Annotated in this window: 49 protein-coding genes (2 of these 49 running past the window's edge); 22 read left to right on the forward strand and 27 right to left on the reverse strand. The window is 56.3% G+C overall.

The genetic code is table 11. From position 1 onward, the window contains the following. Window positions 1-70 carry the 3' end of a transcriptional regulator gene (locus tag QIT27_RS11105; protein WP_254436444.1) on the forward strand. It extends 332 nt beyond the left edge of the window, so only the last 70 of its 402 coding nucleotides appear in the window; its start codon lies off the left edge, out of view; it ends in the stop codon at window positions 68-70. Window positions 71-102: 32 nt separating this feature from the next. On the opposite strand, the gene QIT27_RS11110 is transcribed toward QIT27_RS11105, so the two are convergent. The 16 genes from QIT27_RS11110 to QIT27_RS11185 all read right to left on the reverse strand — a co-directional run bounded on the left by QIT27_RS11110 (window position 103) and on the right by QIT27_RS11185 (window position 21,744). Then, window positions 103-2,238 (reverse strand): dihydrolipoyl dehydrogenase family protein, encoded by a 2,136-nt coding sequence (locus QIT27_RS11110; RefSeq protein ID WP_285263825.1) that lies wholly within the window; start codon window positions 2,236-2,238, stop codon window positions 103-105. A 53-nt stretch (window positions 2,239-2,291) separates the two neighbouring features. Continuing rightward, window positions 2,292-2,915: a TIGR04282 family arsenosugar biosynthesis glycosyltransferase gene (locus QIT27_RS11115; protein WP_285263826.1), complete on the reverse strand. Its 624-nt coding sequence runs from the start codon at window positions 2,913-2,915 to the stop codon at window positions 2,292-2,294. Then, window positions 2,905-3,624 (reverse strand): TIGR04283 family arsenosugar biosynthesis glycosyltransferase, encoded by a 720-nt coding sequence (locus QIT27_RS11120; RefSeq protein ID WP_285263827.1) that lies wholly within the window; start codon window positions 3,622-3,624, stop codon window positions 2,905-2,907. The genes QIT27_RS11115 and QIT27_RS11120 overlap by 11 nt, the downstream gene beginning before the upstream one ends. Next, window positions 3,611-4,246, reverse strand: a complete 636-nt coding sequence (locus tag QIT27_RS11125) for an ATP-binding cassette domain-containing protein (RefSeq protein ID WP_285263828.1) — start codon at window positions 4,244-4,246, stop codon at window positions 3,611-3,613. Before QIT27_RS11125 ends, QIT27_RS11120 begins: the two co-directional genes overlap by 14 nt. Window positions 4,247-4,270: 24 nt before the next feature. Continuing rightward, window positions 4,271-5,959: an ABC transporter permease gene (locus tag QIT27_RS11130; protein WP_285263829.1), complete on the reverse strand. Its 1,689-nt coding sequence runs from the start codon at window positions 5,957-5,959 to the stop codon at window positions 4,271-4,273. 36 nt (window positions 5,960-5,995) lie between these two features. Next, on the reverse strand, window positions 5,996-7,213 hold the full coding sequence (locus QIT27_RS11135) for an ABC transporter substrate-binding protein (RefSeq protein WP_285263830.1): 1,218 nt from the start codon (window positions 7,211-7,213) through the stop codon (window positions 5,996-5,998). Window positions 7,214-7,237: 24 nt separating this feature from the next. After that, the gene (locus QIT27_RS11140; RefSeq protein WP_285263831.1) at window positions 7,238-8,287 is read right to left on the reverse strand and encodes an aminoglycoside phosphotransferase family protein; all 1,050 of its coding nucleotides are present in this window, start codon (window positions 8,285-8,287) and stop codon (window positions 7,238-7,240) included. A 205-nt stretch (window positions 8,288-8,492) separates the two neighbouring features. Further along, entirely contained in the window at window positions 8,493-11,339 is a 2,847-nt protein-coding gene (locus QIT27_RS11145; protein WP_285263832.1) for a valine--tRNA ligase, read from the reverse strand. Between the two features lie 106 nt (window positions 11,340-11,445). Beyond that, window positions 11,446-12,762, reverse strand: a complete 1,317-nt coding sequence (locus tag QIT27_RS11150) for an HlyD family type I secretion periplasmic adaptor subunit (RefSeq protein WP_285263833.1) — start codon at window positions 12,760-12,762, stop codon at window positions 11,446-11,448. Then, a complete protein-coding gene (locus tag QIT27_RS11155) occupies window positions 12,759-14,897 on the reverse strand; it encodes a type I secretion system permease/ATPase (protein ID WP_285263834.1) in 2,139 nt (712 codons plus the stop codon). Before QIT27_RS11155 ends, QIT27_RS11150 begins: the two co-directional genes overlap by 4 nt. Continuing rightward, window positions 14,884-16,311: a TolC family protein gene (locus QIT27_RS11160; protein ID WP_285263835.1), complete on the reverse strand. Its 1,428-nt coding sequence runs from the start codon at window positions 16,309-16,311 to the stop codon at window positions 14,884-14,886. The genes QIT27_RS11155 and QIT27_RS11160 overlap by 14 nt, the downstream gene beginning before the upstream one ends. 34 nt (window positions 16,312-16,345) lie before the next feature. After that, window positions 16,346-17,125 (reverse strand): SapC family protein, encoded by a 780-nt coding sequence (locus QIT27_RS11165; protein WP_285263836.1) that lies wholly within the window; start codon window positions 17,123-17,125, stop codon window positions 16,346-16,348. A gap of 71 nt (window positions 17,126-17,196) precedes the next feature. Continuing rightward, window positions 17,197-18,375, reverse strand: coding sequence for an MFS transporter (locus tag QIT27_RS11170; protein ID WP_285263837.1), 1,179 nt, complete (start codon window positions 18,373-18,375; stop codon window positions 17,197-17,199). 59 nt (window positions 18,376-18,434) lie between these two features. Continuing rightward, window positions 18,435-18,866, reverse strand: a complete 432-nt coding sequence (locus QIT27_RS11175; protein WP_253019076.1) for a DNA polymerase III subunit chi — start codon at window positions 18,864-18,866, stop codon at window positions 18,435-18,437. 82 nt (window positions 18,867-18,948) lie between these two features. Next, the gene (locus QIT27_RS11180; protein ID WP_285263838.1) at window positions 18,949-20,070 is read right to left on the reverse strand and encodes a branched-chain amino acid aminotransferase; all 1,122 of its coding nucleotides are present in this window, start codon (window positions 20,068-20,070) and stop codon (window positions 18,949-18,951) included. Window positions 20,071-20,223: 153 nt separating this feature from the next. Beyond that, the gene (locus QIT27_RS11185) at window positions 20,224-21,744 is read right to left on the reverse strand and encodes a leucyl aminopeptidase (protein WP_285263839.1); all 1,521 of its coding nucleotides are present in this window, start codon (window positions 21,742-21,744) and stop codon (window positions 20,224-20,226) included. Window positions 21,745-21,878: 134 nt separating this feature from the next. On the opposite strand from QIT27_RS11185, the gene lptF reads away from it, so the two are divergent. From lptF to bfr, 5 genes are all read left to right on the forward strand, one after another. Continuing rightward, window positions 21,879-22,958, forward strand: a complete 1,080-nt coding sequence (lptF, locus tag QIT27_RS11190) for an LPS export ABC transporter permease LptF (RefSeq protein WP_159341102.1) — start codon at window positions 21,879-21,881, stop codon at window positions 22,956-22,958. After that, a complete protein-coding gene (gene lptG, locus QIT27_RS11195; protein ID WP_502875203.1) occupies window positions 22,958-24,028 on the forward strand; it encodes an LPS export ABC transporter permease LptG in 1,071 nt (356 codons plus the stop codon). The genes lptF and lptG overlap by 1 nt, the downstream gene beginning before the upstream one ends. Before the next feature lie 34 nt (window positions 24,029-24,062). After that, the gene (locus QIT27_RS11200; protein WP_254436445.1) at window positions 24,063-24,536 is read left to right on the forward strand and encodes an RDD family protein; all 474 of its coding nucleotides are present in this window, start codon (window positions 24,063-24,065) and stop codon (window positions 24,534-24,536) included. A 158-nt stretch (window positions 24,537-24,694) separates the two neighbouring features. Next, a complete protein-coding gene (locus tag QIT27_RS11205) occupies window positions 24,695-24,901 on the forward strand; it encodes a bacterioferritin-associated ferredoxin (protein ID WP_285263840.1) in 207 nt (68 codons plus the stop codon). A 183-nt stretch (window positions 24,902-25,084) separates the two neighbouring features. After that, window positions 25,085-25,570, forward strand: coding sequence for a bacterioferritin (bfr, locus tag QIT27_RS11210; protein WP_159341108.1), 486 nt, complete (start codon window positions 25,085-25,087; stop codon window positions 25,568-25,570). A gap of 96 nt (window positions 25,571-25,666) precedes the next feature. Here bfr and QIT27_RS11215 read toward each other — a convergent pair whose 3' ends face one another. The 6 genes from QIT27_RS11215 to QIT27_RS11240 form a co-directional block, all read right to left on the reverse strand. Then, the gene (locus QIT27_RS11215; protein WP_285263841.1) at window positions 25,667-27,136 is read right to left on the reverse strand and encodes a carbon starvation CstA family protein; all 1,470 of its coding nucleotides are present in this window, start codon (window positions 27,134-27,136) and stop codon (window positions 25,667-25,669) included. A gap of 212 nt (window positions 27,137-27,348) precedes the next feature. Then, on the reverse strand, window positions 27,349-27,882 hold the full coding sequence (gene sodC, locus QIT27_RS11220; RefSeq protein ID WP_159341112.1) for a superoxide dismutase family protein: 534 nt from the start codon (window positions 27,880-27,882) through the stop codon (window positions 27,349-27,351). Between the two features lie 70 nt (window positions 27,883-27,952). Continuing rightward, complete coding sequence (locus QIT27_RS11225) at window positions 27,953-29,368, reverse strand: ABC transporter ATP-binding protein (protein ID WP_285263842.1); 1,416 nt, start codon at window positions 29,366-29,368, stop codon at window positions 27,953-27,955. Then, window positions 29,365-30,219 carry an ABC transporter permease gene (locus QIT27_RS11230; RefSeq protein ID WP_285263843.1) on the reverse strand — a complete coding sequence of 285 codons (855 nt, stop codon included), beginning with the start codon at window positions 30,217-30,219 and terminating at the stop codon, window positions 29,365-29,367. Before QIT27_RS11230 ends, QIT27_RS11225 begins: the two co-directional genes overlap by 4 nt. Then, window positions 30,216-31,175 carry an ABC transporter permease gene (locus QIT27_RS11235; protein WP_350338772.1) on the reverse strand — a complete coding sequence of 320 codons (960 nt, stop codon included), beginning with the start codon at window positions 31,173-31,175 and terminating at the stop codon, window positions 30,216-30,218. The genes QIT27_RS11230 and QIT27_RS11235 overlap by 4 nt, the downstream gene beginning before the upstream one ends. Beyond that, complete coding sequence (locus QIT27_RS11240) at window positions 31,172-32,707, reverse strand: ABC transporter substrate-binding protein (RefSeq protein ID WP_285263844.1); 1,536 nt, start codon at window positions 32,705-32,707, stop codon at window positions 31,172-31,174. The genes QIT27_RS11235 and QIT27_RS11240 overlap by 4 nt, the downstream gene beginning before the upstream one ends. 207 nt (window positions 32,708-32,914) lie before the next feature. Between QIT27_RS11240 and QIT27_RS11245 the strand changes: the two genes are divergently transcribed. From QIT27_RS11245 to QIT27_RS11270, 6 genes are all read left to right on the forward strand, one after another. Continuing rightward, window positions 32,915-33,688 carry a pseudouridine synthase gene (locus QIT27_RS11245; protein WP_285263845.1) on the forward strand — a complete coding sequence of 258 codons (774 nt, stop codon included), beginning with the start codon at window positions 32,915-32,917 and terminating at the stop codon, window positions 33,686-33,688. Between the two features lie 8 nt (window positions 33,689-33,696). Continuing rightward, window positions 33,697-34,545, forward strand: a complete 849-nt coding sequence (tcdA, locus tag QIT27_RS11250; RefSeq protein ID WP_285263846.1) for a tRNA cyclic N6-threonylcarbamoyladenosine(37) synthase TcdA — start codon at window positions 33,697-33,699, stop codon at window positions 34,543-34,545. Further along, entirely contained in the window at window positions 34,542-34,760 is a 219-nt protein-coding gene (locus QIT27_RS11255; protein WP_089675157.1) for a DUF1653 domain-containing protein, read from the forward strand. The genes tcdA and QIT27_RS11255 overlap by 4 nt, the downstream gene beginning before the upstream one ends. 167 nt (window positions 34,761-34,927) lie before the next feature. Beyond that, window positions 34,928-35,836: an MBL fold metallo-hydrolase gene (locus QIT27_RS11260; protein ID WP_285263847.1), complete on the forward strand. Its 909-nt coding sequence runs from the start codon at window positions 34,928-34,930 to the stop codon at window positions 35,834-35,836. 27 nt (window positions 35,837-35,863) lie between these two features. After that, window positions 35,864-36,292 (forward strand): protein tyrosine phosphatase family protein, encoded by a 429-nt coding sequence (locus tag QIT27_RS11265; protein WP_285263848.1) that lies wholly within the window; start codon window positions 35,864-35,866, stop codon window positions 36,290-36,292. Window positions 36,293-36,361: 69 nt separating this feature from the next. After that, the gene (locus tag QIT27_RS11270) at window positions 36,362-38,095 is read left to right on the forward strand and encodes a SulP family inorganic anion transporter (RefSeq protein WP_285263849.1); all 1,734 of its coding nucleotides are present in this window, start codon (window positions 36,362-36,364) and stop codon (window positions 38,093-38,095) included. Between the two features lie 10 nt (window positions 38,096-38,105). Here the strand turns inward: QIT27_RS11270 and zigA are convergent, their stop codons facing one another. From zigA to QIT27_RS11295, 5 genes are all read right to left on the reverse strand, one after another. Beyond that, the gene (zigA, locus tag QIT27_RS11275) at window positions 38,106-39,332 is read right to left on the reverse strand and encodes a zinc metallochaperone GTPase ZigA (protein WP_285263850.1); all 1,227 of its coding nucleotides are present in this window, start codon (window positions 39,330-39,332) and stop codon (window positions 38,106-38,108) included. A gap of 223 nt (window positions 39,333-39,555) precedes the next feature. Beyond that, window positions 39,556-41,631, reverse strand: a complete 2,076-nt coding sequence (locus QIT27_RS11280; RefSeq protein WP_285263851.1) for a YjbH domain-containing protein — start codon at window positions 41,629-41,631, stop codon at window positions 39,556-39,558. 53 nt (window positions 41,632-41,684) lie between these two features. Beyond that, window positions 41,685-42,515: a capsule biosynthesis GfcC family protein gene (locus QIT27_RS11285; RefSeq protein ID WP_285263852.1), complete on the reverse strand. Its 831-nt coding sequence runs from the start codon at window positions 42,513-42,515 to the stop codon at window positions 41,685-41,687. A gap of 2 nt (window positions 42,516-42,517) precedes the next feature. Next, window positions 42,518-43,189, reverse strand: coding sequence for a hypothetical protein (locus tag QIT27_RS11290; RefSeq protein ID WP_285263853.1), 672 nt, complete (start codon window positions 43,187-43,189; stop codon window positions 42,518-42,520). An 80-nt stretch (window positions 43,190-43,269) separates the two neighbouring features. Continuing rightward, window positions 43,270-43,620: a hypothetical protein gene (locus QIT27_RS11295; RefSeq protein ID WP_285263854.1), complete on the reverse strand. Its 351-nt coding sequence runs from the start codon at window positions 43,618-43,620 to the stop codon at window positions 43,270-43,272. A 695-nt stretch (window positions 43,621-44,315) separates the two neighbouring features. Between QIT27_RS11295 and QIT27_RS11300 the strand changes: the two genes are divergently transcribed. From QIT27_RS11300 to QIT27_RS11345, 10 genes are all read left to right on the forward strand, one after another. Continuing rightward, complete coding sequence (locus QIT27_RS11300) at window positions 44,316-45,470, forward strand: polysaccharide export protein (protein ID WP_285263855.1); 1,155 nt, start codon at window positions 44,316-44,318, stop codon at window positions 45,468-45,470. Between the two features lie 51 nt (window positions 45,471-45,521). Then, window positions 45,522-45,962: a low molecular weight protein-tyrosine-phosphatase gene (locus QIT27_RS11305; RefSeq protein ID WP_285263856.1), complete on the forward strand. Its 441-nt coding sequence runs from the start codon at window positions 45,522-45,524 to the stop codon at window positions 45,960-45,962. 47 nt (window positions 45,963-46,009) lie between these two features. After that, window positions 46,010-48,232, forward strand: a complete 2,223-nt coding sequence (locus QIT27_RS11310) for a polysaccharide biosynthesis tyrosine autokinase (protein ID WP_285263857.1) — start codon at window positions 46,010-46,012, stop codon at window positions 48,230-48,232. A 242-nt stretch (window positions 48,233-48,474) separates the two neighbouring features. Beyond that, window positions 48,475-49,989 carry a lipopolysaccharide biosynthesis protein gene (locus QIT27_RS11315; protein ID WP_285263858.1) on the forward strand — a complete coding sequence of 505 codons (1,515 nt, stop codon included), beginning with the start codon at window positions 48,475-48,477 and terminating at the stop codon, window positions 49,987-49,989. A gap of 7 nt (window positions 49,990-49,996) precedes the next feature. After that, a complete protein-coding gene (locus QIT27_RS11320; RefSeq protein WP_285263859.1) occupies window positions 49,997-50,992 on the forward strand; it encodes a nitroreductase family protein in 996 nt (331 codons plus the stop codon). A 48-nt stretch (window positions 50,993-51,040) separates the two neighbouring features. Beyond that, window positions 51,041-52,111, forward strand: coding sequence for a polysaccharide pyruvyl transferase family protein (locus QIT27_RS11325; protein WP_285263860.1), 1,071 nt, complete (start codon window positions 51,041-51,043; stop codon window positions 52,109-52,111). Window positions 52,112-52,160: 49 nt separating this feature from the next. Further along, window positions 52,161-53,027, forward strand: coding sequence for a hypothetical protein (locus QIT27_RS11330; protein ID WP_285263861.1), 867 nt, complete (start codon window positions 52,161-52,163; stop codon window positions 53,025-53,027). A 1,042-nt stretch (window positions 53,028-54,069) separates the two neighbouring features. Continuing rightward, window positions 54,070-55,554 carry an oligosaccharide repeat unit polymerase gene (locus tag QIT27_RS11335; RefSeq protein WP_285263862.1) on the forward strand — a complete coding sequence of 495 codons (1,485 nt, stop codon included), beginning with the start codon at window positions 54,070-54,072 and terminating at the stop codon, window positions 55,552-55,554. A gap of 115 nt (window positions 55,555-55,669) precedes the next feature. Next, window positions 55,670-56,848, forward strand: a complete 1,179-nt coding sequence (locus QIT27_RS11340) for a glycosyltransferase family 4 protein (protein ID WP_285263863.1) — start codon at window positions 55,670-55,672, stop codon at window positions 56,846-56,848. A gap of 65 nt (window positions 56,849-56,913) precedes the next feature. Beyond that, window positions 56,914-57,671 carry the 5' portion of a glycosyltransferase family 4 protein gene (locus QIT27_RS11345; protein ID WP_285263864.1) on the forward strand. Its footprint extends 415 nt past the window's final position, so 758 of the gene's 1,173 nt are visible here — the first part of the coding sequence; its start codon is at window positions 56,914-56,916; the stop codon falls past the right edge of the window.

Consider the following 57,671-nt stretch of genomic DNA (forward strand, 5'->3'; position numbering starts at 1 on the left):
TGTCCATGAAGTGGTGGAAACCTTCTCCAAGGCGTACGGCGACTCGCTAGTACTTCCCGAGCGCGAGTGACTTGTAGGTAGCGCCACTCGCGCTCGTCAATCTCATCCCCGTCGCCAATCGAAATACCGCTTCAATAGTGCCAGCACTCGTTCTGGCTTATGGGCGTTTTTCCAAACGCCTGCGGTGGCTTTGGCGGCTTCGCCTAGCGTGGGGTAGGGGTGAATGGTGCCGAGCAGTTTATTCAGCCCCAGGCCGTGCTTCATGGCGATGGTGAACTCGCCCAGCCACTCCCCAGCGTTCTCCGCGACGATCGTCGCTCCCAGAATCTTGTCTTTGCCCGGCACGGTGAGCACTTTGATAAAGCCTTCGGGAGCGCCTTCGGCAATGGCGCGGTCGCTTTCGCTCATGGCGTAGCGGGTCACTTCAAAGGCGACACCTTTCGCGGTGGCCTCTTTTTCGTTGAGACCCACTCGCGCTACTTCCGGCTGAACATAGGTAACGGCGGGCATAAAGCGGTAGTCCACCGCGAAGCTTTTCAGCTCGCCAAACAGCGCATTCACGGCGGCGTGCCACGCCTGATGGGCGGCCGCGTGGGTAAGCTGGTAGGGGCCCGCTAAGTCGCCGCAGGCCCAGATGTTAGGCAGGCGCGTTTGCAGCCGCTCGTTGAGGGCCAGCGTGCCGCCGTCGGTGGTGGTAATCCCTAGCGCCTCCAGTCCTAACCCTTCCACGTTGGCCTGACGGCCCGCGCTCACCAGTAGATAATCAAACGCTAAGGTGCTGCGCTCACCCAAGTGTTCAATAACAAGCTGATGCTCCCCGTCGACTTGGTTTACCTCCAGCGCTTTCGCGCCGGTCATCACCGTCACGCCCTCTTGGGTGAGCGTGCGCTCTACGTGTTCGCCAACTTCATTATCTTCCCGGCCCAGCAACTGCGGCGCGCCCTCTACCAAGATGACGTGGCTACCTAAGCGGGCAAAGCTTTGGCTCAGTTCGCAGCCAATCGCACCGCCACCCAGCACCACCAGCCGTTTGGGCAGCTCGGTGAGCGACCAGAGGTTCTCAGAGGTGAGCAGCGGCGCGTGCTCGATGCCGGGCAAGGGTGGCACGCGAGGGCGCGCTCCGGTGGCCAGCACGATATGGCGAGCGGTGAGGGTTTGATCACCCACGCGAATTTCCCATGGTGACACCAGGGTGGCGTGCTCTTGATACACCTCCACGCCGAGCTTGGTGTAGCGCTCGACGCTGTCGTGGGGCTCGATATCGCGGATGGCCTGATGCACATGCCCCATCACCTTGGCGAAATCCACGCTGGGCTCGCTGGCGCTCACGCCAAAGCGGTCTGCTGTGCGAATGTCATGGGCCGCGCGGGCAGCCCGAATCAAGGCTTTGGAAGGCACGCAGCCAGTGTTAAGACAGTCGCCGCCCATCTTGTGCTTTTCGATGAGAGCCACCTTGGCTTTCACGGCGCTGGCGATATAGCTGGTCACCAGCCCCGCCGAGCCGCCGCCAATCACCACGATGTCGTAGTCAAAACGGCTAGGGCGAGTGAAGCCTTTGTAGGCGTTGCGCTTTTGCACCATCAGCGCAATGCGCCGGGCCACCCAGGGGAACACCGCCAGCAGCGCAAACGAGGCGATGAGCCCAGGCGAGATAATGCCGCTCAGGCTTTCCAGCTCGCCGAGCTGGCCGCCCGCATTCACGTAAACCGCCGTGCCGGGCAGCATGCCGAGCTGGCTCACCCAGTAAAACGTGGTGGTTTTAATCCGCGTTAGCCCCATCACCAGGTTGATCATGAAAAACGGGAAAATGGGCACCAAACGCAGGGTGAACAGATAAAACGCGCCATCTTTCTCGACGCCCCGGTTCACCGTGTGGAACTGGCGGGGAAAGCGTTTTTCGATGGGCTGACGAAACAAAAAGCGGGAGAGTAGAAAGGCGAGCGTCGCGCCGATGGCGCTGGCAAACGAGATGATCACTAGCCCCCAGCCCAACCCAAACAGCGCACCGCCCAGCAGTGTTAACAGCGACGCGCCGGGCAGCGAGAGTGCAGCCATCGCCACATACACCGCGAAGAAAATGCCCGCCACCTGCCAGGGCGACTGCTGGAACGCTGCCTGAAAATCGCTGCGGTAGGCCTGCAGGGTATCCAGAGTGAAGAACGTATGGGCGCCGCTAACGTAAAAGCCAATCACGGCCAGTAGCAGTAGGGCAAAAATCAGCAGGCGCTGACGGTTCATGGCAGGCTCCTTGGAGAAGGTGTTCGTACTCAGTGCTAAAACGGAACGTTTCCTTACACGCTGGCGTGACGCAACTGCTGCCAGCGCTGCCAATCTTCGGGGCGGTCGATGTCCCACATGGTATCTGGGTAGGCGGCTTCCAGGCCCAGCGCCGCCAGGCGCGCTTGCGTCACGCTCAATACCTGTTCGGTGCCCCAGGGAATGTCTTCAAACAGGCTGGGATGATCCTGGTGGCTGCCAATCAGCCCGTAGCCGCCATCCTCAGCCGGTAAAATCACCACGGCAAAGGTGCTCAAGGCTGCTCGGCAGCGTTTGAGCATGGCGCTGGTAATGCTGGGGCAGTCGGTGCCCATCACCATGGCGGGGCCGTCGGTGCTGTTCAGTGCATGGCGAACGCGCCTGCCCACATCGCCCTGCTGCTGGGCGGCCAAGGCCATGCCGTGTTGGGCCTGAAGCTCTAAAAATAGCGGGTGGTGGTGGTCTAACGAGGTCCACAGTGTGACATTCTCCGCCCCCAGCGCTTCGCAGCCGGTGGCAACACAGTGGCGCACCATGGCGGCGTGGGCTTCGGCGGCGCCCTCTGCGCCCAAGCAGGGGATCAAACGCGTCTTGGCCTGCCCCGGCAGCGGCGCTTTGGCCAGCAGGTGCAGGTGGGGCGCGGCGAGCTTAACGTGCATCGCGGTACTCCTTAGCCAATTGAGTGGCGCTGACACCGCGCCAGTAGCGGTAGCGTAGCCGCCACATGAGGCGAATGGTGGGCCAAGCGCCGAACTCGTCCCAGCGCCTGCCCGAGCTTATCACCTTCTGGCGCAGGCAGGCGGGGGGCGAATGCGCCTTCAGGCGTTTGCTGAGTTCGATGTCTTCCATCAGCGGCTGATTGGGAAAGCCGCCCAGCGCGCAAAACGTATCGCGGCGCACAAAGATGCCTTGGTCGCCGGTCGCGATACCGCTAATCCGCGAGCGCAGGTTCATCAAGCTCGCGACCACCGGCAGCCAACGGCTTCGCCCCGTGAGCTGAATATCGAATCGCCCCCAAACGTATTGAGCCAGCGCCTTTTGTAGATCTACCACCGCACGCTGCTCTTCGCCGGGGGGCAGTTGGGTATCGGCATGCAAAAAAAGCAGCGCCTGGGCGTGGGCGTGCTGCGCACCCAGGTTCATTTGCCGTGCTCGTCCGGGGGCGCTGCTGAGTATCGCATCGGCCAGCGGTGCTGCGAGGGCCACGCTGGCATCGGTGCTGCCACCATCCACGACGAGGAGTTGAACGCCTGAGGCGCGCAGCGGTTGCAGCCGCGTGAGCGTTGCCTGAATACCCGCTGCCTCATTGAGCATGGGAATGATGATGCTTAGGGACGCAGGCGCGGGGTGTGGATCAGCCAAGGGCAATGATCGGCCCTCCTGCAGCGGTGGCATCGGCTTCGTCATGGGTAACGAGCAGGGCAGGCAGGTCCGCCTCCCGCAGTTGGCCGAAAACCAGCGTGCGCATCTCTTGGCGCAGCGCCGTATCGAGTTTGGAGAAAGGTTCATCCAGCAGCACGGCGCGAGGCTGGGAGAGCAGCAAACGCATCAACGCTACCCTAGCCTGCTGCCCGCCAGAGAGCGTGGCCGGGTCGCGGGCTTCAAACCCCGTAAGCCCTACCTGATCGAGCGCTTTGGCAATCTGCGCGCTCTTTTGCGGGCTGCGATGGGGCAAACCAAATCGCAGGTTGCCGCTGACGCTCAAGTGGGGAAACAGCAGCGGGTCTTGAAACAGCAGGCCAACGCCGCGCTGCTCGGCGGGCAGGCTGAGTACGTCGGTGTCGCCAAGGCGAACCTGCCCTTGGGCGGTGAACGTGCTCTGTAAAAAGCCGGCGATAAAGGCCAGCAGTGTCGATTTGCCGGAACCCGAGGGGCCCATCACGGTGAGCACTTCGCCGGGGGCCACCGTGGCGTTCACATGCAGCAGCGGGCGGCCAGCTAAGTGAATGCTTACTTGCTCTAGGGTTAGGGCATTGGCAGCGTTATTCACGGAGTTCCTTATCCACAGGGCGTCTTAACCTTGGCGTTGAACGTTGAGAGGGGCACGGCGTGGAGCGCCTAGCCACCGGGGCAGGGCGACGGCGGCCATAAAGCCTACAAGCGGCAGGCCCGCTTGCACCAGCGCCCACACGCCGATTAAGCGGCGGTTTCCTCCAGAGGCCAGCGCCACGGCTTCAGTGGTCACTGTTGGTACTCTGCCTGCGCCCAGAAGCTGTGTTGGTAAATATTGGCCAATACTCACCGCCAAACCCACCGCCACGGCGGTCAGCAGCGGGGCGAGCAGGAGTGGCAGCCGCACGCGCCAAAACGCCCGGCGGCGCGAGACGCCCAGCGACTGCGCAATGTAGAGCCAGCGAGGATCTAAGCGGCGGTAGGCCTCGGCTAGCGAGAGATACACATAAGGCAGCACGAACAGCAGGTGGCCCGCCACCACCAGCGCCAGCTGGGGGCGAATGCCCAGGCGCTCGGCGGCCACCACTAGGCCATATAAAAATGCGATTTGCGGCACCAGCAGCGGCAAATAGAGCAGCCAGAGCGAACGGGTAGGGTGAATCTGCTGGCGCTGCTCGTTTTCAAGAGTGGCGACGACCAATACGGCCGCCAAGCCGGTCGAGAGCAGCGCAACCAGCGCGGTATTCACCAGCGGCCCGGCCAGCATGTCGGCGCTGCGCTGCCAGTGGTCAAAGGTAAACGACTGCGGCAGCAGCTCAGGAAAACGCCAAAACCCGGCCACCGAGAAAAGCCCTAACCCGATCAGCGCGGCCAGCGCGGCTAGGCTTGCCAGGGTTAGCCCCGCTCGGCCTGTTACGGTGAAGAGGGTTTCCCCCCGCTGCCGGTCGCCGTTGGTCAGCCAGCGCTGGCTCAGCCTGCGGGCTAGCTGCTCTAACAGCCACCAGCTCAGCAGCGCGGCCAGCGTTACGCCCAGTTGCAGCACCGCGGCGGCAGATGCCATAAAGCGGTGGGTAATGTCCGGATCGCTAAACCAGCCAAGAATCGAGACGCTCAAGGTGGGCGGCAAGCGCGGCCCCAAAATCAGCGCCATATCCACCACCGACGTGGCGTAGGCAATGACCGCGTAGATAGGTAGGCGTATCAATGGATAGAGCGAAGGAAGCACCACTTTGAGCCAGGCAATCGTGGGCGCGTAACCCAGCGACCGCGCCAGCCTCAGGCGCTGTTCCGCCTGTAACTGGGGCAGCGCCGCCAGGCTCATTAACAAGAGAAACGGGGCTTCTTTGAGTACCAGGCCGAAGGTGAGCGCAAGCCCCCAGGGGTCGTTCACGATCAGCGCATCGGGAGGCGCTTCCCAGCCGGAGAGCCAGGGGGAGATAAGCCGTGCCATCAGCCCGGAAGGCGCGATTAAAAACGCAAAGCCGAACGCCACCGCCGCGTGGGGAATTGCCAGCAGGGGCGACACCAAGCGGCGTAGGCTGCGGTCCAGCCAAGTGCCTTGGCTGGCAGCTAAAAACAGCACGACGATCAGCAGCGCCAGCGCCGTACTGGCCAAGCCGCTGGCAAAGCTCACCGCCACCGAGCGGCCAAGCCCCGGCTGGGCGAACAGCATTTGCCAAGCGGAGAGGTTGGCCTGCTCGCTCCCCAGTACCGGCAGGTAGCCAAAAGCAGGCAGCAACACCATGCCAAGCCCTGCGGTGACGGGCATCACCAGCAGGGCAATGATCAGAAGAGGCGCTAGCCGCAGCATGGTTCAGTGAGTCGCATGCGGGTGTGAGTCGTGCGTTTAGTTGACACCGTAACGCTCAAGCCAAGCATCCTGAAGGGCGTTCATCCAACTGGGGTGGGGTTCGGCAAGGGTGTTGGAGAGCGCATCGGCGGGCAGCGCTGCTGGGTGGCTCTCGCCCTGCTCGAAGAGCGCCTGGTCGCTCGGCTCAAGCTGCTGGATCGCTAACACGCTGCGGTCGCCCCACATGCTGAGTGACTGCTTCTGGGCTTGCGCCTCCGGGGAGAGCAGGAAGTTGGCTAGCGCCATTGCACCCGCTTTATGGGGTGAGTTGTAGGGAATCGCCACGAAGTGCACGTTACCCAGCGTGCCGCCTTCCAGCACATAGCTACGCACGCTTTCCGGCAGCTCATACTCCATCACCGCCACGGCGGCATCGGTGGGGTAGAACGAGAAAGCGAGGCTGAGTTCGCCGTCGCTCATTAGCGTGCGAAGGTTGGGGCCGGATTCGGGAAAGCTACGGCCGCTGCGCCATAAATGCGGGTGAAGCTCGTCTAAATAGGCCCACAGCGGTTCGGTGATCTCCTCGAAATCGGCGTCTTCGACCGGCGCGTAAAGCGCTTCATCTTGATCGGTCAGCTCGATCAGCGCCTGCTTGAGGAACGTGCTGCCGGTGAAATCGGGAATACGCGGATAGCTAAACTGGCCGGGATGCTCTTTGGCCCAGACGAGTAGCGCCTCAATGCTTTGAGGCGGCGTGTCGGTTTGCGCGCTGTCATAGTAGAAAGTGATTTGCGCCTTGCCCCAAGGGGACTCGTAGCCCTCGGTGGGCAGGGTGAAGTCGGTGACGACTTCGGGGTTGTCGTCAGGGTAAGTGAGGGCGAAGTTCGGCAGCGATTCCGCAAAAGGCCCAAACAGCAGGTCTTGCTCGCGCATGGCGGCGAAGTTTTCGCCGTTGATCCAAATGAGATCAATGCTGCCCTCGCTGTCGTTACCCGCCTGCTGCTCACCCAGCACCCGCGCCACGGCGCTGCTGGTGTCGTCGAGTTTCACGTGCTCCACGCGAACGCCATAGCTCTCCTGCATCTGCTCTGCGACCCAGGCAATGTAGCGATTGGTGCGCGCATCGCCGCCCCAGGCATTCCAGTACACGGTTTGGCCGTCGGCAGCCTCCAGTACACTCTCCCACTCTTGCGGGTCGGGGGCTGCGACCGCCGGCGCGGTTAGGGTGATTAGAGCAAGCGCCACGGCGGTGGCCAGAGCAGAGCGTGGTTTCATCGCACACCTCATCAAATCAGTTGGTTATAGAGCGGTTTGTAGGCACTGAAGTTCACTGTGGACGTGTTCGATAATGGGCAGCGAGAGGTAGTGCTCGACACGGTCGCGCACGTGGTCGATCACGACCGCATCGGTCAGCTCGGCCGACCAATCCTCCCCCCGGCGCTCGTCATCCTGGCGATGTAGGTGCTGAGCGCGCCACTTGGCACACCAGGTGAGCGACCACAGCCAGGTGGCGCGTCGGCAAGCAATCAGCGTATCGACACTTGGCAACGTAATCTCAGGCGCTGTGGCCATCGCAGCCTGCCAGCGACGATAGAACCCAACAACCTCCTCCAGGCTGAGTACCGCTTGGCTGTTGAGGTCCCAAGTGGTCGAGGTGTAGAGCGAGGTGTGAGCTAAATCGATGCCCGGCAGGCCATAGCGACACTTTTCGAGATCCACCAGCACCGCTCGGCCATCGTCGGTGATTAAAAAGTTGCCGGGGTGCGTATCGAAGCTGATCAGCGTAGAAGTGGCGTCGTCCAGCGTGCGGGGCAGTAAATCCAGCTCCTGTTGAATACGCAGGTGAATACCGCTGGGGAGCTGGGCATCGCTCAACCACTGGGCCTGCTGAGACACCTCCTCCACCATGGCCTGCCAAGGTGATTTGGGGGCCAGCAGCGGCGGGCGTTGGCGGGGCAGCGGCTGGCGGTGCAGGCTGGCGAGTGTGTCGGCGATGGCAGGCAGGTCCTGGGGGAGCTCGGCCAAGCGCCCGCGAATCGCCTCGACCAGCAGCGCGCCGCGTGGCAGCGCTTCGCTGGGCGGCAGTACACCGTGTAGGCGTGGCGTGTGCCCGCCTTGGCTGGCCCGTTCGTAGCAGGCGGCTTGATACGTCAAGTTTTCCGCTGGCGGCAGGTTCATCTGGCTCTGCTTGGGCAGTCGCGCCACCCAGTCGTCCCCTTCGCGGTGAATCCACACGTGGTCATGGGCCAGGCCGGTATCGGCCATGGGCGACAGCGATTGGTAGTCGACCTCCGCTTGCTGCAGGGTCATGTCTAATGCCTGCAGTTGAGCCTCAGAGAGTGTGGACATAGCGCATTCCGTAGTGTGAGAAACGGTAGCCGAATTAACGATGGCTGAACCTTCGGTGTTGCCACTCAGTGGCAGAATCATGACCAACCTTACACGGTTCATCATAAAAAACGATGACGCTGCGCGCAGCGGCTGGGATTGCGAAGCGCATTAACGACAACGGCACCCCAGGGGGTGCCGTTGAACTACTGCCGTTAGCGCTGACTTACATTGCGGCGATCTTCGCCTGCTGCTCTTCGAGCAGCTTTTTAGCAGACTGGAATTCCGCCAGTTTGCCGCGCTCTTTCTCGATCACGGCGTCGGGGGCTTTGGCGATAAAGCCTTCGTTGCCCAGCTTCTTCTCGATGCCACCGATGAGCTTGTCCTGCTTCTCGATCTCTTTGGCGAGGCGAGCAAGCTCCGTGTCTTTATCGATCAGGTCCGCCATGGGCACCAGTACTTCCATATCGCCGACCAGCTGCGTGGCTGACAGCGGGGCGTCTTCTGGGTTGGCTAGCCACGTCACGATTTCCAGTTTCGCTAGCTTGGCCAGGAAGCGGCGGTTCTGCTCCAGGCGCTCGGCGTCTTCGGGCTGGCCTTTGGTTAGCAGCACATCCAGCGGCTTACCGGGGGCGATGTTCATCTCGGCGCGGATGTTGCGCACGGCGATGATCACGCCTTTCAGCCACTCGATGTCGCGGGTGGCCTGCTCGTCGATCTTGCTCTCGTCGGCTTCCGGCCACGCTTGATGCATGATGGAGGCATCGTCGCCCACATAGGTGCCCGCCAGCGGTGCCACGCGTTGCCAGATCTCTTCAGAGATATAGGGCATCATCGGGTGAGCCAAGCGCAGGATCGTTTCCAGTACCCGCACCAAGGTGCGGCGGGTGCCGCGTTTGGCTTCGGCGCTGGCCGCTTCGTCCCACAGGACCGGCTTGGAAAGCTCCAGGTACCAGTCGCAGTACTCGTTCCAAACAAACTCGTACAGCGCTTGGGACGCGTGGTCGAAGCGGTAGTCATCCATGGCTTTGGTGACCTGCGCCTCGGTTTTCTGTAGCTGGGAGATGATCCAGCGATCGGCTAGCGACAGCTCCACTTCTTCGCCGCTGGTGCCGCAATCTTCGCCTTCGGCATTCATCAACACGTAGCGCGAGGCGTTCCACAGCTTGTTGCAGAAGTTGCGGTAGCCGTCTAGGCGGTTCATATCGAACTTGATATCGCGCCCGGTGGTGGCCTGGGAAAGGAACGTAAAGCGCAGCGCATCGGTGCCGTGGGCTTCGATACCGTCTTTAAATTCCTCTTTGGTGGCTTTGGCAATCGCTTTGGCCTTCTGGGGCTGCATCATGTTGCCGGTGCGCTTTTCCAGCAGGTCATCCAGCGTGATGCCATCGATCAGGTCGATGGGGTCCAGCACGTTGCCCTTGGATTTGGACATCTTCTGGCCCTGACCGTCGCGCACTAGGCCATGTACGTAAACGGTTTTGAAGGGCACTTCGCCAGTGAATTTCAGCGTCATCATGATCATCCGGGCGACCCAGAAGAAGATGATGTCAAACCCCGTTACCAGTACGCTGGAGGGGTGGAAGGTGTCCAGCTCCGGGGTTTTTTCCGGCCAGCCCAGGGTGCCAAATGTCCACAGGCCCGAGCTGAACCAGGTGTCCAGCACATCTTCGTCTTGGGTCAGCGCCACGTCAGCGCCCAGGCCATGCTTCTCGCGGGCTTCCTCTTCGCTTCTGGCCACGTAAACATTGCCGTCGGCGTCGTACCAAGCGGGAATGCGGTGGCCCCACCACAGCTGGCGAGAAATGCACCAGTCCTGCAGGTCGCGCATCCAGGCGAAGTACATGTTCTCGTAGTTTTTCGGCACGAACTGAATGTCGCCGTTCTCTACCGCTTCAATAGCGGGCTTGGCGAGGCTCTCTACGGCCACGAACCACTGATCAGTGAGCAGCGGCTCGATGACATCGCCGGAGCGGTCGCCGTAGGGCAGGGTGTTGTTGACGCTCTCTACCTGTACCAGCAGGCCGAGGGCATCCATATCCGCGACGATCTGTTTGCGCGCTTCGAAACGATCCAAGCCCGCGTATTTGGCCGGTAGGGTGGCATCTTCATCGGGCTGCGGCTGACCTTTCAGGTCGAAAATTTCCGCCTGCTCAAGAATCGTCGCATCTTTGGTGAAGACGTTGATCAGCAGATGGTTCTGGCGCTTGCCGACTTCGTAGTCGTTAAAGTCGTGGGCCGGGGTGATCTTCACGCAGCCGGAGCCTTTATCCATATCAGCGTGCTCGTCCGCCACGATAGGAATACGGCGACCCACCAGCGGCAGTTCGATGAATTTGCCCACCAAGGAGGCGTAGCGCGGGTCTTCCGGGTTAACCGCCACGCCGGTATCGCCCAGCAGGGTTTCCGGGCGGGTGGTGGCGACCACTACGTAATCGTTGCCGTCGTCGGTTTTAACGCCGTCGGCCAGCGGGTAGCGGAAGTGCCAGAAGCTGCCCTGCTGCTCTTTGTTTTCCACTTCCAGGTCGGAAATGGCGGTGTGCAGGGTAGGGTCCCAGTTTACCAAGCGCTTGCCGCGATAGATTAGCTTCTCTTCGTGCAGGCGCACGAAGACTTCTTGAACCGCTTTATAGAAGCCGTCGTCCATGGTGAAGCGTTCGCGGCTCCAGTCGACGCTGGCGCCCATGCGGCGCAGCTGGCGGGTAATGTGGCCGCCGGACTCCTCCTTCCACTCCCACACTTTATCGATGAACGCCTCGCGGCCGAGGTCGTGGCGGGTTTTGCCCTCTTCGGCGGCAATCTTACGCTCAACCAGCATCTGCGTGGCGATACCGGCGTGGTCGGTGCCTACCTGCCACAGGGTGTTGTTGCCCTGCATCCGCTTCCAGCGCGTCAGGGTGTCCATGATGGTGTCCTGGAACGCGTGGCCCATGTGCAGGCTGCCGGTCACGTTGGGCGGCGGAATCATGATCGAGAAGGGCTTGCCGCGGCCAGACGGGGCGAAGCGGTTATCGGCTTCCCAGCGTTCGTACCAGCGGGTTTCGATCTGTTCAGGTTGGTAGGTCTTTTCCATGGGGAGTCGGCTCACGGCTTGCAAAAAATGGGGGCAAGTATAGCGCGAACGCCCCGCGCTCGTCAGGGGCGTTGCATCTTGCTTTCAGGGGCGCTCGGTATAGCGTTCAGTCGCGCAGTGCGCGGTCGCGGACTTTCACCACGGGCTCCATCAGGTAGTCCAGCACGCTGCGTTTGCCGCTGAGAATGTCGATCTCTGCCACCATCCCCGGCATGATATCCAAAGGCTGGTTATCGGCGTCGTAAAGATAGCCGTCGGTACGCACTTCCACGGGATACATCAGCTCGCCGCTTTCCGGCATTTCTACCGCGTCGGCGGCGATGGTCACCAGCTCGCCGTCCAAGCCTCCGTAACGGGCAAAGTCGTAGGCGGTCAGTTTTACTTTGACCGGCTGGCCGGGGTAGAGAAAGGCGATATCGGACGGGCGAATATGCGCTTCTACTACCAGGGCATCATCGGCAGGCACCACTTCCACCAGCGGCTCGCCAGAGCCAGCCACGCCGCCCACCGTACTGATGTGTACCTGATTGACCACGCCGTCTACCGGCGAGCGAATCGTGGTGCGGGCGACTTGGTCCGCACGCCCCGGCAGGGTTTTTTGCAGCTCAGCGACTTGGGAGGTCGCTTCGGCCAGCTGGGCTAACGCATCGGCCTCGAAGGCGTTGCGTGCCGCCACCTTGCGATCTTCGATTTCCGCAATCGACGCCTCGGCGCGCGCCACTGCGCTCTGCTGACGGGCCACTTCACCCCGCAGCTCATTGAGCGATTGGCGCACCCGCAGCAGCGAGGTTTCCGGTTCGATGCCGCGCTGGGCCAGCGGTTGGATGATCGCTAGCTCCTGTTCGGCCAACTGAACGCCTGAGCGGGCCGTGCTAAGGGCGGCTTCCAGCTCCGCTGTCTCTTGGCGTCGCTGGTAGCCCTGCTGCTCTAGCACCTGTAGCTCCGCATTCAGTTCTAATTGGCGGCCATGAAAGAGCCGCGTTTCGCTGGCGGCCACGCTGGGGGCTGCTTGGCTCAGGGCCTCATCCAGCGCCAGCGGCGTTTGGCTGATTTCGGCCTCTAAACGCTGGATACGCAGTTGTAACGAACGCAAACGCTGGAGGCTCTCTTCGTAATCACCTCTAAGCGTGCCACCGCTGAGCACCATGAGCGTATCGCCTTGGGCCACCGTATCGCCCCGGCGCACGTTGATCTCCGTGACCACGCCGCCTTCCAAGCTTTCGACCACTTGCAGGCTGCGCGAAGGCACCACTTTGCCCTGGCCGCGGGTGACTTCATCGACTTCCGTGAGATAGGCCCAAATAAAGCCAATCAGCAGAAACGCGATGATCGTGAGCAGTAACAGGCTACTGCCGATGGGGCGCTTGGCACGTCCGTGACGTACGAAGTGCTCAAAATCCAGTTGAGAAGTAGAACGGTTCACTGGGCAGTTCCTTCACGCGAGCGGTGGGGAGCGGCTTCCACAGGGCGCATGACCTGGGCTTTGGGGCCGTCGGCGACGATCTGGCCCTGGTCGAGAATCACCACGCGGTCCACCAGCTCCAGCAGGCTAGTGCGGTGGGTAACCACCACCAGCGTTTGCGTTGGGCTCGCGGCTTTCAGGCGCGCAATCACCTCTTTTTCGGTTTGGATATCCATGGCGCTGGTGGGCTCATCCATCAGCAGAATGGGCGGTGCGCCCAGCAGTGCGCGGGCAAGGCAGATCAACTGCCGTTGCCCGCCGGAGAGTCCCTCGCCGCGCTCGCCAATCGGCATGTCGTAGCCTTTGGGGTGGCGGGCAATGAAGTCATGTGCTCCGGCAAGCTTGGCGGCGTTGAGAATCTGCTCATCGGTGGGGTGGTGGGCACCAATGGCAATGTTTTGCCGCACGGTGCCGGAGAAGAGCCAGGCTTCTTGCAGAACGCTGCCAATGTTGTGACGTAAATCCGCAGGGTCGATTTGGCGAAGGTCGGTATCATCGACCAGGACAGCGCCCTGTTCCGGTGGGTAAATGCCTAGCAGCAGGCGCGCCAGCGTACTCTTGCCGGAGCCGACGCGGCCAAGCAGGGCGACTTTCTCGCCGGGCTCGATGGTCAGGTTGATATTCGCCAGCGCTGCGGTGGTTTGCTCGGGGTAGCGAAAGCTCACGTCCTGCAGGCGCAGCTTGCCTTCCAGCGTGGGGCGGCTGAGGTAGTGGCGGCCTGCCGGGCGCTCGGAGGGCATGTTCATCAACTGGTCGAGCGCGCGGTAGGAGGTACGCGCTTGGTTGATACGGGTCATGGTTTGCGCCAGCTGTGCCAGCGGCGCCAGCGCGCGCCCGGTGAGAATGACGCAGGCAATCATGGCCCCCATGGAGATCGTGCCATCGCCCACCAAAAAGACCCCGTACACCACGATGCTGACCTGGGCGGCCTGCTGGGCAAAGGCAGTGGCGTTGAGGGCGAACTGCTGAATCGCGCGCCCTTTACGCCCTACATTCGACTGCTGGTGAACGCTCTCTTCCCAGCGTTTACGAATCATCGGTGCCGCGCCGCTGGCCTTGATGGTCTCCAAGCCAGCAACGGCCTCGATCAACACGCCCTGCTTGGAACGGCTCTCTTCAAAGGCTTGACCAGAAAGGCGTTTGAGAAACGGCTGAACGGCAATGCCAATCAGCAATACAAGGGGAACGGCGATCATGGGGATGATGGCCAGCGGCCCACCGATCAGATAAATCACGCCAATAAACAGCAGGATAAACGGCAGGTCGACAATGGCAACCAGCGACGCCGAGGCGAAGAAGTCGCGCAGTGTCTCAAACTCTCGGAGGGTATTGGCAAAGCCGCCGGTGGAGCCACGCTTCGCGCTCATTTGCAGGTTGAGCACGTGATCAAAAATACGCCGTCCCATGCGCAAATCTGCTTCCTGGCCAGCCCGCTCGATAAACAGCTGGCGCAGGGTTTTTACCGCAAAATCGAACAGCAAGGCGATACTCACACCGATGGTGAGTGCCACCAACGACTCCACCGCTTCGTTAGGCAGTACGCGGTCGTACACCACCATGATGAACAGCGACGTGGCCAGACCTAAAAAGTTGGTGAGCGCGGCGGCAATGATCACTTGGGTATACACCCAGCGATTCGAGGAGAGCGCGCTCCAGAACCAGTGGCCACCTTGAATCGCTGGTTCGCTATGCAGGCTGACCGGGCGGTAGCGGGCGCGTACGGCAATGAGGTGGCCAATATACGCCTCTTCCAGGGCGCTTACGTTGGTTTCCACCGGCTGCTTGCCCAAGGCCGGATCAAACAGCGCGAAGCGCTCCTCATCGATACGCTCGATAAGGACCACCGCGCGGCCATTTTTCAGCAGCGCCACCGCAGGCAGTAGCGAGTTACCCAGGGTGGCGAGGGTATGCTCGCCCAGTGCGGCGACCATGCCGTGGCGTTCGGCGGCATCAATGAAGCCGTCCGGGGTCAGCGGTGATTCGTTGCCTACCCGGTGAGCACGCACGGCAGCTTCAGAAACGGGCAGCGTTAGGTGGGCGGCCACGAAGGTCAAGCACTGCTCTAGGTCGTCCTGATGGGGGTTAGCGGCGTTCAAGGTGAATCTCCATCACATCCAGCAGTTCACCAGTGACCGCGAGCTGCTGGAAAGCGGCCTGTTCCCAGCGCACTCGGCGGTTAATCAGCTCCAGCGCGGTTTGAAATAGGTCGCGCTGAGCGTCGAGCAAGTCGTTGATGCTACTGCGGCCAACGGCAAACTGGTCGCGGTAGGCCAGCAGGGCTTCCTCTTCGGCGGCGAGCGTGGCGGTTTGCGCTTCCAGCTCCGCGCGTCGGGTGCGGGTATCGGTGTAGGCAGAACGTACTTCGCGCTCTAGCTCGCGGCGCAGCGCCTGCTGCTCGTACTGGCTCTGCTGCTGGCGCTCGACCGCCTGGGCAACCCGCGAGGAGGTAGCACCGCCGCTGTAGGGGGTGTAGTCCACGTTAAAGAGCAGCGCGACGTCGTTGTCGGATTCGTTGAAATCGTTCACATCGAACTGGCGGCCCTCTACCGCCACGCTTAGGCTGGGCAGGCGGGCATTCCGGGTGGCCTGGGCCTCGGCGTCGCTGGCTTCACTGGTGAGCGTCTGGCTGCGCAGCGCGGCGTTTTGCGCCAGCGCTCTGTCCAGCAGGCGGTCTGCATTGGCATCGCTTAATAGCGCGGCACCCTGGGGCAGCGCCAGCACATCCGGCGTGGTGAAAAACGCTTCCTGATACACGTTAATCGCCCGGGCCAGCTCGCCTTCCAGTGTGACCAAGCGTGATTCGGCATCGCTCAAGCGGCTTTGCGCGCGCAGAACGTCGGCGCGTGAGCCTGCGCCTGCTTCACGGCGTAGGCTCACGTCTTCAAAAATACGCTGGTGCTGCTCAAGGTTATGCTCGGCCAATTGGCGCTGGGCGGTCAGACGAGCCACGTCTAGGTAAGCGTTCACCGCGTAGAGGACTTCTTCTTCAACGCTAGACTGGGACTGCCAAAACGCCGCTTCTGCGCTGAGGTCGGCGGCGCGTACGCGTTCGCTACTCGCGCCGAAATCCAGCAGTAGCTGGCTCAGCGTGACCACGGCATCGACGCGGGAGCCGCGGTCGGGCAGTGATTCAGTACGCTGGAGGTCGTTGCGGTACTCAAGGCCTGCGTTCACCTGCGGGCGGCGCACGGCGCGCACTTCATCAATGCGCAGCACGGATTCCCGCTCCCGAGAGCGCTGAGCCAGAATGCCGGGCTGCTGCTCGATGGCTTGCTGAATTTTTTCACGTAACGCAACCAGTGCCACAGAGCTGCCCGTCGCCTCACTGGCTTGCCAGCGAAAGCGATCAAGGAGTTCTTTAAGCTCAGGCGAAAAAGCCGGGCCATCCAGAGAGGAAGCAGGCAAGGGGGCCATCTCGGCCAGCGGCTCCTCCAGCACGGGTTGAGCAATCAGTGGAGGGCTGACCAGCAGTAGGCCGAGTATGAGCGACCTAGTTACGTTCACATTCATTATCGTTCCTGAAGAGCATCGGTACTTAGCGCGTTTAGGTAGCGCTCGGCCAGTCATATTCGGCTTCGCTGCTCAGCGCTTCTTGCCATTGGGCAAGGGGATCTGAGGGCGGCACGGACGGTTCTGTCGTCGCCTTGCGTTGCTGATAGAGCTGCAAACGGCCAAGCTGCTGTTGCGATTGCAGCAGAGCGTACACCAAAGGGACGGCACCCAATTGCCAGAAAAGCCCTACTTGTTTGGCAGAAAGTGCCTGCCAAGCGCGCTCGTCGATTTGATACAGCGGTGTGCTGCCTTGATAACCGTGGAGCTGCCAGGGCGTCAGCAGTGCCGCCTTGGCCAACGCGGTAATACGCTTCGAGAGCCGCTGGCAGCCTTGCTCACGCTGCTGTAGAAATGCCAGTACCTGGGCAGGAAAGCGGGCAAGCTCGCCGTGCTGGTTGAAAAAAGGCTCGGCATCCAGGCGTTCAACGACATAGGGCGAGTGCTGGTCAATACACAGCCTGCCAGGATAGTCAGAATGTAGTCCAAACGGGTGGCCGCGCAGCGCGGCAGGCACATAGGCTGCCCGCCAGCGCCCCTGGTCGTCTACCAGAAGGTTCTGGCCATCTTCCAGCCCCAGCAGCGCAACGGCCTGCCAACCTTCGGCGGTTTCCGTTAGCGCGATTGGAACATTCGCCGCCACATGGCGAAGCTCAGCGTCTGCCAGTGCGACCTGGGTAGTGGTTTGCGCGAAGTGGTAGGCAGTAAAACGCTGCCACATTAAACCGCCGTGGTGCTCTTGGCTGAGCGGCACCCACTGGGCAGCGTGGTTCATGGCGACAACCTTCTTTGATCGGGCGTGGAGAGGTAATGGTGAGGGCACCTTACCAAACGTCGCCCCTACCGTCAGCGGGTGATCAGCCTACGCATCGTGATGAGGCCAATGATGGGCCCAGGCAGCAGCCACCCAATCACCCAAGGCCCTTGGCTTGCCCATAGCGCCGTCACCAGCGCGATGGAGGGAATCGTGAGGCCAAAGCCAATCGCATTCATCATGGCCAGCGCCGCGCCCAGCCGCTCGGACGGTGCGCTGTCAGACGCCAGGGCAGAGAACTGAGCAGAGTCGGCAATCACGCTCACGCCCCATAGGGCAAGCAGCGCCAGCAGCAGCCAGGGGGAGAGGCCGCCTAGCAGTGGATAAATAAGGCACAGGGTGCCAGATACCGCTAGTGCGATAAACGCGACCCGCCCGCTACCGATACGTCGGCTCCACCAGCCTGCCCATACGCAGCCGGGAAGCCCCAAGGCGATGACCGCAAAGCTTAGCCACGGCTGCAGGCCCGGGGCCGCGCCTAAGCGTTCCAGCTCTCTGGCGACCAAAAAAGGCACCAGCGCCCAGAGGGCGTAAAGTTCCCAGCAGTGGCCGAAGTAGCCCAGCGCGGCGGCGCGGAAGTTCTTCTCTTTGAATGCGGCAAGCCCCGCCCAAGGTCGCCCGCCGTTGGCCTTAGCAGGCAGATGTGGCCCCACGCCTAGTTGGAAAATCATCAGCGCTGCCAGAAGAGCAAGGGCAGAGGCCAACAGCAGTGGCCACTGCCAGGGAAGATGCAGGGTGAGCCCGCGCAGCAGGTGCGGCGAGGCAATGCCGAGGGTGAGCATGCCGACCAACCAGCCAAGCGCCGAGCCTGCGTGGGTAGGTGTCCAGCTCACCACCAGCTTCATGCCCAGCGGATAAATGCCCGCCAGACAAAGCCCGACTAAGAAACGTGCCATTGCCGCCAAGGTGACGCTATCTGCGACGTTAATAAAGGCCGCGTTAATCAGCGCGCCCAGTACAGCAGACATCGCAAACAGGTGGCTGGCGCGCACGCGGTCGGCCAAGCCAGTGGTCGCAATCAGCAGGGTGCCGGTAATAAACCCCGCCTGCACGGCGATGGTGAGCAGCCCGAGGTCGCTTTCGCTAAGGCCTACGGCTTCCTGCAGCGCTAAGCCGACACCGTTAACGCTAAACCAGAGCGAGGTGCCAAACAGCTGGGCAATCACGATAACCGCTAGCGGCGTGCGGGCTAACAAGGTATGGGAAAGCATCGGCAATCTCATCCATTGAGTTGTTGTTATGGGGCTTGGGACGTTTAACGTGCAGAGCGCTACCCCAGCTTATGCGGCACGACCTCATGCCCAAGCGCCTTGTAGCGCTGCCAGCAGGCGCGTTTAGCGACCAGCACGTGTTGGTGTTGGTTGATGATCTCGGCAATCCGGGCGAAGTGCTCAATACCATCGGGAATATCGGGGTGCAGGTTCAGCAGCGCCGTCTCTTCAGTGGGCACCGGTAGCTGCTGCCAACCTAGTGTGATGGGCACAGTGTCGGCCAGCTCGCTATCTTCCAGTGCATGAGGCAGGTAAGCATCATCGCGGAACTGCCACAGCGCTTCGTCGGCCTGTTCGGCCAGCGCTTTGTCTTCGCAGTGCAGGTGCAGTCGGTACCCTTTACGGTGGATCGTCTCGGCGAGCTTGCAGGCAAACTGTAAACGCGCTTCTAGGGTGGTATCGGGCAGAATATAAAAATCGATGCGTGCCATCGGTGGCTCCAGCGGGGTCAACGCGCTTGGCAGCCTGGCCGCCACGGTGAGTGGCGGCCAGGTGTTGGGTAACGCTAGAGGGTCATACCAAGCGGGTCAGCCAGCCGTATTTATCGTCGCTGCGGCCATACTGAAGGTCGAGCAGTGTCTTGCGAATGCGCTTGGCCACTTCGTTATTGCCATCGCCCTGCAGGCGAATACGCTCGTTTTCCGTGACCAGTTCGCCCACCGGGGTAATCACGGCAGCCGTACCGCAGGCGAACACCTCGGTAATCTCGCCGGAGGCGGCACCTTCGCGCCACTCGTCGATGCTGATCGCGCGCTCTTCGGGGGTGAGGCCCGCGTCTTTGGCCAGAGTGAGGACAGAGTTGCGGGTCACGCCTTCCAAGATGGTGTCGGTCAGGCGCGGTGTGACGATGCGGCCATCTTTATAAACGAAGAACAGGTTCATGCCGCCTAGCTCTTCGATCCACTTGTTTTCAGCAGCGTCCAGGAAGGCGACCTGGCTGCAACCGTTGGCGGCGGCTTCTTTTTGGGCGGCCAGCGAGGCGGCGTAGTTGCCACCGCACTTGGCAAAACCGGTGCCGCCAGGGGCCGCGCGCTTGTAGTGTGAGGAGAGCCAGATAGAGACCGGCTCGATACCGCCTTTGAAGTAGGCCGCCGCCGGAGAGGCAATCACGTAGTAGTCCACTTCGTGAGCCGGGCGCACACCAAGGAAGGCTTCTGAGGCGATCATAAACGGGCGAAGGTAGAGGCTGCACTCGTCGGCGTCGCTGGCTGGGGTAGGTACCCAGGCGTGGTCTTGGGCCAGCAGTGCTTTCAGCGAGCCGATGAAGTCGTCATCGGAAAGCTCGGGCAGCGCTAGGCGGCGGGCGCTGCGGCGAAAACGCTCGGCGTTTTTCTCTGGGCGGAAGGTCCAGATAGAGCCATCGGCATGGCGGTATGCCTTGATGCCTTCGAAAATTTCCTGGCCGTAGTGCAGCACGGAGGCGGCAGGGTCGAGGGTGAGCGGGCCGTAGGGGCGTACTTGGTGGCCGTGCCAGTCGGCATCGACGGTCCAGCGCACGTGGGCCATATGGTCGGTGAAGTGTTTACCAAACCCTGGGTTTTGCAGGATGTTATCGCGGATCTCATCGGCCATCGGCTGATTGGACGGCAAAATTTCAAAACGCGATTCAAGTTGAGCATCTGAAGCTGTGGGCACGGCGTGTTCTCTCCGCTAGAGCCAAGCCCCGAAGGGCATCTATTAAGCGTATCGTATGGTTGGCGTGTGCCTGGACGCGCTGGCACACGCACATACGTTCAGGTTTAACGGTTGCGTTAACGAAAGGCAACCATTGGTGGCCGGTTTGTGAGGTTAGGTGTCGCCATTTTCGACTTGGGCGTCGGCTTCACGGTCGAGCAGGTACTGGGTCAACAGACCCACCGGGCGGCCGGTGGCGCCTTTTTGTTTGCCCGAATGCCAAGCGGTGCCGGCAATATCCAGGTGCGCCCAGGGGAAGTGGTCGGCAAAGCGTGATAGGAAGCAGGCAGCGGTAATCGTACCTGCCGGACGCCCACCGATGTTGGCCAAGTCGGCGAAGTTGGAGTCCAGCTGCTCCTGGTACTCATCCCATAGCGGCAGGTGCCACGCGCGGTCCCAGGCGGTTTCACCGGCATCCAGCAGATCAAGCGCTAGGTCATCGTCGTTGGAGAGCAGGCCGGTGGCGTGGTGACCAAGGGCAATAATGGCCGCGCCCGTCAACGTGGCGATATCGACCACGCTGGCAGGCGTGAAGCGCTCGGCGTAGGTGAGCGCGTCGCATAGCACCAAACGGCCTTCGGCATCGGTGTTGAGCACTTCCACCGTCAGGCCTTTGAGCGTTTTGATAATGTCGCCCGGCTTGGTGGCGGCACCATCAGGCATGTTCTCGGCGGCGGCAACGATAAACACGGCGTTGAGCTTGGGTTTGATGGCCAGCACGGCTTTGACGGTACCGAAGACGCTGGCCGCACCGCCCATATCGAACTTCATTTCATCCATGCCTTCGCCGGGCTTCAGCGAGATACCGCCCGTATCGAAGGTGATACCTTTGCCGACCAGGACATGGGGCGCCTCGTCGGGGTTGTCTGCACCCTGGTATTTCATCACGATGAGGCGTGTTGGCTCGACGCTGCCACGGCCCACTGACAGCAGTGAATGAGCGCCCAGGGCCTCGAGTGCCTCTTCGTCTAGAATCTCAACGTCGAGCGCGCCTTGGGAATCGCGCCCCAATGCTTCTGCCTGCTCGGCTAAGTAGCGCGGCGTGCATACGTTGCCCGGCAGGTTGCCGAGCGTGCGTGTAAAATTAATGCCCTGACCAATGGCGGTGCCGAGCGCGGCGCCTTGTTTGGCGAGCGGCGCATCGCCGGCATCGCTGACGATCAGCGTCAGTTTGGCCAAGCTAGGCGCTTTGGCCGGCGATGACTTGAAGTGATCGAATCGGTAAATCGCGCGTTCGGCGGCTTCTAGGGTCTTGCGTGCTTTCCAGACGGCGTCGCGATCGTCGAGCGGTACGTCAGTAAAGGTGGCGCTGGCTTCGTCCACGGGCAGTTTGACCAGGGCGGCCATGGCGGCATCGAGTGCCCTGATAAAGGCCGCTTCCTGGCATTTGTCGCGCTCACCCAACCCCACCAGCAGAATGCGGTCGGCTCCCAAGCCCGGTGCGAAAGGCACTAGCTGCGTGTTGCCCAACGCCGCGTCGAAGTCGCCGCGCTCCAGCAGCTGGCCGATCAAGCGCTCGCTGGCGTCGTCTAATTTGGCCACGGCGGGCAGTAAGTCGCTACCTTTATAGACAGGGAGAACGAGGCAAGCCGTTTCGGCTTTGGCGGGGTTCGCGGTCTGAACGGAAAATTCCATGACGTCTCCAACAAGACAAGCAACGAGTGATTCGGGATAATGCCCCGTTATTTAGTGTTTGCTACCAGTTTGATTAGTGTACCCAAGCCATGGACGCATTGCATGGTCACCTGCACCACTAGTCGGAGAGTGCGTTGATTCTATTTCGGTACTTAACTCGCGAAGTGTTACTGACGATGTCTGCCGTGGCAGGCATTCTGCTGCTGGTCATCATGGGTAGCCGCTTCATCCGCTACTTCTCGGATGCTGCCGAGGGGGACTTCCCGGTCACGATTTTGGGCAGCCTGATGCTGTTTCATCTGCCGGGCTTCATGGAGCTGATTCTGCCGCTGTCGTTTTTCCTCGGCATTCTGCTGGCGTATGGGCAGCTCTATATGAACAGTGAAATCACCGTGATGGTGGCTTGTGGCATGAGCCCAACGCGGCTCTTTCGCGTCACGCTGCTGCCCGCCACGGTGGTCGCGGTGCTGGTGGGGGTATGTAGTGTATGGTTGACTCCGGCCGGGGCGCTGCAAACCGAGGCGACGCTGGAGGAGCAACGCAGCCGTTTGGACGTGTCGGTGCTCGCCCCTGGACGTTTCCAAGACTTCGGCGGTGGGCGGACGGCCTACATCACTGACTTCAGCAGTGACGGCACGGAAATGCAGGAAGTCCTGGTGCACGAGCAGCCCATGGCCGGCGCTGAGAAGACCCATAGCTACATCACACGGGCGGGTACGGGTTATCAGGAAACGAACGTCGACACCGGCAGTCGCTTTCTCGTTCTTGAAGATGGCGAGCGCTACGGTGTCACCCCCGGTCGCCAAGATGCCGAGCGTTTGACCTTCGAGCGCTACACGCTGCGGCTAGGGCTGAGTCGGGATCGTCAAGAGCTGGACTCCCTCGAATACGCCACCACCGCTGAGCTGTGGCAAAACCCCGACCCGCGCGCCCAGGCGCAGTTCCAGTGGCGGGCAGGATTGCCGCTCATGGTCTTCATCTTGGCACTATTGGCCCAGCCGCTTTCACGGGTAAACCCTCGCCAAGGACGCTTCGCCAAACTGCTACCCGCCGTGTTTCTCTACGTTGCCTATTTGAGTTTGCTGCTAGCCGCCGTCGATGCCATCGGGAGTGGTTCGCTCGCGGTGGCGTTGGGCGTGTGGCCGGTGCATGCGCTGTTCTTGGGGCTTGGCTTACTGCTGTTATGGCACTCGCAACGTAAGGGAATGCGCTGATGCTGATCGCAATGGATCAAATGGATCGCTATATCGCCCGTAACGTGCTGGCCGCCATCGTGGTGGTGCAGTTCGTGCTGCTGGGGCTGGATATCACCATTGCCTATATCGGAGATTTAGGGGATACCCAGGGCGACTACAGCGCGCTAGACGTGCTGCTCTACTTGGGGATGCGACTCCCCTGGCGCTTTTATCAGTACGCGCCGGTCGCGGTGCTGATTGGCGCGCTGATTGGCCTGGGCAGCATGGCCTCTAGCAACGAATTGACGGTGATGCGTGCTGCTGGCCGATCGCTGGCGCGCATTGTCTGGGGCGTGATGAAGCCCGTGCTGCTGGTCGTCGTTGTGGTGCTACTGGTGGCAGAGTTCGTCAGCCCACGGACCGAGCAGTACGCCGAAGCCTGGCGCTTAGAGCAGCGCCAAGGCGAGGGTGCCATGCTCACCACCCGCAGCGGCTGGCAGTTCGAAGGCGATAGCGTCTACCGCTTCGGTGCCATTCGGGCAGATAACGTAGTGCTGGATTTAACCCGCTACCGCTTCGACGAACGCCGCTTAGTCGAAGCCACCCATGCCAATCGTGCCCACTGGAAAGAGGGTGCATGGCTGCTCGAAGGGGTGACCACCACGCGCATTTTTGATAATCGCACCGAGTCGACGTACCAGCCCAGTGCGGCTTGGGAAACGGCGCTCACACCGACCCAGCTGGAGCGTTTGCTGCGGGATATTGAAAGCCAAGCGCCTAGCGAGCTGTGGGCGTACGCCAACTTCCTCCAAAGCCAGAACCTGCAGGCAGACCAACCGCTCCTCTATTTTTGGCAGAAGGTGTTGATGCCGCTCACCATGGGGTCGCTGGTACTGATTGCCGCTTCGTTCGTGTTTGGTCCGCTGCGGTCAGTGGCGGCAGGCACGCGGGTCTTTTATGGCGTGGTCACCGGGCTGGTGTTCAAGTACGTACAGGATTTGCTCGCCCCGGCGTCCACCATCTTTGGCTTTTCCCCCGTTTGGGCGGTGCTGGTGCCGACCCTTGCCTGTGCCGCGGTAGGGATCTACTTCTTACGGCGAAATGGCTAAGCGCCGCGAAGACGTAAACCAGGAGACAAGAACAGTGACGACACGACGCTTTACTCAATTGGATGACGTGTGGCCCGCCGGGCTGGGCCGACGGTTGGGAGCTATGCTGTACGATGGCTTTTTGGTCACGGCCATCTGGATCGCCGTGACCGTGGCGCATTTGGCCTTTTTCCGCTTCGTGCTCGGCCAGCCCGCCGAGGAGATTGGCACTACGGCTTTCGATATCTGGAGCTTGCGGCTCATGCTGCTGTTTTTCGTCACGCTGTTTTTCGTGTACTCCTGGCGCCGGGGTGGCATGACGCTGGGTATGCAGGCGTGGCGGCTGCGGGTGCAAACCCTGGATGGCCACGCGATCACGCTGAAGCAGAGCCTGATTCGCTGCGCAACCGCGTGGCTCTCGCTGGCGGCGTTCGGTATTGGCTACTGGTGGGTACTGTTTGATGGGCAGCGCAGAAGCTGGCCCGACATCGCCTCCAAGACAGAGACCGTGGTGCTGCCGAAAAAATAATGGGGGAGCGGTGCCCACGGAAATAGCCCGCCGACCAACGGGTTATGCCATGCCTCAATGGCCTTAAGGCGAATCGATACTAAAGAACAACGTTTTCTACTTGAAAAGATGTATGCGAATCATTTACATTCACCTCATGATTTTTATGAGGTGTCGCCATGTACGTGTGTGTGTGCAAGGGAGTAACCGATCATCAGATTCGCCAGCAGGTTAGCGACGGAGCGCGCAGCTGGCGGGAAGTCCGCGAAGCCACTGGCTGCGGCACCCAGTGTGGCAAATGCGCCTGCTTCGCCAAATCCCTCATCCGCGAGGCCGTTCAGGCCGTACGCGCCGAGTCTGATATGAGTCTCGCTTACGCCGTATGACGCGAATCACTCTTGTTAGGCTTATCGTTAGCAAATAATTGATTTGCTTGAATTTTTATCTCCATGGCTGATACTCTCAACACCGTTGGGAGTTAGCCTTTTATGGCCTATACTCCTTGATTAACGTAAGAGTACGGTGCAAAACAGTACTTTATAGGGCAATACGCTAAAAAAGGTGACGGCATGAAAGGCGATCCGAAAGTAATTCAGCATCTCAATATCGCGCTCGGCAACGAACTCGTGGCGATCAACCAGTACTTTTTACATGCCAAGATGTACAAAGACTGGGGCCTCAAAGTGCTAGCCAAGTGGGAGTACGATGAATCCATCGAAGAGATGCAGCACGCTGACAAGCTCATCGAACGCATTCTGTTCTTGGAGGGCATCCCGAACCTTCAAGATCTCGGTAAGCTGCACATCGGTGAAAACGTCAAAGAGATGCTCGAGTGCGATCTCAAAATCGAGCATGACGGCCGTAACGACTACATCGAAGCCATCACTTATTGTGAAAGCGTCAAAGATTACGTGACGCGTGATCTGCTTCGCGATCTGCTGGCCGACGAAGAGGGCCACATCGATCATATCGAAACGCAGCTCAAACTGATCGATCAGGTGGGTATCCAGAACTACCTGCAAAAGCACATGGCACTGGCCACTGACGAAGAGTAAGTCAGCGATCCAGCCACGCGTCAACGCGCGAATAGAAACGGGCAGCCTCCAGAGGCTGCCCGTTTTGCGTTTCAGTGCAAAGTGTTGACCTGATATTTACCGATTGCTAGTAGCCAGCGTAGCGTCTTGATCCAGCGCACCAGGCACCGGCTCATCCACGCTAAAGGTGGCGCGGCTGAGGCGGCGTACGCGCTTCATAAACAGCGTAATACAGATCAGCGTGCCAAGTGCCGCGACGATGTAGCTGGTTTGTAGCGGCAGGTTAAAGCCAATTGGCGCGTAGGCGAGGTAGGTGAAGGTTGCCATGGTCATAAACACCGCCGGAATCGAGGTGATCAGGTAGGGCTTGCGCGATAGCACCAGATACATCGTGCCGGTCCAGAGCGCGATTACAGCGGTGGTTTGGTTGGCCCAGGAGAAGTAGCGCCATAGCAGCGTGAAGTCCATATGGGTGAGCGCGTAGGACATCACGAACAGCGGCAGCGCAATCAAGATACGCTTGACGATGGGCTTTTGCTCTACTTTCAAATAGTCGGCAATGATCATCCGTGCGCTGCGGAAAGCGGTATCACCCGAGGTGATGGGCAGCACAATGACGCCCAGCACGGCTAACGTGCCGCCAACCGCGCCCAGCATCGTGGTGGACACTTCGCTCACGACAGCGGCCGGGCCGCCCGCTGCCAATACATCGGAAAGCGACTGTTCACCCTGGAACAGGCTCATGGCCGCTGCTGCCCAAATCATGGCGATCACACCCTCGGCGATCATCATGCCGTAGAAAATCTTGCGGCCGTTGGTTTCGTTTTCCGTCGTGCGCGAGATGATCGGCGTTTGGGTGGCGTGGAAGCCAGAAAGCGCACCGCAGGAGATGGTCAGGAACAGCAGCGGGAAGATCGGCGCGTTATCCGGGTGCATGTTCTGGAACGACAGCTCGGGAATAGGCGCGCCCGTCACGACCAAGCCAATGCCGATGCCAGCGGCGCTAAACAGTAGCAGCGCGCCGAAGTAGGGGTAAATACGTCCAATGACTTTATCGATCGGCAGCAGCGTGGCGATCAGGTAATAGGCAAAAATCGCCAAGATGATCAGCGTGAGCGAAAGCGATGTCATGTTGGCCAGCAGTGCTGCCGGTGAAGTGACAAACACGGTACCGACTAACAGCAGCAGCAAAATCGCAAAGCCATTCACCACGTGCTTCATTGTTTTGCCCAGGAATTTACCCGCTAACTGGGGCAGGTGGGCGCCGTGGTTACGGATGGAGATCATGCCGGTCAGGTAGTCGTGCACCGCGCCTGCAAAAATACAGCCAATCACGATCCATACAAACGCCACCGGGCCATATAATGCACCCAGGATAGGGCCAAAAATCGGCCCCACGCCGGCAATGTTAAGCAGCTGAATAAGCGAGTTGCGCGTGGTATTCATCGGCACGTAGTCGATGTCGTCGCGCATACTGAACGCCGGTGTTTGACGCTTGCGGTCCGCGACAAACACGCGCTCGACAAACTTGCCGTAGGTAAAGTAACCCACGACTAATAGCACTATCGAGAGAATGAACGTAATCATGTAAAGCACTCAACTGGTCAGGGAGGGTGTCAAGCGGACAGCCATACAGCAAGCCGCGCTTATTTAGCCGGGGTGAATGTACAGAGACGTGCCGATAAGTGCTTTACGACTTTAGTGGCCCGCGACGTTAGTCGCTGATCCGTCAGCAAAAAAATGGGCAGCCCTGAGGCTGCCCGGTTTGTAATGGTGTCAAAAACGGCATCAATAGAGCATTAAGAAGAGACAACGCCGCAGGCCATGCGAGCACCGCCGCCACCGAGGTGTGGCTCATCCGCGTAAGTATCGCCCCCGGCGTGAATCATGAGGCTGCGGCCCGGCATGTCTTCCATGCTAAGGCGCGGAGCCAGTACCGGCAGGTTGGCTTCGCCATCGTCATTGACAGTGAGCACGGGCAGGTCACCCAAGTGGCCGTCACCGTAGGGGCCTTGGTGGGTGCCCGCCTCTTCTGGGTCGTAGTGGCCACCGGCCGACAGCGCAGCGGTCATCTCTCCGCTGTCGTTGTCGGCAGGTTCGCAGCTAGCATTTTGGTGGACGTGAAAGCCGTAAACACCCGGCTCTAAACCGGTGAGTGAGGGAGTGAGCAGCACGCCGTGCTCGGTATGCTCAACGGCCACCGTGCCAATGGACTCCTCCACACCGTCGGCGCTGACCTTATGCATCTCGACATCCAGCGACTCGTTAGCGTGAACCGCCGTGGCCAACAGCATGCTTGCGGCAATACCGGTAAGGGGTAGTGAATAGCGCATCTTGGTTGCTCCTTTCCTTATCCATGGAAGCCCTAAAAAGGGGCGCTATTACAGGGTAGCTGCCCACCGCTTAACCCGCCAACGTGAGCGTCTGGTCGCACACTTTCTTGATCAAAGCCGGATCGTGGCTAACTAGCATCACCGCACAGGCCTGCTCGCGGGCCAGTTCCACCAGCAGGCTGAGCGTCTGCTGCTGAGTGACCGGGTCGAGCCGCGAGGTGGGTTCATCGGCAAACAGAAAGCGCGGCTTGAGCAGCAGTACGCGCAGAATGGCAAAACGCTGCAGCTCGCCACCTGAGATCTCACCCGGCCGGCGGCTCAACAGATGCTCGTTGAGACCCAAACGCTGCATCAAGGGGGCAATCGCGCGCTGCTCGAAACGGTGGCGACGCTGCAAATCCTCCAGCAGTTGGGTCAGGCTCCAGTGGGGTGAAAAAGCGGCGGGCGGGTCTTGGTAGAGCTTTTGGCGGCCAAGCCTCGGCATCTCGCGGGAGATATCAACGCGGCCAGCATTGGGTCGTGTCACGCCGAGTAGAATATCGCCCAGCGTGCTTTTGCCACAGCCGGAGGGGCCGACAACACCGACGATTTCGCCGGGGCGCACGCTGACGGAAAGGTCGCGAAACAGCTCGCGCCCGCCACGCGCCATACGCAGCGCATCCGCACTGATGACGGGTGCCTGGGCGCTGCCCGTGAAAGAGGGCGGGTCTGGCCAGCGGCTGGGCTCCGCCCCTAATAAGCGCTGGGCATACGCCGTTTGTGGATGGTTGAGCAGCACGTCCGCCGGGCCACGCTCGACGACCTGGCCCTGACGCAGGATGATGACGTTGCCCCCTAGCCGCCTGGCGACCTCGATATCGTGGGTAATCGTCAGCAGTGCGCCGCCTTGGTTGGGCGTGTGGGCAAGCAGTTCGACCACTTCATCCCGGCGCGGGGCATCCAGGCCCTTGGTAGGCTCATCGGCAATCACGATGGGCGCGCCCGCCGCGCTGGCGGCAGCAAACGCCACCCGCTGGGCCATGCCGCCGGAAAGCTCCCCCGGCAGCTTGTTCAGCGCCTGGGCTAAGCCCAAGCGGCTCAACTCTGCGCTGGCGGCCTCGTTGGCGGCTGGCGTTGTTTTTCCCGCCACAAAACGATGCGTTTCCGCGACTTGCGCATGCGCGCGCATGGTGGGGTCGAGGGCATGCCAGGGTTCCTGGGGCAGTAGCGCCAGGGTTCGCCCCCATAGGGCATGGCGGGTAGCGGGTTCTGCTGCCGCAAAGCGCTTTCCGGCGATTTCCAGCGCTCCTTGGGCGCTCAGTCCAGCAGGCAGGGTGCCCATAATGGCTTGGGCGATCAGGCTCTTACCGGAGCCGGTTTCGCCTAGTAGCGTTAGGCGCTGACCGGCTTCCAAGGTAAAGCTGATCGGGGCAATGGTGACGCCGTCCCCGCTGATCGCTAATTCGTTCACCTGTAGCAGCGTGGTGGTTAATGTCATCGATGTCATCGCGGGTCCTTCCCAGCCAGGAGGTTTAAGCTCAGTACCACCACGAACAGAACGATAATCGGCTGTGCCATGGCCCAGGGGGCTTCGTGGTAGTAGGGCAGCAGTTCGATCATCATCAGGCCAAGCTCGGCGGTGGGTGGGCGCAATCCGACACTCACAAAGCCAAGCGCCGCCATCGCAAGAATGGCGCTGGCGGCGCCAAAGGCTGCTAAGGTGAATACCTGGGGGGCTAGCTCTGGCCACAAGTGGCGGCGGAACAGCATCACCGGGCCAAAGCCGAGAAGACGGCTCGCTTCGATTTGTGGCGAACTCACCAGCGCCTGGGTACGGGCACGCACCACGCGGAAGTACTCGATCCACAGCACCAGTGAAATACCCACATAGAGCGCCCAGAAATTGCCGGGCGCAATGGCCACCAGCAGAAGCACCAGCAGCAGGCCAGGCAGGGCGAGACAGGCATCCGCGATGCCACCCAGCACTCGGTCACACCAGCCGCCTCGCCAACCGGCCATGACACCCAGCAAAACGCCAGGAATGGCAGCGGTGGCGACGCTCAGTAGCGCCATGCCTAGCGATAGCTGAATGGCTGACGCCAAGCGTGCCAGCATGCTGCGGCCAAGGTGGTCGGTGCCGAAAGGCTCGGCCAGCGAAGGTGCCTGCAATATGCGCGTGAGCTGCTGACGGGCAGGGTCGGCATCGCTTAACCAGGGCACGAGCCAGGCAAAGGCCAGTAGCAGCAGGAGTAAGCCCGCGCCCCACCATTGACGAACCGTGAGTGAAGTGAAGTAACGGCGCAAGGGTGATGACGCCGTACGCGACGCCGTGGAAGATGATGAGAAAGCAGGCATCATGCGCGGCGTCTCCGTGGGTCGAGTAGGTAGCAGGTCATATCCACCGCCGTATTGAGCAGCACGAACAGCAGCCCCATCACCAGCGCGGTGCCCTGAATCATTGGCACATCTCGGGCCACGATGGCGTGAACCAGGGCGTGGCCGATGCCCGGCCAGGCAAACAGGGTTTCTACCACCACGACGCCTTCAATGAGATACACGAACTGCACGCCCAGGTACGCCACCACGGGTACCGAGGCGTTGCGCAGGCCGTGGCGCCAAAAGCTTTGCCGTGCGCTGAGGCCTTTGGTGTGAGAAAAGGCGTAGTAAGCGGAATGCGACACCTCTGCCATAGCGTTACGCGCCACGCGGCTGGAAACGGCGGCTAAACCTAGCGCCAGCGTCAGCGCAGGCAGCACGGTGTGTGCGGTACCGCCATGGCCTGCGGCGGGTAGCCAGCCCAGCGTGACCGCAAACAGCATGATCAGTAACAGCCCCACGGCAACAGCGGGCAGGGCGCGCAGCACGCTGGCGGCCACTTCACTCACGCGATCTAACGCACCACCGGGTTTGCGCCCTGCGGCCAGGCCTAGTGGTGGGCCAATTAGCAGCGAGAGCAGTACCGCGATCACGGCCAGGCTAAGCGAGTGGCCTAGCTGGTGGGAAAGCTCCTGGATCACCGGGCGGCCGCTCACCAGCGAGCGGCCTAAATCCAGCTGCAGCAAGTCCCACAGCCAGCCTGCATACGCGCTCAGCCCCGGCTGGTCGAGCGCCAGCTCCGCCCGCACGGCTTCCGCCGCCGCTCCGTCGACCATATCGTGACCATAGCGCCCGGCCGCAATGCGGTAGGCCATATCCCCCGGTAGGGTGCGGGTGAGAACGAAGGTCAGCGTGCCAACTAGCCACGCCACTAACCCCGCCTGAAAAAGCCGCGACAGCAGCAGGTGGCTAAGCCCTTGGTTTGCGCGTGAGATCACTCTGCCCACTCCAGTTGGTCAATGCGGTAGCTGCGCTCTAGCGGGTCGATAGAGAAGCCCTCCAACTGCTGGTTCACCGCCGCCGTCTGCTGATACCAGGCGATGGGAATGAGCGGCATTTCTTGATGCAGGCGTTCGGCCAAGAGCGGCGCTAGATCCATAAGCGTCTGCTTATCGGTGGCTTGGCGAAGGGTGTCGAGCCACTGAGCAACGTCTTCATCGCGCCAGTTCATGGTGCCCCAGTCGCCGCCCATGGCGTCTGGGTCGCTGCCAATATCGTCTAGCAGCGAGCCCAGCGGGTTCGGTACCAAGCCATAGTTGCGGCCCGATAGACCCACTTCCAGGCTGTCGTCGTGGTGGCCAGAGGGAATCTCGCTGGCGTTGGTCACAGCGACTTCCAACGCCACGCCAATCTCCTGCCACTGGCTTTGCAGGGCGGTGGCCACTAGCGGAAGCTCAGGGCGGTCGGCGTAGGTGCGCAGGGTTAGCGCGAAAGGCTCGCCATTGCGCTCCAGCATGCCGTTGCTGCCCGTCTGCCAGCCGAGTTCTGCTAGCAGCACCTTGGCGCCCTCTACATCTTGGGCAGTGCTGGCCTCTAGGCCCAGGTGCCACGGCCCTAGGCTGGCTGGAAAGAGTTCAGCCGCGGCAGCCTCTGGCGTGCGCAGCAGGCCGGCGGCAATGCCTTGCCGGTCAATCGCCATGCTCAGCGCTTGGCGGGCGCGGGCATCGTCCAGTAACGCGTGTCCGGCGTTGAGCTTCAGCATGATCGTTCGCGGCAGCGGTTCGCTATGCAGCGTTAAGCGGGCATTGCGGGAGAGCCGCGCTTGGCTGGCGGGGTCGAGGGTAAACACGATATCCGCATCGCCGCTCTCCGCCATTAACGCGCGGGTTTCGCCACGGCTCACGGCGAGATAGCTGGCGCTGGCAATGGCGGGCGCGCCGCCCCAGTAGTTATCAAACCGCGTCACGGTCAGGCGTTGGGGCGGGCTTAGCTCCTCGACTTGGTAAGGGCCGCTGCCGATCATCGCGACGACATCGCCCTGCGCATCGAACGCAGCTTCCGCGAGAATCAGCGCCGTCGAGTGGGCCAGCAGCGCAGGCAGCGGCGAGAATGGGCTATCGAGCGCGATCACCACGTCACGACCATCCGCGCTCATGTGGCGAATGGGGGCGCTGTCGAGAATGCCGGGCTTGGCCAGCGCGGCTTCCAGGCTTGTCAGCACCGCGTCAGCCGTGACTGCACTGCCGTCATGGAACGTCGCGCCTTCGCGAAGGGTAAAGCGCCACAACAAACCGTCATCAGAAACCTGCCACTCAGTGGCAAGCCCCGGGGCAAGCTGGCCGTCGGCATCGGTATCCACCAAGGTTTCCGCTACGCGCATACGGCCAAACACGTAGCCGGAGGTGGCCGGGTCGGCGCTCTTGATTTCCCAAGGGGCGACGATATCCAGCCGTTGGTCAGCCGCCCAAAGCGAAGAGGCGGTCGGCAAAGCAAGCAGTAGGGTAACCCCCGCAGCGAAGGCGCGCTTCATAAGGAACTCCTGATGGGTTTAAAAAGTTATTTTATAACGTAACGATTAGCTTGGGTAGGTTTGTGAATGTCATTCTCATTTACCCAGTGGATGACATTAGCGCGCCAAGTCGCGACAATAGCCCGCGATTCCACATCTCTGTTTTATGCCCCTTTTTCACGTTTCTGTTTCATGTCCAAATGCTCTGCCTATGTATCAAGGAGTTCCATGCAGCCACTTAACATCCTTTATCAGGATGAGCATCTTGTAGCGGTGCATAAGCCGTCAGGCCTGTTAGTGCACCGCTCAGCGCTGGCGCGTGGGGAAACCGAGTTCCTGCTTCAGCGCCTGCGCGACCAGCTCGGTAAACGGGTCTACCCGGTGCACCGGCTGGACCGGCCCACCTCCGGCGTGATGGTGTTTGGCCTCTCCTCCGAGGCGGCTGCCCTGCTGAGCGAAGGGTTTAGCGAACGCCAGGTAGAGAAGCGCTACCTAGCGGTGGTGCGCGGCAAAGCGCCGGAGCAGGAGCGGTTGGATTACCCGTTACGGCAGGAGGACGGCACGCGCCCCAAGGCGGAAATGCCCGCCATGCCCGCGATGACCGATATTCGCCGCTTGGATAGCGTCGAGTTGCCGGTGCAGGTAGACCGCTACCCGGTGGCGCGCTATTCCCTGGTGGAAGCACGGCCGCTGACCGGGCGACGGCACCAAATTCGCCGCCACTTATCCCGCCGTGGCTACCCGATCATTGGCGACGCCAAGCACGGCAAAAGTGTCCACAACCGTTTTTTTGCCGAGCAGCTGGCCGCCGCGCGGCTGCTGCTTGCCGCGACCTATTTAGCGTTTGATCACCCGCTGCTGGATAAACGCATTCAGCTCAGCTGCGCCGTGGATGAGACGATGAAAAATCTGTTCGAGCAGTTTGGCTGGCAGGGGCATTTACCGATAGATAGCGTGCGAACGCCGCCCATTGCCACGCCTTCTGCCCTGCAAGCACTGTGAGCCAGCCCATGTCATTGAATGAATCCACAACTTCCTCTAGCGATTATGACTTCCGCTTTGGCGGTATTCGGCGCCTTTACGGCCAGCGTGCGGCGCAGGCATTTCGCCGTGCCCATGTGGTGGTGGTCGGGGTTGGTGGCGTGGGTAGCTGGACGGTCGAGGCGCTCGCCCGCTCGGGCATCGGCAAACTCACGCTGATCGATCTGGACGACGTGTGTGTCTCCAACGTTAACCGCCAGCTCCACGCGCTGGATGGCACGATTGGCCAGCCCAAAGTAGATGTGCTGGCCGAGCGCTGCCGCCTGATTGCTCCCGAGATCGAGATCATCGCGGATACCGCCTTCGTTACCCCCACCAATCTGGCCGAGCGCATTCCTGAGGATGCCGACCATGTGGTGGATGCCATTGATAGCGTGATTGCCAAGGCGGCGCTAATCGCCTGGTGCAAGCGACGCAAAATCCCCATTACCGTCACCGGCGCGGCGGGTGGGCAGACCGACCCCACGCGCATTCAAGTGGCGGATTTGACCCGCACCGAGCACGACCCGCTGCTCTCCAAAGTGCGCTCGCGGCTGCGCCGGGATTACGGCTTCTCCCGCAACCCCAAGCGGCGCTTTTCGGTGGAGTGTGTCTACTCCGACGAGCAGTTGATCTATCCCGGCGCCGACGGCGAAGTGTGCCTGCAAAAGCCTGGCAGCAACGAGGTTACACGGCTGGACTGCGCCTCCGGCTTTGGCGCGGCGACCTTTCTCACCGGCACCTTTGGCTTCGTGGCCGCCTCCAGAGTACTGGAGCGCCTCGCCAAAAAAGCGAATCAGCCCGCCGCCACTCAAGCCATTCAAGAGGAAAACGAATGACCACTCCCGTTCCCGGTATTTACCGCCACTACAAAGGCAGCCTGTACGAAGTGGTGGGCACCGCCCAGCACAGCGAAAGCGAAGAGCCGCTAGTGGTCTACCGCGCGCTCTACGGTGACTACGGCCTCTGGGTGCGCCCGCTAGCGATGTTCACGGAGAGCGTGACGAAAGAGGGGAGCACCCAGCCGCGCTTTGCGTTGGAGAAGGCGTTTTAGCCCGTATCGATTGCGCCACTAGTGCTCTTATGGATTGCCGCCCCCTGTTGCCAGGGAGGCGGCATTTTTGTGGTGGTGATTGCTTATATTCCATAATTAGCTATCTTTATAACAATAATTGGCGAGTAGGCGTCAAGCATACATACTCACGTATCTAGGAGATAAGCATGAAGACCTTCGCCCTATCTCAAAGCACCGGTGCGGGGTCACCCGACGTGGCGGGCTTTTTTGATCCGCGCACCTTCAGCGTTCAGTACATCGTCAGCGACCCCGCTACCCAGCAGTGCGCGATTATTGACCCGGTGCTGGATTTCGACGAAAAGTCTGGCGCCACGGCGACTTTCTGCGCTGATGCACTGTTGAAATATATCGAGGAAGAGGGGCTAAAGGTGGCGTGGATTCTGGATACGCACCCCCACGCGGACCACTTTTCAGCAGCCCAGTACCTAAAAGAGAAGACCGGCGCACCGACGGCGATTGGCCAGTACGTCACGCAAGTGCAGGCCCTGTGGAAGGAGATTTATCACTGGCCGGAGATGCCGACCGATGGCCGCCAGTGGGACACGCTGTTTATGGAGGGCGATATGTTTGCCATTGGTGAACTCAGCGCTCGTGTGCTGCACTCGCCAGGTCATACGCTGGCCTCCATCACCTACGTCATCGGTGATGCTGCCTTTGTGCATGACACCCTGTTTCAGCCTGATTTTGGGACGGCGCGCGCCGATTTTCCCGGTGGGGATGCCAAGTCTCTATGGGACTCCATTCAGCAGATTCTCACGCTGCCGGACGATACGCGGCTGTTCACCGGCCACGACTATATGCCCGATGGCCGTGAGCCAACGTGGCAGAGCAGCGTCGATGAGCAGCGAGCCAACAACCCGCACTTGGTTGGCAAAAGCAAGGAGGAGTACATCGCCCTGCGCCACCAGCGGGATAGCGAGCTACCCATGCCCAAGCTGATTTTGCACGCGCTGCAGGTGAATACTCGTGGTGGCCGTTTACCGGAACCAGAAGCCAACGGCAAGCGCTATCTAAAAATCCCCCTGGATGCCCTGGAAGGTGCGGCCTGGGATTGATGTTATCCAAACCAAGGAGGTGTGGTCATGCAAACGAAGCCATTGGAGCCCGGCGTTGAGATCACCTCAGCGCTGGCGGTGGATGAGCTGGAAGAGGTAAAAGCCCGTGGTTTTCACGCGGTGGTGTGTAACCGCATCGAAGGTGAGAGCGAAGACTTTCCCGACGAGGCGCGCTACCGCGAAAAAGCCGAGCAGCTTGGGCTTGCCTGGGTGCATATCCCCGTGAAGCCAGGCGAGTACAGCGAAGCTGACATCCACGCCTTTGCTGAAGCGCTCCAGCAGCTGCCGCGCCCGCTATTGGCATTTTGCCGCTCAGGTAAGCGGGCCACGCACCTGTGGGCCTACGCCAAGCGTCAGCACGAGCAGTGCGATTTGGCGGAACTGTTTGCGGCGGCTCATGCGGCAGGGGTTGACTTGGAAGATCAGCGCCATGGCCTTGAACGAAGCGCCCAATAAAAAGCGAAGACGCGTGAAACCCTAGTACGAAGGCCCCGTATCAGCAGATACCTATTTTGAGACTGCATCATGATCATTGAGCGCTGGGTGCCGCTAATCGGCTGGCTGCGAACCTATCATCGGGGCTTGCTCACGCGGGATGTGCTTGCCGGAGTCATCGTCACGCTGATGCTGGTGCCGCAAGCGCTGGCCTACGCGGTGCTGGCAGGGTTGCCGCCGGAAATGGGGCTCTATGCCAGCATGCTGCCGCTGGTGCTGTACGCCATCTTTGGCACCAGCGCGAGTTTGGCAGTAGGGCCGGTGGCGGTGGCAGCACTGATGACGGCCTCGGCGCTGAGCAGTTTTGCTGCGCCGGGCAGCCCGGAGTATATCGGTGCGTCGCTGGTGCTGGCCGCGCTCTCTGGGCTGATTCTTATCGCCATGGGCGTGCTTCGGCTGGGCTTTTTAGTCAACTTTCTCAGCCACCCGGTGATCTCCGGGTTTGTGACCGCCTCGGGGATTTTGATCGCGATCAGCCAGTTGAAGCACATTTTGGGGGTCGAAGCATCCGGCCATAACGTGGTGGAACTGCTGCGTGCGCTATTGGGTCAGTGGCAGCAGGTGAACGTCATTACGCTGCTGATTGGCCTTGGCGTTTGGGCGTATCTATGGGTGTGTCGCAAGCGCCTGAATGGTTGGCTGACCGAGCTGGGAATGCCTGCCAGTTGGGCAGGGTTAATGGTCAAAGCCGCACCTATTTCGGCCGTGGTAGTGACTACGCTGTTGGCCTGGGGCTTCCAACTAGAGCAGCGCGGGGTCGATGTGGTGGGCTTTGTGCCCAGTGGCCTGCCTGCCATGACGCTGCCGAGTCTGGATCAATCGCTGTGGCTCGGCCTGCTCCCGGCGGCGCTGCTGATCAGCTTGGTAGGGTTTGTAGAGTCGGTGTCCGTGGCGCAGACCCTGGCCGCCAAGCGTCGTCAGCGTATCGACCCCAACCAAGAGCTGATTGCGCTCGGCATGGCGAATCTTGGTGCTGGCGTTAGCGGTGGCTCGCCGGTGTCGGGCGGTTTTTCGCGCTCGGTGGTCAATTTTGAAGCCGGGGCGGCAACGCCGCTGGCGGGGGCGTTTACCGCGCTTGGGATTGTGTTGGCGACGCTGCTACTCACTGACTTACTGGCCTTTTTACCCACCGCCACGCTGGCCGCCACGATTATCGTGGCAGTGGGGACATTGATTGATTTGCCTGCGGTAAAGCGGACCTGGCAATACTCCCGTAGCGACGGGGTGGCGATGGTCGCTACTTTGCTGCTGACCCTTCTGCACAGCGTGGAAGTGGGCATTATCAGCGGGGTGGTGCTCTCGCTGGGGCTACACCTTTACCGCACCAGCCAGCCCCATAGTGCGGTGGTAGGGCGGGTGCCGGGCACCGAGCATTTTCGTAACGTGAAGCGCCATCAGGTCGAAACCGACGAGCATGTCGCCATGCTGCGCATCGATGAAAGCCTCTATTTTGCCAACGCCCGCTATCTCGAAGATACCGTCATGGCGCTGGCCGCCCGCTCGCCGTCGATCAAGCACATTGTGCTCACCTGTCAGGCAGTGAATGTCATCGATGCTTCGGCCCTGGAGAGCCTGGAGGCGATCAACGGTCGGCTGAAAGACGCCGGTGCCATGCTCCACTTGGCCGAAGTGAAAGGGCCGGTGATGGATCGCCTAACGCACACGGCGTTCTACCACGAGCTCACCGGCCAAGTGTTCTTTACCACCTATGACGCTTGGCAAGCGTTGGCGCATCCGGCCAGTGCTGGGGTGGTGTCGGTGTGACGTGGTTTTGTCACTCCCAGGCTGGGAACGGATCGGGCAGTTGCTGCCATACCTTTATACCTTCCAAAAGCTCCGCCTCGCTGAGCAAACAGCCGTCCAGCGCTTCACGCATTTTGGCCTCATCTAGGTTTTGGCCGATAAATACCAGCTCTTGGCGCATATCGCCAAACGGCTCCTGCCACTTTTCCATAATGAACTGGCGGTACTCCGGGTCTTCCGGCCAGTCGGTTTCTGGAATGGCTTTCCAAAACACGCCTGCCGGGCCGTGATGGGCAATGCCACCTGCCTGGCTCCACTGGCCCGCATAGCGAGGGCGGGTGGCCAGCCAGAAGAAACCTTTGGAGCGCAGCAGGCCTTTGCCAAACCATTCGGCGTTTAACAGGTCGTGAAACTTTTGAGGGTGAAAAGGGCGGCGAGCGTGGTAGGCGAAGCTGCCAATACCGTACTCTTCGGTTTCGGGGATGTGTTCGCCACGTAGCTCTTTCAGCCAGCCGGGCGCTTGCTGCGCGTGTTCAAAGTTGAACTTGCCTGTATTCAGCACTTTTTCTAGCGGCACGCCACCTTGGGTGATGGGCACGATGTCTGCGTCGGGATTGAGCGAGCGTAGAATCGCTTTCAAAGCGTCCAGCTCTTTCTCAGTGATCAGGTCGGTCTTGCTGATCAGTAGGACATTGCAAAACTCAATTTGGTCGACCAACAGGTCTGCGACGTTACGTTCGTCCTCTTCGCCCAGGCTCTCTCCGACCTCTTCAAGGCTTTGCGCTTCCTGGTATTGGGCGAGGAAGTTAGCCCCGTCCACCACCGTCACGAGGGTGTCTAGCCGGGCAACGTGGGAAAGGCTTTGACCACTCTCATCTTCAAAGGTGAAGGTTTCGGCGACAGGCAGCGGTTCAGAAATGCCGGTCGACTCGATCACCAGGTAATCAAACTTACCTTCACGGGCCAGTTGGCTGACCTCGACCAACAGATCTTCACGCAGAGTGCAGCAGATGCAGCCATTGCTCATTTCTACCAAGCGCTCCTCAGAGCGGTTTAATGCCACGTCACTGTGCAGCGTTGGTTCACCGGGTCCGCCACGCACCAGTGCACCGTCAATATTCACCTCGCTCATGTCGTTCACAATCACAGCCACTCGGCGGCCTTCACGGTTGGCCAGAATATGATTGAGCACGGTGGTTTTACCGGCACCTAGAAAGCCGGAAAGCACGGTCACGGGTAAGGGGGGGAACGCAGCCATAGTGACGAGCACCTCTAAACGATTTAATGTTATGTGATAATATAACATTAATAGAGGCGCATTATAAAAGGGGAAAATGAAAAATTTTGAGCAGCGAGCGGGAAAGGGAAAGTGGCGAGATACCAAAAAAGGCAGCCGCATATCCCTATGTCGACTGCCAAGCTAGTTAAAATATGGCTGAAAATAACGATTAAACAATGGTTCAGAGGAGGTGTAAGGCGCGCTAACGCCACATCTGAGGGTACTCCTCCCAGTAACGACCCATTTGACGCTCTTGGGTTAATTCATACAGCTCGTACTGCCGCCCTAAGCGAGCACCACCGTCTCGGGTAAGAGGCTGCCAGCGTAGCATGGTGCTATCGCGGCTTGAAAAGGAGAAAAAGGCATCAAGCGGTATTGTTAAATAGAGCCCTTTATCAAAATTGCCTTCCCCAAACGCATCGCCTGCATCGGTCCAGGTGCCCCAGGCACCAATGCGCACGCCAGAGGCAAACTCCCGTGAAAGATCCAGCGTGGCACCCACATCCTTGGCGAGATAGCGGCCCACGCTCAACTTGGCCAGCACATCTTCAATGCCGGTTTCCCAGTACGCGTTGACGAAGCCTGTCCAGGTGCTGTAATCACGTAGATCAAACTGTTGATCAAACGCCCGCTGGCGAACCCAGTTAATATCTGCCCCAAATGCCCATGAGGAATCAAACGGGCGGTACAACACTTCAGTCCCTGCGCCTGCGTACATCATTTCTAGCAAGCCACCATAACCCATGGCATAAACGTTATCGCTCAGCTTGGCGGTGCGCGTGTACTGAAGGCTTTCAATGCCTAACGTGGATTCCGTTAAGTAGTCGCCGATAAAGGTACGAACCCTAGGCAAGTCAGAGTCTGCGATGTACTCATAGTTGTCTAAGTTATCCAGCACGGTTAAGGCCACGCTGCTTGAAAACCAGCCGTTAGGATCCGTTTGATACTCAGCGCTTAATAGCGCCTTTAAGCGGAAAAGATAGCCATCTGGCCCACCAAAGTTTTGGTCCAGCTGCGGGCCTAATTGCCAATCAAAACGTTGCTCAGGCGCTTGATAGAGTGTTTCAGCAGCTTCATTGCCTAACGTTGCGTGGGCATAAATGCCGTAACGGTGGGCATACTCCTGATCAGTGGAAGCAGCGGCCTGCACAAACGGCTCGCGTTGGTGAACACTAGAGCGAAGTGGTAAGCCGCGTTCCTGCCAATCAAACTGAAAACTGGTAATCTCAGGCGCTGCCTGCGCATGCAAAATACGTCCAGCGCGGCCTTCGCTTTGTGCCAGCGAACGGAACTGCACCGGCTCAGCCACCACATGCAGCCGATCACCCTGGCGCTCTATGCGCTGCACTTGAACGCCAGCATTTTGATTGAGCAGTTGGCTGGTAGCTTGCCAATTAGGCTGTGCTTCCGCCGTTAGCTCCACTGGTGCTGGGTCATTCTTAACTTGGCTAAGTCCTGCCAAATTAAGGTTGAGGGTAACGCCTGCCATAACGGAGTTGCCGCGTTGCCAGCCAGTATGTAGCTCAACGTTTTCGTTCACCGCATAGCGTGCGCCCACGTTTAGGCGGGTGTCTTGGGTTTGATTATTGCGCTGTGGCTCGTTGGTGTAGTTATTGCCTTCATACTCCAACTGCAATACTAAGGGCTGCCAGGGAGTTTGGTACTCAATGCCCCCAAAAAACGCCGCGGGGCCAGCAAAAAACTGGCCCGCGTTCAGCTCGCCACCGCCAGCGCCGCTGCTTTCAGAACGCTCATCAAACCGGTCGGCCAACCAACCAAGCGGTGAATCAATATCGCTGGCGGCGCCTAAATAGCCCCAGCCAATACCGGCGGTAAAATCGAGATCGTACCAACGCTTACTGGCCACCAAATACTCGGCACCAAACAGCGTAGTACCGCCAATATCCCGCGCGCCCACCGCCACCTGCGGCCAATAACGGGTTTCTTCTAATAAACGCAGCTTGGCATCAAAGCCTTTATCCAAGTTGCGGTCGAAGAGTTCCGATTGGCGGTTTTCCACTTCCACGTAACGAAAGCCACCCTCGAACCACTCAGTAGGCTGAAAAAACACGCTATAGCGGCGGTAAGGGGCCGTACGGTTAAAGCCCACCGACATATCGCCCAGTGGGTTCATTCGGGCCGTAGGCGTTTGCATGATGCCCACGCCGCCAAAATCACTTTGGCTATAAACGTGTTGGTCACCACGCTCGCCGCCAGAAGAGGCAAAAGCCGCCAACGGCATACATATAGGGGCAGCCGCCAGCGCGTATAACGCCATACCCCGCCAAGAGCGGCACATCACATCCGCCGTATGAAAACGAAAAACACACATTAAGGGGCTTGCCATTGGTTACATTGTTCGCCGGGGAGTTGAGCGGCCAACACATTCGGTAGCCGCTGATTCACAATATCCAGTTCGTGAGTTGTGCCCGGAAACGGCAACGCCCCACCCAAACCTTGGCGATTGGGAAGCTCGACCACCACACGACTGCCCGGTGCCAGCGGGGTGGGTTGGGCATTCCAAGCGGCCACACCTCGGCGCAGCACGCGGCCCTGGGGCGTTACTACGTGTACTGCATCAATACCTTCAAACGTGCCAGAAGCGCTTTGGGCCATTAACGAGTCCAGGCTGCTTCCAGGCTGCCACGGCTGGCGCGCAACGCCTTGGCGCCCCCATACCTCTACCCAAGCCGGTGGCTCGCAAGCGCCCCAATAAGCCACGTTGCTAAGTAGGGGCGCTTCGCGCAAGGTAGCGCCGAAAGCCAGTAAATCTAACCGCTGAGGGGAGCGAAGGGGCTGGCCATCTAAGCGAGCTAGCGCCGTTTGCCAAGCACGCAAGGTGGCCACGTTGCGCTCATTACCCGCCACACTAGCGCTCACGGCCAGAGTTTTCAGCTCTTCTATCAAATAGCGGCGTGATTGCGCCAGGCGCTCAGTATCGGACTTTAAAAGGCCGAAGGCGTAGCTCCAGTTAACGGGCGCGGCCAGGGTGGGCAGGGTTTCTAGCCAGGCATCTGCAAGCGTGGGGGAAGGTGCCACACCAGAAGCCGCATGAGCAGGGCTTGCGCATACCATCAGCAAGGCACCGGCTAATGCAGGGCGTAAAATGCGTGCAAAACGCGTTAACAACGGCGCGCGTTCATAGGAAAAAACAGAGATCATCGTCACTCATTCCACCAAGGGCGAGCCACCTGCCAGGCCACTTCTGGCCCACCGGGCCATGCCTGCTCGCTGGCTTGCCAAAGCCGAAAAGAGGAAGGGCTACGCCACCATTGTCCTTGCGTGGTAGCACCGCTTTGCCACTGGTACCTAACCTCACACTGCTCAAGCGGCAGTTCAGCCAGCACCAATGCCTGCAAAGCAGGAGCGCTGCACTGCATGGTTGCGTCGGCATAATCCGCCATAGCGATACCTTCTGGCGTTACCCAGTGGCGCTCTACGGTAAACGTAGCCGGGCTAGGCTGCTGCCAAGGCATGGCGGTACCCTCTGCCGCGTTCAGGCTGGGGGCAGCGTAGCGGGTAGCTAGCAAATCGCCTTCAGGGCTGCTCATGGCATAAAGGCTGCCATGGTAAAGCGTAAAAAAGTTGCCCGCGGCCAGTGGCCAGTGGGTTTGCGCGCCGGTATGCGCCCCTAGCACCGCTAAGCCACGAACCGACGAAGTATCTAGCGCTAAAGAAGCAAACGACACCGCTTCAGCTTGTGCAGCCGTCGCTTCACCTTGGCCGGGTATCAGCGCACTTAACGCTTGCCCAGTAGGGCTATCTTTCAGTGTGCTGCAACCTGCGGTAGCTACTACGCACGCTAATACCAGCGGCCAGCGGAAAGCCGTACACATAAAAGCCGCAGTTAAGCGGCTTTTATGCACATTTGAATAACGGCAAGGCAGTTGCCCGTTAGCAAGTTTCAAATGCGACCTCAGTTTGTGCCAGTGGTGCCGGTAGTGCCGCCAGAGCCAGAAGAGTCGGCAGCGGTTGCCGCCACACCCGCGGCAACAGCAACAGTACCAGCCACTACTAATGCCGTAGTGCTAACACCCAGTGCACCGGCTAGGCCGCCAGCAGCAGCGCCACCAGCACTTACGCCGCCAGCACCTGCTGCGCCCGCGCCTGCACCGCCTGTGCCACCGCCAGCGGTGCCTGCGGCGTTAGCCGGAGGAGTAGTGGTAGGGGAAGGCGTAGTAGGTGCCGCATCGGGGGTGGGCTGAGCCAGCGCCAACGGAGAAGCCAACATACCTGCGATAGCGAACAGAGCGATCGGTTTTTTCATAACCCTATCTCCTTTAGTAATAAGGGCCAATATGGTGCCCGTAACACAGCCGCCGACAAGTAAGCTGCCTAGCATCCGTACGGGGCGCAATGTGCAAGCCGCTAAAAAATATGGCAATCAACATGTGTTTTGCTAGGGCCACAACCCTATTTGCCGCTTAGCAAACTCACACCATTCCGATGGGTATAGTAGCGTGCTAGTGCTATGGCTGCATAGGCAGCCTATTAAAAATTCATCTAACGGTGACATAAACGCTTCACCATGAATTAAGCCGAATTTAAAGCGAGAAAACACCCTACCCAAAGCCCGTTTTTTACCGCTTAGCCGCATAAATGGCGTGAGGGTTGGCTGCCTCAGGGGGCGCTAGCCACGGTTTTGGGCAGAGCGGCTGGGTGAGCATGAATTTAAATTTATTGACCTAAAATTCAAAAGCTTAGATTTTATTAAAGGGTAAATTTTCGCGAAAAAAACATGCTCAGCATTAAATCAAACGTACGGCAAACACCCTGTCAATAATAAAAACGTGATAGCCAAAACGAAATGCCGTGAAAATTAAATTAGGCCCCAAGCGGCTAGCCTAGCGCACTAGAGTTAGGTAGGATTGCCCGGCTTAAAAAAATAGTACCAATAGTGTAGGGAACCCAGCCTGCCAGCGTTATACACAAGCTGTCGTTTTTTCTTAGTGAGTAAAGCGGATGTATCTCTTTTTGAATGTTCCACGGCCCACTGCGGGGCGGCGCTTTAGCCGTGCTACTGCTTTTGCCAGTGCCCTGGCAGGTGCGTTGCTGCTTTCCGGCTGCGCCCTAGCGCCGGGCGGTCACTTTGAAGCCAACACGCAAACTGCGCCTATCGATGAGCTAGTGGATGTACAGCCGATCACCCCAGGGTTGATTGCATCTATCTCAACCGCCGGAGAACGCGCCACGCCGATGCCCAGCGCCCTGCGCGATGCCATTGATGAATGGCAGTACCGCATTGGCCCAGGCGATGTACTCAGCATTATTGTTTACGACCACCCTGAACTCACCATTCCTGCGGGCAGTGAACGCCGCGCGGAAGATGCAGGCAACCAAGTACGTAACGATGGCACGATTTTCTACCCCTTTGCAGGCAAAGTGGACGTAGAGGGCAAAACCCTAGACGAAGTACGCGAAATTCTCACGCGCCGCCTAGCGGGAGTGATTCAAGAGCCGCAGGTAGATGTCAATATTGCCGCCTTCCGTTCGCAAAAAGTGCTGGTGAGCGGTGCCGTGGGCCAGCCGGGTAGCCTACCGGTGACCACCGTACCGCTGACCCTGGCAGACGCCGTTAGCCAAGCCGGTGGCGCTACAGAAGAAGCCAACTGGCACGAGGTGTACCTTACCCGCAACGGGGTAGAAGAGCGCCTTTCGCTGTTTAGCCTGCTGCGCGAAGGCGACCAAACCCAAAACCGCCTGCTGCAAGATGGCGATGTGTTGCACATCCCGAATGCTGACAACCAAGCGGTGGCCGTGATGGGCCAAGTGCGTATTCCTGGCAACGTGCGCTTGGGTAACGAGCGGCTATCGCTCACCGATGTGCTCGCCCGCGCCGGTGGCATTAACGAAGGCACCGCCGAGCCTTCCGGTATTTTTGTGATTCGTGGCAACCAGCCCGACAGCCAGCGGTTAGCGACCGTTTATCAACTCGATGTTCGTAACGCGGCGGCCTTTGCCATGGGTAGTGGCTTCGCGATGCAGCCTAACGACGTGGTGTACGTGACCACCGCGCCCATTGCCCGCTGGAACCGCGTGATTAGCCTGCTGCTGCCCTCTATACAGCTGCCCGGCGTCACCGCAGAAAGCATTAACGACACACGGGACGCTCGCTAACCGCGGGCCTGCCATAACCACCTTATTAATAGGAAATGGGTACGGGTAGCCATGTTCCAAAACATATTAGTCGTGTGCATTGGCAATATATGCCGTAGCCCCGTGGCGGAAGCCATGCTGCGAGCGCAGCTGCCCCATAAGCAGTTCTCATCCGCCGGGTTAGGCGCACGGGTAGGCGAAGGCGTAGACCCCACCGCCAAGCAGCTAGCGAAAGAAGCCGGGCTAGAGGTAAGCCACCACCAAGCCCGGCAGCTAACCACCGCCATGCTACAAGCCGCCGACCTAGTTTTGGTAATGAGCGACGGCCAGCGCCGCGCCGTGGCCGAGCTTTCCCCCACGGCATTAGGAAAAACCATGCGGCTAGGCCAATGGCTAGAAAACGGCCAGGGAAAAGATATCCCCGACCCCTACCAAAAAAGCCCAGAAGCCTTTGCACACGTACACCAGCTAATGGATGCCGCCACCCGCGCCTGGGCCACCCGCCTAGGCTAGGTGCGCAGTCACCTGTTTTACCTTTAACACGTGGATACAAAGAGAGCATGAGCGACGTAACCCCCTCGCACGGCCCAGCACCGCAAGACGACGAGATCGATCTAGGCCGCTTGTTCGGCCTGCTGCTAGACCACAAGTGGTGGATTGTAGGCATTACCGCGCTATTTGCGGCGCTTGGCGTGGTGTACGCCCTGCTGGCCACGCCCGTGTATGAAGGCGATGCGCTGGTGCAGGTGGAACGCCGCTCATCCATCAACCCTCTGGGTGACGTGGCCGATATGCTCGGCCAAGAAACCGAATCCATGACCTCCGCTGAAGTACAAATCTTGCAGTCGCGCATGGTACTAGGCCAAGTGGTCGATAAAGTGGCGCTAGATACCGTGGTGGCCCCCAATACGCTGCCCGTGGTGGGTAACTTTATTCAACGCCATGGCATCGAGCGCCCCGGTTTTATGCAGAACAGCGCCGCCGTGTGGGGCGGTGAGAGCATTAACGTAGGCCGTTGGGATGTCGCGGATAGCTTCCGTGGGCTGCCCTTCACCCTCAAAATGGAAGGCCCGAGTGACTACTCCGTATGGCTAGAAGGGGAGCGCGTTGGCAGTGGTAAAACAGGTGAGCTAACCACGCTATTTAATGGCGATGTGCAGCTCAGCATTACCGAATTAAACGCTCCTGCTGGCGCCGAATTTACGCTCACCAAATTACAGCGCGCAGAAGCCATTCGCCGGTTAAAGAACCGTCTCACTGTGGCAGAAATTGGCGGAGGACGTAACAACAATACCGGCATGCTGCGGCTAACGTTAACCGGTGAGCATCGCGACGAAATTCGCCACTCACTGAACGCGGTAACGGAAACCTTCCTGACTCAAAACGTAGAACGGCAATCGGCAGAAACCGAACAAAGCCTCGCGTTTTTGGAAGAGCAGGCCCCGGAGCTGCGCACCCAGCTAACCGATGCCGAAAATAGCCTGAACGAATACCAAGTAGAATCTGAAAACGTCGGGTTAGACAGCGAAGCCCAAGCCGCGATTAACCGCTATATAGAGCTTGAGCAGCGCCTAAGTGAAATCGAGTTTCAAGAGGCCGAGTTAGCCCAGCGTTTTACGCCTAGCCACCCCAGTTACCAAGCACTGTTGCGCCAAAAGCGCTTTGTTCAAAACGATATTGACGAGCTCAACGAGCGCGTGAACCAGCTGCCCGCTGCCCAGCAAGAAATTGTGCGCCGTACGCGAGATGTCGAGGTGACTCAAGCCATTTACGTGAACGTGCTGAACAAAATGCAAGAGCTGCAAATGGCCAAAGCGGGCACCGTAGGTAACGTGCGCATTATTGATAATGCCCTGGTAGGTAATAGTGCCATTGCCCCGAAGAAGCCGTTGATTGTAGTAGTGGCCACTCTGCTAGGTGGCATGCTAGCGGTAGGCGGTGTAGTGCTAATGGGCTTGCTGCGCCGGGGTATTGAAAGCCCCGAACAGCTAGAACAAGCCGGCCTGCCGGTGTATGCCACCGTGCCGCTTTCGGATGCGCAGCAAAAGCTGATGCGCAAAGTGAAAAACAAAGGCGATAAGCACAGCCACGAAGTAGCCACCGGCATATTGGCCCATATAGAACCCACCGACCTTTCCATTGAGGCGCTGCGCGGCCTGCGCACCAGCCTGCACTTCGCCATGCTAGAGGCCAAAAACCGCAGCCTGATGATTACCGGTTCCAGCCCCGGCATTGGCAAAAGCTTTATTGCGGTCAACCTTTCCGCCGTATGCGCCCAGGCAGGCCAAAAAGTGCTCGTGATTGATGCGGATATGCGCAAAGGCCACTTACATTACGCCTTTGGCGGCAAAAGCGAAGGCGGCCTTTCGGACGTGCTTTCCGGACGCAGCACCTGGCAAAGCCAGCTGCGCACCAGCCAAGTAGAAGGCTTAAGCTATATATCCCGTGGTTTGGCACCGCCCAACCCCTCAGAATTGTTAATGGGTGAGCGCTTTGCCCAACTACTGGCCGAGGTAGAACAGCAGTTCGATTTAGTGATCGTGGACACACCGCCGGTGCTGGCCGTAACGGACCCCTCTGTTGTGGGCAACCACTGCGGCACCACGCTGCTACTCACGCGGTTTGAGCGCAACACGATTAAAGAAGTACAGCTAGCCGCCCGCCGCCTGGAAAACACCGGCGTTGTGGTAAAAGGCACCATTCTAAACGCCATGGAGAAAAAGGCAGCCAGCAGCTACGGATACGGCTACTACCAGTACAGCTACCGTTCCACTGCGGAATAGCGCTGCTAGCCAGTAATACAGTGCCTAGCGAATGAGCGGGCGCGCAATAAAAAGCTTTCAATGTAAAGAAACGAGCACCGCCCTTTTTAGGGCGGTGCTCATCAGCGAACCAACAAACACGCAAGCAGTGGGCATTGAGGATACGCCCGGAATAACCTCCGGGCGGTAGCGTGTCTCAACAGCGTAGCTGATATATATAAAGTTCTTCTTTGCTAGACTCCCACGAGAGTTGTTAAATAAAGATGTCAAAATCAAAGGTTGATCTATTTTCGACAGAGCACTTAAAGAATGGTATGCAACAACGGGCTATCAAGAGTGCTGGTGTGACTATAACCGCTCAAGTTTTTAAGCTTATATTGCAGGTTATTTCGATTGTATTATTGGCACGATTATTAGACCCTGCTGATTTTGGCTTGGTTGCTATGGTTACAGTTTTCACAGGTCTTGCTCTTCAGTTTATGGAGGGAGGTTTGTCTATGGCTACTATTCAAAGTGAAAAGTTAAATCAATCACAAGTTTCAAATTTGTTTTGGGTGAACAGTGTTCTGGGACTAAGCCTGTTTCTTATGAGCCTTTTATCTTCCCCCTTAATAGCTCATTTGTATAATGAGCCTCGCCTTATGCCAATTATGTCTGTAATGAGCGTTGTGTTTTTAATAGGTGGTGTCTCGGTGCAGCATGATGCACTACTTCGCCGGCAAATGCAGTTTAAAAAAATCTCAGTTATAGATGTCTCTTCAATGGCAATGGGAGTAATCGCGGGTGTTATGACGGCATTTTTTGGGCTTCAGTATTGGGCTTTAGTTATTAGCCCCATCACAGTTATTACGACCAAAACAATTTTACGCTGGTTGATTTTGTGCTGGATCCCATCTAAATTTAGCCGAAATTCTGGAGTGAAACCTTTGCTTAGCTTCGGTGCGAATGTTACTGGCGCAAATTTCATTGGATATTTCGCAAGTAATGCTACCCCTTTTGCCATAGGTTTAGTGGCAGGCGCGCAGCAGTTAGGATTTTACAATAGAGCTAACCTGATTAACACTCTACCATCCTCACAGCTGTTACCACCTATAATTAGTGTACTACAGCCAACAATCGCCCGTATCTCTGATGAACCCAGTGAGTTAAAAAGAACTTTATTATCATTAATAGGAAAATTAGCTTTAGCTTCTACATTAATCACAACGATAATGGCGATTTTTGCTGATTGGATAGTTTTTTTACTTCTAGGTTCTTCATGGAGTGAAGCAGTCCCTGTGTTTAGGCTGCTAGCTATATATGCTTTCATACAGCCGTTGGCCGGTTTAATAGCGATGGCCCTAGTGGCTACAGGTAATCCAAAAGCAATGTTAAACTCAAAAATTCATAGCCTAGCTATTACGGTTGTAGCGTTATTAATAGGAAGTAACTGGGGATGGGTTGGAATAGTGCTGTCATTTTCATTGTCTGGAATATTTTTTCGCCTACCTGTCTTTTTATACTATTCAAGCCGTTTTCTTCCTTTAACTTTCTGGGATTTAAGTAAGCCTATTTTACCCCCAGTAGTCTGCGGGTTGATAACCATACTTTTAATGATTTGGATTAAGAATCACATTTTTTTTGAGAGTTTAACTTTAGGGCTTTTTGTTTTAGTGCCTACCTGTGTATTCATATACGGAATTATTGCAATGATGATAAGGCCTGCTAGGTTTGATATATTGCAGTTAATATCGAATATTCCAGTTTTGTTTAATAGAGAATCATCCACAAAAATTTGAGGGCAAAATGTTGTTATATCCATTTAAAATCGTCACTAAAATCGTAAGTGAAATTTTTCTGTCTGCGTCTGAATGGTTGGCAGCTGTGAAAAGTTTCAACCTGCATCTAAAATATTCGTTTAGCCAAAGAAATCCTGAAAAAGATATTGATAAGCTTAAATATTATATTGTTAAAAACTGCCATATTGTAGAAAAAGGAATGTCTTTGCCTGAGCCAAGATATGCATTTGGGCAGTCTAAGATAAGTAAACTTATAATTAAAACGAAGAAATACGGGTTAGCTATGGAAAAAGAAGGAGAAATCATTGTAGAAATGGTACGAGATGCATTAAGACAGTATCGGAATTTTCATCACGGCAAAGAAGATTTGTTTGAACCGGGGTTTATCGAAAATTTAGATGAGTTTCTGCTCTGTACAGATCCTAAAGATAAAGGCGGTGTTAGCTTAGTTAAAAAAAATCAATGGAATAATTTTTCTATACATGACTATGAAGAATTTATATCAAGTCGACGCAGTGTAAGGGACTTTGATAAAACACCCGTAAGCGATGATGTTATAATCTCCGCCATAAAAGTTGGACTCAAGGCGCCATCTGTGTGTAACAGACAAGGTTGGCATGTGCATTATTATAGTGATAAAAACAAAATAGAAGATTTGTTGTCCCATCAAAATGGAAATTCGGGTTTCACTAAAAGTATTGATAAGCTGATTATAGTTACAGGAAATATAAAAGCATTCACGAGAAACGAACATAACCAACTTTTTGTGGATGGTGGTATTGTCTCAATGAATATTATTTTAGCAATTCACGCAGCTGGCCTAGGGTCATGTCCATTGAACACTTGCATGCCGTATTATAAGCAAAAGAAAATAATGAATGCAGGGTCTATACCAGTAAATGAGCGTTTAATAATGATGATTGCAGTTGGGAGTTTGAAAAAAGAATTCCTTGTCCCAAAATCTGAAAAATACTCTATAAAACAAACGCTCATAAAGCATTAAAATTCCAGCTATGGACATTAAACTTTTATTAATCATAGAGAGTGCATTATGAGAAAATTAGGTATTCTGAATTTTCAATATTCTAACCATAATTACGGCGCCGTTTTACAGGCTGCAGCATTAGAATATCTTCTGATCGCAAAAGGGTATGATGTCAGGCATATTGATTACCAGCCTCTAAAGAAAAAAGGAGTAAAAAAACTGTTGATAAATCTTATTAAAAGATACGTGCCCATCAATAAAAATAAAAATGAAGAAGTTTTTGAGCACTTTAGGAAAAAATTTTTACACAGGACTGAAGTTGTAACCTCCCCCTCAAAGTTTTCTAAAATAGCCACAGCTTTTGATATTGTTATAGTTGGTAGTGATCAAGTTTGGCGTCCTTCATTTTCAGGCGACCCGGTAGGTTTTTTTCTAGGCCATGTTCCGCAGGGCATTAGACGTGTATCATATGCCGCTAGTTTTGGTTTAGATAGTTGGGAGCAAATAAGTGATAAGTCATTAACGGAATATATTAAAGGCGAGCTTATCAAGTTTGATAAAATTTCTTGCCGTGAAGACTCTGGCGTATCTATTTGTTCAGACGTGTTCCAAATTGATTCAGTGCATGTTTTAGATCCTTTGCTATTAGTAGACCAAAGTTTTTTTGATAATATATTAAATGAGTCTAAGTTAAAAAATAGTGCTCAAAAAAATCCAAAAGTTGTATTTTATAAACTTGATTCAAGTGATGAATTTGAAAAAGATTTGAGTATTATTGGTGATAAACTTAAGTGTGTCCCCGTGAATCTTTACTCGACAGATAAGGTCGCGCGAGAATTTAGACCAGTTGATGATTGGGTAAGTATGATTTGTGACTCTGAGGTTATAGTTACTGATTCATATCATTGTGTGTGTATAGGTTTGCGTTTCAATAAAAAAATCCTTTTTTGTCCAAATGATAAAAGAGGAAAAGCCAGACTAGATAGTCTTTTTCGTCAATTAGACGTAAAGGTTATACCGTTTGAAGGTGGCACAAAGCTTGATTTTTATTTTTTAGAGAAAAGTGAAAGTTTCATGAATTCGTTTGAAAAAGCACGTATTAATTCAATTGATTTCTTAGATCAGTCTCTACGCTAAACTCTTTTATCTCAATATAGTATAATTGTTAATTTTTAGGTCTGTTAACATGAAAGTTAAAATCATAACTCTTTATTCTGGCGAGAAAGAGTATAAGCGTTCCATTGAGTCTGTTGATATTCAAAAGACTGATTTTTTAGTTGATAAAATGTTTATAGAGAACAAAGAGAACCTTGAGGCTCATAATTTATTATATAGAGCAATTATGTATGAGAGTCGAGATTATAATTATTTTGTAAAGTTAGATGCGGACATGGTTTTAACTAAAGAAAGTTCATTGGCCGAAATTATAGGCTATGCTGAAGATAGCTGCGCAGATGTTTTTTCAATTCCAGTTCACGACTTTATGACTGATAGTATGATTTGGGGGCTAAATATATATAAAAGTGGTGTTCAATGGGAGCTTAATACTGATAAAACTTTTACAGATCAACAGAGGTTATGCAAAGATTATGTTGTTAAAAAGTTAGCTTTAAAAAAAGAAGATAGCCTGGTTACACATGCAGATGGAGGCGATGAGTACCAAGCATTTGTTTTTGGTATCCATAGAGCAACTAAAATTCTGCAAAAAGATGTTGACCTTTTTAAGGTCGGTCATTCTTATGCTCAAGTTGATATCATTAAGAAAGTTCTCAGTAGCTATCTGGAATCCAAAAATAAGGCCAGAGGAGTTGCTATAATAGGTGCTTACTATCTTGTTTCTGGCATTGTGGATGGATCTTCATTAAATAGAAAAAGTGATTATTTTGAAAGTTTTGAATTAATAAATTATGAAAAAGATATTTATGATTCGGTTGTTTTTTTTTCTAGAAGTAACTTTGGAATAATATTGAAATCAGTAGGTTTTATAAAAATGATTTTTGGGATTTTTGCTTATTTTAAAACAAGGTTGAACTCTATAAGAAAGAGATTTTAAAATTTTCTTTTTTAGCGAGATGAGTTAATAGTACTATAGCTAAGAAGATGAGGTTTTTTTATTATCTTTCAAGATTAAAATTTAGTCGTCAGTAAAGCGACATGAACAACTTCTCACTATAAAGTTCTGAGTTGACAGTTGACAGTTGACAGTTGACAGTTGACAGTTGACAAAAGCGAAGTCTCCATGGTCATAGATGTTTTTAAATGCTAAGCTATATTTACCACAATCGCTTGAGAGCACGACTTCATCTTCTTAGAGAACGAAGAATGAGTAGAGGAATCTCAGCATAACATGGGAAACGGGTTTTTAAGCCGCCCTAAGAACTTTCGCTAGCCGTAAAATAGCTGCGAAAAACTAAAAAGGTAAGTTGCGATTCCAACGTATTGTCAGAGTTCAAATATCTGCTCAACGAGGACAAGAGTTTATAAGTTTTTATCAGGCGTAAATTGAACCGAAAACTATGTGGTATCATCCGTTAAGCGCTAGCAGCGCCTGTAACTCCACTTTACTACGGCCTAAGCCACGGTACTGTGTTTAAGCCTTGTCAAGCTAGCTACGATTAGCTTTTCCAAACTATAGCTATCAGCTACCATGCGTGTTGAGCATCTCAAGCAAATAATATAGCGCAGCTATAGCTAAAAAGTTCTAAGCGGCCTCATTGCTTTCGGATTCGATCAGCTGTTGGCGTTGAGGTCTGAAATCAGGTTCGACCTCAGTAGCCCTCATTACACAGCTGCAATGAAAGACTAAGGCGTCATGGAAGAGTTAACTACGTTCTACACACTACAACAGAGTGGGCTCTTAGAGCGCTCCTTTTGGTCCCTTGAAACAAGAGTTTATTAGCTGCGTCGGTGGCGCCGGGGAGTAGTTCAGAGCCATCATGGGCTGCTGGGTTCAGTACAACAGCACCGTACGACCACATCAGATATTGTTAAATGTGGCACCTATCGCATACCCAGTGTTAGTAGCGGACGGTTTGTAGAAGCAATGAAGGAGCATTAATTTTTGGGTGTACACGAGATTAAAAGAAAATTAAAAAGTGCATTTACAGCTGGATTTATTTAAAAATTTAATAGGTGAAATTATAGTGAGTTATTGGCTTGAAAGAAATAAAAAGTCGGTCTTTGTACTTATAACTCCGCTAGAAAGAGTTGTTGTGCTCAGTTTTTTTCTATTTTTCTTGGTCATTCCTTTTCCGTTTGTTGTTTATGAGGAAAGCAGTTCCAGGTTCTTGCTCTATTTTGCTTTTGTTTTTTATGTGGTTACATTAGCCTTGCCTTTTACTTTGCCAGGATTTCGCCCCTCATTTCTTCATCCGATATGCTTTTATGTGATCTGGTTTGGAATGCAAAGTCTCTTACGAGGTGAGTTTTCATTACCTATAAGTGGATTAAGTTACCACAGAGCCTTGGGTGTTAAAAGTGAGGCTGAGTTTGACTTCTTGCTTGCTTATTCTTTTTTGCTCGACACTATAGCGTTGTTATCGTTATACGCTGGATACGTATTATTTCCTAAAATAAAAATGAAGTTTGCACTTCCTTGTAAACCTAGAAATCTTGCGATTACTACTTGCTTTTGGGTTGTTTTTTCTGGATTCGGGTTGTTTGCTTTAATTTTAATTGGTGGCGGAGTTGATCAAATATTAATGCAGCGTGGCTTAGCATCAGATCAACGAATCGCTTCTCAAATTGGTGGGCATTGGGGGTTTTTAGCAGGAATTGGGGTTTTGGCACCAACTATTTGGCTTGCATGCGAGCCTCAAGCGATACGGAAAAAATTTTTTTGGATGCTCTTGGTTATTGCCCTAATACTAAAGTTTGTATCTACAGGCTCTAGAGGAGGCACTATATTTCCTTTATTAATAATTGGTACTGTTTATGTGATTCAGACTCGTAGCATCCCATACAATTTTGTTATTATAGGAGTTTTTGCTGCTCTTTTAATAGTCGGGGGTGGTGGCCAATTTAGAAAAGCAACAATGCAGTCTGAGTCACTTAGTGCCATCAACATAGATACTGGCGTTTCTGGCTGGATTTCTTCTGCTTTAGAAGAGATGCATGGTCAAGGTGCTGAGAATAACGGGCAAATTGCAGTTTTAGGCGCAGTCCCTGATGAAGTTGAATATCTTTGGGGAGAGTCCTATTTGTCGATTCCTTTTATTTTTTTACCAAGTGCGATCTTTGGCGAAAAGCCAGATGCTGGAGGTAGGCTTTTATCTACTAAGATCTATAATAACCCATTAAATACTATACCTCCTCAAACTGTCGGTGAGGCTTACTGGAACTTTTCTGTGGTTGGGGTTGTATTGATTTTTATAATGCATGGATCTTTATTGAAATTAATATCTCGCATTTTCTTCTCAAACTCTTCACACCCCTTAATAGTGGTGCTTTATGTTTATTTTCTTTTTAGGTTTCAGTTGAATAGTGATTCTCTGTATAGCTTGGCACATGCTACGTTGCCAATTGTGCTAATGTATTTCACTTATTCTTGGCCAAGGTTTAATTTTAAATTTTCTAGCTAGCCTAGATCTAGCATAGGTAGGTTTAAACAGCAGAGCTGTGTGGCTTTAGTAAGATGAAGTAAGCGCCGGTTTTGGTTTTTCTTTATTTTTAGTGAATGATATTTTGAGGTTTAATGTGAAGCTTCTATTTGTTCATGATCATAAGTTTAAGCATGATGGGTTTTTAACCTACAGTAATGGAACATTTCCTTCGTCTATTTGGAGGCGTTATTTAAGTGTTAGCGATGGCTTAACAGTTGTTGGTCGAGATGGTGGTAAGCTTAGCTCCCTCGAAAAAAATTATACAGTTTCATCAGAGGAATTGGTGGATTTTATTTTGCTTCCTGATCTATCAAATATCAAGAGCTTGCTTTACACAAGTCCAGATGTTTTAACAAAATGTAGGAATTTAGTTGCAGATCATGATGGCATTATCGCAAGGTTGCCAAGCCGAATGGGCCAGTTATTCATAGGAGAGGCTGTTAAGCAAGGAAAGCCTTATGCTGTAGAAGTTGTAGGGTGTGCATGGGACGCTTTCTGGAGTCATGGCAGCTTTAGAGGAAAGCTAATTGCTCCGTTTGCTTACTTCAAGACAAAAAAAATAATTTCGGAATCTAGTTTTGCGTTGTACGTAACTGAAAGTTATTTGCAAAACATATATCCTTGTAAAAAAAAGCACTCTTTTTGTTCTAATGTCGAAATCCCTGTTGTAGAAAGAAATGTATTAACAGCGAGATTTTTAAATAAAAAGAAAAAAAATGGTAAGCTTTTTTTTGGTTTGATTGGTAATTACTCATCTAGTTATAAAGGTATTGATGTTTTAATTAATGCTCTTGGTATGGCTGATTCGCGACTGCCTGATTGGGAGGTTCAAATAGTGGGGGCTGGTGATTCAGGTCCTTATGAAAAGCTGGCTAAAAAGCTAGGAATAAGTAGCCGCGTAAAGTTTTTAGGTAGCTTACCTTCTGGTGATGCTGTATATAATTGGTTGGACAGTGTTGATGTTTATGTGCAGCCGAGTTTAACTGAAGGCCTGCCTAGGGCGCTTATTGAGGCAATGAGTCGAGGATGTCCCGCTATTGCAAGTAGAGTAGGAGGTATACCAGAGTTATTGGAGTCTGCTCAGATGGTTGAGCCTGCAAATAGCTCAGCATTAGCTGATGCTTTAGTGAGTTTAGCTGGTGATGATGAAAGTTTATCAAATCTTTCGGAGGCTAATTTCAAAAAAGCTAGTAAATATTATAAGCCAGTTCTTGAAAAGCGCCGTGCTGAGTTTTGGTTGGATTTCAAGCACTACATTTTGTCAAAAAGTTAATTTTTAATTTAAGTTTTTATGTGCATGCAGGGAGTAAGATATTTATGAAAATGAGAGCGGTTTAAATGTGCAAAGTCTTTAAGTTGAAATCGAAAATATTTGTTATTGCTAGCTTAGCTGAGTCATTAATTAATTTTCGAGGACCACTAATTAAAAACTTGAACACTGCAGGTTATGAAGTTCACGCAGCAGCCCCTGGCCTTACGGCCAATTCTGTTGCTGCCAAACGTCTCAGCGAATTGGGCGTAGTCTGTCATGATGTTTTAATGAGTAGGGCGAGTACCAATCCGGTTGCTGATGTGAAAACACTCCTCGCGTTATATCGCTTATTTCTAAAGATACAGCCGGATACCGTATTAGGTTATACCATTAAGCCCGTTATTTACGGCACGTTAGCCGCATGGCTAGCCAAAGTGCCAAAACGTTATGCGCTCATTACCGGGTTAGGGTATGCCTTTACTGGCGAGGCCGTAGGTAAGCGCGGGCTGGTGCAACGTTTGGCACGCGGGCTTTATACCCAGGCACTAAAGCGAGCCAACCTGGTTTTTTTCCAAAATCCTGATGATGAAGCGCTGTTTCGTGAACTGGGTCTGCTGAAAGCTTCCGTTCCTTCATGCGTTGTGAACGGCTCGGGGATTGATACCCGCCGCTTTGATGTGGTGCCGCTTACGAATCAGGCACCCACCTTTTTGTTGATCGCGCGCTTGTTGGGCGATAAAGGCATTCGTGAATACGTGGCGGCAGCGGCTCACGTACGCGAACGCTACCCGAAGGCGGTGTTTCGTTTAGTGGGTGGGCTGGATGAAAACCCTGATTCGATTAC

The sequence above is a fragment of the Halomonas sp. LC1 genome, assembly GCF_030247125.1.
Taxonomy (GTDB): domain Bacteria; phylum Pseudomonadota; class Gammaproteobacteria; order Pseudomonadales; family Halomonadaceae; genus Vreelandella.

Bases quoted from the DNA above. Each gene is read 5' to 3' on its own strand.
- QIT27_RS11290 (WP_285263853.1), bottom strand. From the start codon at position 43,189: ATGTGTACGGCTTTCCGCTGGCCGCTGGTATTAGCGTGCGTAGTAGCT.
- QIT27_RS11330 (WP_285263861.1), top strand. From the start codon at position 52,161: ATGAAAGTTAAAATCATAACTCTTTATTCTGGCGAGAAAGAGTATAAG.
- QIT27_RS11300 (WP_285263855.1), top strand. From the start codon at position 44,316: ATGTATCTCTTTTTGAATGTTCCACGGCCCACTGCGGGGCGGCGCTTT.
- QIT27_RS11230 (WP_285263843.1), bottom strand. From the start codon at position 30,219: ATGATGCCTGCTTTCTCATCATCTTCCACGGCGTCGCGTACGGCGTCA.
- QIT27_RS11255 (WP_089675157.1), top strand. From the start codon at position 34,542: ATGACCACTCCCGTTCCCGGTATTTACCGCCACTACAAAGGCAGCCTG.
- QIT27_RS11270 (WP_285263849.1), top strand. From the start codon at position 36,362: ATGATCATTGAGCGCTGGGTGCCGCTAATCGGCTGGCTGCGAACCTAT.
- QIT27_RS11165 (WP_285263836.1), bottom strand. From the start codon at position 17,125: ATGAACCACGCTGCCCAGTGGGTGCCGCTCAGCCAAGAGCACCACGGC.
- QIT27_RS11145 (WP_285263832.1), bottom strand. From the start codon at position 11,339: ATGGAAAAGACCTACCAACCTGAACAGATCGAAACCCGCTGGTACGAA.
- QIT27_RS11260 (WP_285263847.1), top strand. From the start codon at position 34,928: ATGAAGACCTTCGCCCTATCTCAAAGCACCGGTGCGGGGTCACCCGAC.
- bfr (WP_159341108.1), top strand. From the start codon at position 25,085: ATGAAAGGCGATCCGAAAGTAATTCAGCATCTCAATATCGCGCTCGGC.
- QIT27_RS11265 (WP_285263848.1), top strand. From the start codon at position 35,864: ATGCAAACGAAGCCATTGGAGCCCGGCGTTGAGATCACCTCAGCGCTG.
- tcdA (WP_285263846.1), top strand. From the start codon at position 33,697: ATGTCATTGAATGAATCCACAACTTCCTCTAGCGATTATGACTTCCGC.
- QIT27_RS11280 (WP_285263851.1), bottom strand. From the start codon at position 41,631: ATGGCGTTATACGCGCTGGCGGCTGCCCCTATATGTATGCCGTTGGCG.
- QIT27_RS11225 (WP_285263842.1), bottom strand. From the start codon at position 29,368: ATGACATCGATGACATTAACCACCACGCTGCTACAGGTGAACGAATTA.
- QIT27_RS11130 (WP_285263829.1), bottom strand. From the start codon at position 5,959: ATGCTGCGGCTAGCGCCTCTTCTGATCATTGCCCTGCTGGTGATGCCC.
- QIT27_RS11310 (WP_285263857.1), top strand. From the start codon at position 46,010: ATGAGCGACGTAACCCCCTCGCACGGCCCAGCACCGCAAGACGACGAG.
- QIT27_RS11170 (WP_285263837.1), bottom strand. From the start codon at position 18,375: ATGCTTTCCCATACCTTGTTAGCCCGCACGCCGCTAGCGGTTATCGTG.
- QIT27_RS11245 (WP_285263845.1), top strand. From the start codon at position 32,915: ATGCAGCCACTTAACATCCTTTATCAGGATGAGCATCTTGTAGCGGTG.
- QIT27_RS11135 (WP_285263830.1), bottom strand. From the start codon at position 7,213: ATGAAACCACGCTCTGCTCTGGCCACCGCCGTGGCGCTTGCTCTAATC.
- QIT27_RS11295 (WP_285263854.1), bottom strand. From the start codon at position 43,620: ATGAAAAAACCGATCGCTCTGTTCGCTATCGCAGGTATGTTGGCTTCT.
- zigA (WP_285263850.1), bottom strand. From the start codon at position 39,332: ATGGCTGCGTTCCCCCCCTTACCCGTGACCGTGCTTTCCGGCTTTCTA.
- QIT27_RS11185 (WP_285263839.1), bottom strand. From the start codon at position 21,744: ATGGAATTTTCCGTTCAGACCGCGAACCCCGCCAAAGCCGAAACGGCT.
- QIT27_RS11320 (WP_285263859.1), top strand. From the start codon at position 49,997: ATGTTGTTATATCCATTTAAAATCGTCACTAAAATCGTAAGTGAAATT.
- lptG (WP_502875203.1), top strand. From the start codon at position 22,958: ATGCTGATCGCAATGGATCAAATGGATCGCTATATCGCCCGTAACGTG.
- QIT27_RS11175 (WP_253019076.1), bottom strand. From the start codon at position 18,866: ATGGCACGCATCGATTTTTATATTCTGCCCGATACCACCCTAGAAGCG.
- QIT27_RS11215 (WP_285263841.1), bottom strand. From the start codon at position 27,136: ATGATTACGTTCATTCTCTCGATAGTGCTATTAGTCGTGGGTTACTTT.
- QIT27_RS11240 (WP_285263844.1), bottom strand. From the start codon at position 32,707: ATGAAGCGCGCCTTCGCTGCGGGGGTTACCCTACTGCTTGCTTTGCCG.
- QIT27_RS11285 (WP_285263852.1), bottom strand. From the start codon at position 42,515: ATGATCTCTGTTTTTTCCTATGAACGCGCGCCGTTGTTAACGCGTTTT.
- sodC (WP_159341112.1), bottom strand. From the start codon at position 27,882: ATGCGCTATTCACTACCCCTTACCGGTATTGCCGCAAGCATGCTGTTG.
- QIT27_RS11305 (WP_285263856.1), top strand. From the start codon at position 45,522: ATGTTCCAAAACATATTAGTCGTGTGCATTGGCAATATATGCCGTAGC.
- QIT27_RS11115 (WP_285263826.1), bottom strand. From the start codon at position 2,915: ATGCACGTTAAGCTCGCCGCGCCCCACCTGCACCTGCTGGCCAAAGCG.
- QIT27_RS11315 (WP_285263858.1), top strand. From the start codon at position 48,475: ATGTCAAAATCAAAGGTTGATCTATTTTCGACAGAGCACTTAAAGAAT.
- QIT27_RS11205 (WP_285263840.1), top strand. From the start codon at position 24,695: ATGTACGTGTGTGTGTGCAAGGGAGTAACCGATCATCAGATTCGCCAG.
- QIT27_RS11160 (WP_285263835.1), bottom strand. From the start codon at position 16,311: ATGAATGTGAACGTAACTAGGTCGCTCATACTCGGCCTACTGCTGGTC.
- QIT27_RS11140 (WP_285263831.1), bottom strand. From the start codon at position 8,287: ATGTCCACACTCTCTGAGGCTCAACTGCAGGCATTAGACATGACCCTG.
- QIT27_RS11325 (WP_285263860.1), top strand. From the start codon at position 51,041: ATGAGAAAATTAGGTATTCTGAATTTTCAATATTCTAACCATAATTAC.
- QIT27_RS11110 (WP_285263825.1), bottom strand. From the start codon at position 2,238: ATGAACCGTCAGCGCCTGCTGATTTTTGCCCTACTGCTACTGGCCGTG.